At 60.7% G+C, this 55,292-nt stretch carries 55 protein-coding genes, 1 tRNA gene, 1 other RNA gene and 1 pseudogene (2 of these 58 cut by a window edge); 29 read left to right on the top strand and 29 right to left on the bottom strand.

Annotated features, from left to right (window positions below; all coding sequences use genetic code 11):
- The 5 genes from FFR93_RS22525 to tkt form a co-directional block, all read right to left on the bottom strand.
- Positions 1-563, bottom strand: the 5' end (the start) of a protein-coding gene (locus FFR93_RS22525) for a potassium/proton antiporter (protein ID WP_064708898.1). The gene continues 1,312 nt to the left of window position 1, outside the view; only the first 563 of its 1,875 coding nucleotides appear in the window; the start codon lies at positions 561-563; the stop codon falls past the left edge of the window.
- 450 nt (positions 564-1,013) lie between these two features.
- Positions 1,014-1,193 (bottom strand): hypothetical protein, encoded by a 180-nt coding sequence (locus FFR93_RS22520; RefSeq protein ID WP_064708789.1) that lies wholly within the window; start codon positions 1,191-1,193, stop codon positions 1,014-1,016.
- A gap of 166 nt (positions 1,194-1,359) precedes the next feature.
- Entirely contained in the window at positions 1,360-1,674 is a 315-nt protein-coding gene (locus FFR93_RS22515) for a hypothetical protein (protein WP_064712150.1), read from the bottom strand.
- A 130-nt stretch (positions 1,675-1,804) separates the two neighbouring features.
- Complete coding sequence (gene gap / locus FFR93_RS22510; protein WP_064708899.1) at positions 1,805-2,815, bottom strand: type I glyceraldehyde-3-phosphate dehydrogenase; 1,011 nt, start codon at positions 2,813-2,815, stop codon at positions 1,805-1,807.
- 81 nt (positions 2,816-2,896) lie between these two features.
- A complete protein-coding gene (tkt, locus tag FFR93_RS22505; protein WP_138394842.1) occupies positions 2,897-4,870 on the bottom strand; it encodes a transketolase in 1,974 nt (657 codons plus the stop codon).
- 333 nt (positions 4,871-5,203) lie between these two features.
- Here tkt and FFR93_RS22500 point away from each other — a divergent pair, with 333 nt between their 5' ends.
- The 3 genes from FFR93_RS22500 (at position 5,204) to ssrS (ending at position 6,101) form a co-directional block, all read left to right on the top strand.
- Positions 5,204-5,479, top strand: a complete 276-nt coding sequence (locus FFR93_RS22500) for a DUF4164 domain-containing protein (RefSeq protein WP_004673381.1) — start codon at positions 5,204-5,206, stop codon at positions 5,477-5,479.
- A gap of 16 nt (positions 5,480-5,495) precedes the next feature.
- Positions 5,496-5,873 (top strand): cell division protein ZapA, encoded by a 378-nt coding sequence (locus FFR93_RS22495; RefSeq protein WP_064708792.1) that lies wholly within the window; start codon positions 5,496-5,498, stop codon positions 5,871-5,873.
- Between the two features lie 69 nt (positions 5,874-5,942).
- Positions 5,943-6,101, top strand: a non-coding RNA gene (gene ssrS, locus FFR93_RS22490) — 6S RNA.
- A gap of 79 nt (positions 6,102-6,180) precedes the next feature.
- On the opposite strand, the gene FFR93_RS22485 is transcribed toward ssrS, so the two are convergent.
- The 3 genes from FFR93_RS22485 to FFR93_RS22475 form a co-directional block, all read right to left on the bottom strand.
- Positions 6,181-7,164, bottom strand: coding sequence for an NAD(P)-dependent oxidoreductase (locus tag FFR93_RS22485; RefSeq protein ID WP_064712148.1), 984 nt, complete (start codon positions 7,162-7,164; stop codon positions 6,181-6,183).
- A 68-nt stretch (positions 7,165-7,232) separates the two neighbouring features.
- Positions 7,233-7,799, bottom strand: coding sequence for a helix-turn-helix transcriptional regulator (locus tag FFR93_RS22480; protein WP_138394841.1), 567 nt, complete (start codon positions 7,797-7,799; stop codon positions 7,233-7,235).
- A gap of 64 nt (positions 7,800-7,863) precedes the next feature.
- On the bottom strand, positions 7,864-8,196 hold the full coding sequence (locus FFR93_RS22475) for a metalloregulator ArsR/SmtB family transcription factor (RefSeq protein ID WP_064708795.1): 333 nt from the start codon (positions 8,194-8,196) through the stop codon (positions 7,864-7,866).
- Positions 8,197-8,253: 57 nt separating this feature from the next.
- Here FFR93_RS22475 and FFR93_RS22470 point away from each other — a divergent pair, with 57 nt between their 5' ends.
- From FFR93_RS22470 to FFR93_RS22455, 4 genes are all read left to right on the top strand, one after another.
- A complete protein-coding gene (locus tag FFR93_RS22470; protein WP_064708796.1) occupies positions 8,254-8,736 on the top strand; it encodes an SRPBCC domain-containing protein in 483 nt (160 codons plus the stop codon).
- A gap of 10 nt (positions 8,737-8,746) precedes the next feature.
- The gene (locus FFR93_RS22465) at positions 8,747-9,103 is read left to right on the top strand and encodes a hypothetical protein (protein ID WP_138394840.1); all 357 of its coding nucleotides are present in this window, start codon (positions 8,747-8,749) and stop codon (positions 9,101-9,103) included.
- Positions 9,104-9,349: 246 nt separating this feature from the next.
- Positions 9,350-10,381, top strand: a complete 1,032-nt coding sequence (gene gnd / locus FFR93_RS22460) for a phosphogluconate dehydrogenase (NAD(+)-dependent, decarboxylating) (RefSeq protein WP_138394839.1) — start codon at positions 9,350-9,352, stop codon at positions 10,379-10,381.
- A 203-nt stretch (positions 10,382-10,584) separates the two neighbouring features.
- Entirely contained in the window at positions 10,585-12,696 is a 2,112-nt protein-coding gene (locus tag FFR93_RS22455) for a mechanosensitive ion channel family protein (protein ID WP_064712146.1), read from the top strand.
- Positions 12,697-12,702: 6 nt separating this feature from the next.
- On the opposite strand, the gene FFR93_RS22450 is transcribed toward FFR93_RS22455, so the two are convergent.
- A complete protein-coding gene (locus FFR93_RS22450; RefSeq protein ID WP_064708800.1) occupies positions 12,703-13,080 on the bottom strand; it encodes a DoxX family protein in 378 nt (125 codons plus the stop codon).
- A gap of 237 nt (positions 13,081-13,317) precedes the next feature.
- On the opposite strand from FFR93_RS22450, the gene mprF reads away from it, so the two are divergent.
- Positions 13,318-15,921, top strand: coding sequence for a bifunctional lysylphosphatidylglycerol flippase/synthetase MprF (gene mprF, locus FFR93_RS22445; RefSeq protein WP_138394838.1), 2,604 nt, complete (start codon positions 13,318-13,320; stop codon positions 15,919-15,921).
- A complete protein-coding gene (locus FFR93_RS22440) occupies positions 15,918-17,300 on the top strand; it encodes an AcvB/VirJ family lysyl-phosphatidylglycerol hydrolase (RefSeq protein WP_138394837.1) in 1,383 nt (460 codons plus the stop codon). Before mprF ends, FFR93_RS22440 begins: the two co-directional genes overlap by 4 nt.
- Here the strand turns inward: FFR93_RS22440 and FFR93_RS22435 are convergent.
- The 8 genes and pseudogenes from FFR93_RS22435 to ruvC all read right to left on the bottom strand — a co-directional run bounded on the left by FFR93_RS22435 (position 17,297) and on the right by ruvC (position 22,217).
- Entirely contained in the window at positions 17,297-17,860 is a 564-nt protein-coding gene (locus tag FFR93_RS22435) for a DinB family protein (protein ID WP_064712144.1), read from the bottom strand. The two genes, FFR93_RS22440 and FFR93_RS22435, sit on opposite strands and share 4 nt — an antisense overlap.
- Before the next feature lie 31 nt (positions 17,861-17,891).
- Positions 17,892-18,333 (bottom strand): annotated as a pseudogene (locus FFR93_RS22430) (DNA mismatch repair protein MutT).
- Between the two features lie 6 nt (positions 18,334-18,339).
- On the bottom strand, positions 18,340-19,242 hold the full coding sequence (locus FFR93_RS22425; protein ID WP_064708804.1) for a metallophosphoesterase: 903 nt from the start codon (positions 19,240-19,242) through the stop codon (positions 18,340-18,342).
- Entirely contained in the window at positions 19,243-20,283 is a 1,041-nt protein-coding gene (ruvB, locus tag FFR93_RS22420; protein ID WP_064708805.1) for a Holliday junction branch migration DNA helicase RuvB, read from the bottom strand. It lies immediately after the preceding gene.
- An 82-nt stretch (positions 20,284-20,365) separates the two neighbouring features.
- Positions 20,366-20,980 carry a Holliday junction branch migration protein RuvA gene (gene ruvA, locus FFR93_RS22415; protein WP_064708806.1) on the bottom strand — a complete coding sequence of 205 codons (615 nt, stop codon included), beginning with the start codon at positions 20,978-20,980 and terminating at the stop codon, positions 20,366-20,368.
- Positions 20,981-20,992: 12 nt separating this feature from the next.
- A complete protein-coding gene (locus tag FFR93_RS22410; RefSeq protein ID WP_138394836.1) occupies positions 20,993-21,409 on the bottom strand; it encodes a type II toxin-antitoxin system VapC family toxin in 417 nt (138 codons plus the stop codon).
- Positions 21,390-21,653, bottom strand: coding sequence for an AbrB/MazE/SpoVT family DNA-binding domain-containing protein (locus FFR93_RS22405; protein WP_138394835.1), 264 nt, complete (start codon positions 21,651-21,653; stop codon positions 21,390-21,392). Before FFR93_RS22405 ends, FFR93_RS22410 begins: the two co-directional genes overlap by 20 nt.
- Positions 21,654-21,707: 54 nt before the next feature.
- A complete protein-coding gene (gene ruvC / locus FFR93_RS22400) occupies positions 21,708-22,217 on the bottom strand; it encodes a crossover junction endodeoxyribonuclease RuvC (protein ID WP_138394834.1) in 510 nt (169 codons plus the stop codon).
- A 243-nt stretch (positions 22,218-22,460) separates the two neighbouring features.
- On the opposite strand from ruvC, the gene FFR93_RS22395 reads away from it, so the two are divergent.
- Positions 22,461-24,776, top strand: coding sequence for a methyl-accepting chemotaxis protein (locus tag FFR93_RS22395; protein ID WP_138394833.1), 2,316 nt, complete (start codon positions 22,461-22,463; stop codon positions 24,774-24,776).
- Between the two features lie 120 nt (positions 24,777-24,896).
- Entirely contained in the window at positions 24,897-25,898 is a 1,002-nt protein-coding gene (locus FFR93_RS22390) for an LLM class flavin-dependent oxidoreductase (protein WP_138394832.1), read from the top strand.
- 64 nt (positions 25,899-25,962) lie between these two features.
- Here FFR93_RS22390 and FFR93_RS22385 read toward each other — a convergent pair whose 3' ends face one another.
- Positions 25,963-26,709 (bottom strand): YebC/PmpR family DNA-binding transcriptional regulator, encoded by a 747-nt coding sequence (locus FFR93_RS22385; RefSeq protein WP_064708812.1) that lies wholly within the window; start codon positions 26,707-26,709, stop codon positions 25,963-25,965.
- 141 nt (positions 26,710-26,850) lie between these two features.
- On the opposite strand from FFR93_RS22385, the gene FFR93_RS22380 reads away from it, so the two are divergent.
- Positions 26,851-27,354, top strand: a complete 504-nt coding sequence (locus tag FFR93_RS22380; protein WP_064708900.1) for a pyridoxamine 5'-phosphate oxidase family protein — start codon at positions 26,851-26,853, stop codon at positions 27,352-27,354.
- A 33-nt stretch (positions 27,355-27,387) separates the two neighbouring features.
- Here FFR93_RS22380 and FFR93_RS22375 read toward each other — a convergent pair whose 3' ends face one another.
- The 7 genes from FFR93_RS22375 to FFR93_RS22345 form a co-directional block, all read right to left on the bottom strand.
- Positions 27,388-28,233, bottom strand: coding sequence for an MBL fold metallo-hydrolase (locus FFR93_RS22375; RefSeq protein WP_138394831.1), 846 nt, complete (start codon positions 28,231-28,233; stop codon positions 27,388-27,390).
- A gap of 162 nt (positions 28,234-28,395) precedes the next feature.
- A complete protein-coding gene (locus FFR93_RS22370; protein ID WP_138394830.1) occupies positions 28,396-29,220 on the bottom strand; it encodes a TIGR00282 family metallophosphoesterase in 825 nt (274 codons plus the stop codon).
- A gap of 3 nt (positions 29,221-29,223) precedes the next feature.
- Complete coding sequence (locus FFR93_RS22365; protein ID WP_138394829.1) at positions 29,224-29,811, bottom strand: 5-formyltetrahydrofolate cyclo-ligase; 588 nt, start codon at positions 29,809-29,811, stop codon at positions 29,224-29,226.
- 100 nt (positions 29,812-29,911) lie between these two features.
- On the bottom strand, positions 29,912-30,601 hold the full coding sequence (locus FFR93_RS22360) for a hypothetical protein (RefSeq protein WP_138394828.1): 690 nt from the start codon (positions 30,599-30,601) through the stop codon (positions 29,912-29,914).
- A 57-nt stretch (positions 30,602-30,658) separates the two neighbouring features.
- A complete protein-coding gene (locus FFR93_RS22355) occupies positions 30,659-31,576 on the bottom strand; it encodes an NAD(P)-dependent oxidoreductase (RefSeq protein WP_138394827.1) in 918 nt (305 codons plus the stop codon).
- Positions 31,573-32,397: a glycosyltransferase gene (locus FFR93_RS22350; protein ID WP_138394826.1), complete on the bottom strand. Its 825-nt coding sequence runs from the start codon at positions 32,395-32,397 to the stop codon at positions 31,573-31,575. Before FFR93_RS22350 ends, FFR93_RS22355 begins: the two co-directional genes overlap by 4 nt.
- A gap of 100 nt (positions 32,398-32,497) precedes the next feature.
- On the bottom strand, positions 32,498-33,718 hold the full coding sequence (locus tag FFR93_RS22345; protein ID WP_138394825.1) for an NAD-dependent epimerase/dehydratase family protein: 1,221 nt from the start codon (positions 33,716-33,718) through the stop codon (positions 32,498-32,500).
- Positions 33,719-33,860: 142 nt separating this feature from the next.
- Between FFR93_RS22345 and ybgC the strand changes: the two genes are divergently transcribed.
- From ybgC to glmM, 11 genes are all read left to right on the top strand, one after another.
- The gene (gene ybgC, locus FFR93_RS22340; protein ID WP_064708820.1) at positions 33,861-34,316 is read left to right on the top strand and encodes a tol-pal system-associated acyl-CoA thioesterase; all 456 of its coding nucleotides are present in this window, start codon (positions 33,861-33,863) and stop codon (positions 34,314-34,316) included.
- Between the two features lie 382 nt (positions 34,317-34,698).
- Positions 34,699-35,418 carry a protein TolQ gene (gene tolQ / locus FFR93_RS22335; RefSeq protein ID WP_064708821.1) on the top strand — a complete coding sequence of 240 codons (720 nt, stop codon included), beginning with the start codon at positions 34,699-34,701 and terminating at the stop codon, positions 35,416-35,418.
- Between the two features lie 17 nt (positions 35,419-35,435).
- Positions 35,436-35,891, top strand: a complete 456-nt coding sequence (gene tolR / locus FFR93_RS22330) for a protein TolR (protein ID WP_003566333.1) — start codon at positions 35,436-35,438, stop codon at positions 35,889-35,891.
- Between the two features lie 8 nt (positions 35,892-35,899).
- Positions 35,900-37,042, top strand: coding sequence for a hypothetical protein (locus tag FFR93_RS22325; protein ID WP_138394824.1), 1,143 nt, complete (start codon positions 35,900-35,902; stop codon positions 37,040-37,042).
- Between the two features lie 48 nt (positions 37,043-37,090).
- Positions 37,091-37,480 carry a hypothetical protein gene (locus FFR93_RS22320; RefSeq protein ID WP_246661358.1) on the top strand — a complete coding sequence of 130 codons (390 nt, stop codon included), beginning with the start codon at positions 37,091-37,093 and terminating at the stop codon, positions 37,478-37,480.
- Positions 37,481-37,502: 22 nt separating this feature from the next.
- Positions 37,503-38,813, top strand: coding sequence for a Tol-Pal system beta propeller repeat protein TolB (gene tolB / locus FFR93_RS22315; protein ID WP_138394822.1), 1,311 nt, complete (start codon positions 37,503-37,505; stop codon positions 38,811-38,813).
- A 150-nt stretch (positions 38,814-38,963) separates the two neighbouring features.
- Positions 38,964-39,497: a peptidoglycan-associated lipoprotein Pal gene (gene pal, locus FFR93_RS22310; protein ID WP_064708823.1), complete on the top strand. Its 534-nt coding sequence runs from the start codon at positions 38,964-38,966 to the stop codon at positions 39,495-39,497.
- A 169-nt stretch (positions 39,498-39,666) separates the two neighbouring features.
- Positions 39,667-40,656 carry a tol-pal system protein YbgF gene (gene ybgF / locus FFR93_RS22305; protein WP_138394821.1) on the top strand — a complete coding sequence of 330 codons (990 nt, stop codon included), beginning with the start codon at positions 39,667-39,669 and terminating at the stop codon, positions 40,654-40,656.
- Between the two features lie 11 nt (positions 40,657-40,667).
- Positions 40,668-42,038: a tRNA lysidine(34) synthetase TilS gene (tilS, locus tag FFR93_RS22300; protein ID WP_138394820.1), complete on the top strand. Its 1,371-nt coding sequence runs from the start codon at positions 40,668-40,670 to the stop codon at positions 42,036-42,038.
- 97 nt (positions 42,039-42,135) lie between these two features.
- Positions 42,136-44,067 (top strand): ATP-dependent zinc metalloprotease FtsH, encoded by a 1,932-nt coding sequence (ftsH, locus tag FFR93_RS22295; protein WP_064708826.1) that lies wholly within the window; start codon positions 42,136-42,138, stop codon positions 44,065-44,067.
- Positions 44,068-44,307: 240 nt separating this feature from the next.
- Positions 44,308-45,660, top strand: a complete 1,353-nt coding sequence (glmM, locus tag FFR93_RS22290) for a phosphoglucosamine mutase (protein WP_064694430.1) — start codon at positions 44,308-44,310, stop codon at positions 45,658-45,660.
- 240 nt (positions 45,661-45,900) lie between these two features.
- On the opposite strand, the gene FFR93_RS22285 is transcribed toward glmM, so the two are convergent.
- A complete protein-coding gene (locus tag FFR93_RS22285) occupies positions 45,901-46,113 on the bottom strand; it encodes a class I SAM-dependent methyltransferase (RefSeq protein ID WP_138394819.1) in 213 nt (70 codons plus the stop codon).
- A gap of 204 nt (positions 46,114-46,317) precedes the next feature.
- On the opposite strand from FFR93_RS22285, the gene FFR93_RS22280 reads away from it, so the two are divergent.
- The 3 genes from FFR93_RS22280 to serA all read left to right on the top strand — a co-directional run bounded on the left by FFR93_RS22280 (position 46,318) and on the right by serA (position 50,264).
- Positions 46,318-47,154 carry an outer membrane protein gene (locus tag FFR93_RS22280; protein WP_138394818.1) on the top strand — a complete coding sequence of 279 codons (837 nt, stop codon included), beginning with the start codon at positions 46,318-46,320 and terminating at the stop codon, positions 47,152-47,154.
- A gap of 189 nt (positions 47,155-47,343) precedes the next feature.
- The gene (locus FFR93_RS22270) at positions 47,344-48,522 is read left to right on the top strand and encodes a phosphoserine transaminase (protein ID WP_138394816.1); all 1,179 of its coding nucleotides are present in this window, start codon (positions 47,344-47,346) and stop codon (positions 48,520-48,522) included.
- Between the two features lie 146 nt (positions 48,523-48,668).
- Entirely contained in the window at positions 48,669-50,264 is a 1,596-nt protein-coding gene (serA, locus tag FFR93_RS22265; RefSeq protein ID WP_064708831.1) for a phosphoglycerate dehydrogenase, read from the top strand.
- A 78-nt stretch (positions 50,265-50,342) separates the two neighbouring features.
- On the opposite strand, the gene FFR93_RS22260 is transcribed toward serA, so the two are convergent.
- Positions 50,343-50,606: a hypothetical protein gene (locus FFR93_RS22260; RefSeq protein WP_064708832.1), complete on the bottom strand. Its 264-nt coding sequence runs from the start codon at positions 50,604-50,606 to the stop codon at positions 50,343-50,345.
- Positions 50,607-50,779: 173 nt separating this feature from the next.
- Between FFR93_RS22260 and FFR93_RS22255 the strand changes: the two genes are divergently transcribed.
- The gene (locus tag FFR93_RS22255; RefSeq protein ID WP_138394815.1) at positions 50,780-51,880 is read left to right on the top strand and encodes a mechanosensitive ion channel family protein; all 1,101 of its coding nucleotides are present in this window, start codon (positions 50,780-50,782) and stop codon (positions 51,878-51,880) included.
- A 2-nt stretch (positions 51,881-51,882) separates the two neighbouring features.
- Here the strand turns inward: FFR93_RS22255 and FFR93_RS22250 are convergent, their stop codons facing one another.
- Entirely contained in the window at positions 51,883-52,839 is a 957-nt protein-coding gene (locus tag FFR93_RS22250) for a DMT family transporter (protein WP_138394814.1), read from the bottom strand.
- 264 nt (positions 52,840-53,103) lie between these two features.
- On the opposite strand from FFR93_RS22250, the gene mnmA reads away from it, so the two are divergent.
- Both mnmA and FFR93_RS22240 read left to right on the top strand, forming a co-directional pair.
- Positions 53,104-54,303, top strand: a complete 1,200-nt coding sequence (gene mnmA, locus FFR93_RS22245; RefSeq protein WP_138394813.1) for a tRNA 2-thiouridine(34) synthase MnmA — start codon at positions 53,104-53,106, stop codon at positions 54,301-54,303.
- Between the two features lie 135 nt (positions 54,304-54,438).
- Positions 54,439-54,515, top strand: a tRNA-Met gene (locus FFR93_RS22240).
- 568 nt (positions 54,516-55,083) lie between these two features.
- Here FFR93_RS22240 and FFR93_RS22230 read toward each other — a convergent pair.
- Positions 55,084-55,292, bottom strand: the end of a protein-coding gene (locus tag FFR93_RS22230; RefSeq protein WP_138394812.1) for a VCBS domain-containing protein. It continues 619 nt past the right edge of the window; the window shows 209 of its 828 coding nt (coding positions 620-828); its start codon lies beyond the right edge, outside the window; its stop codon occupies positions 55,084-55,086.

Below are 55,292 nucleotides of genomic sequence, written 5' to 3'. Positions count from 1 at the left end.
ATGCCGATGTTGATGCCAGCGTAACGCTCGCCGCTCGCCAGGACCTCGACAAGGGCGATAGTGAGGAAGATCGCCATCGGATCGTTGGTGCCGGATTCGACTTCCAGCGTCGAGCGCACCTTATCGCGGATATTGATGCCGCCGATGCGCAACAGGAAGAAGACGGCGGCGGCATCCGTCGATGCGACGATCGAGCCGAGCAACAGGCCTTCGAGCCAGGTGAAGTTCAAAAGCCACATGGCCGCGACGGCAAACAGCGATGCGGTAATCAGAACGCCGACCGAGGCGAGCGTCAAAGAAGGCACGGCCGCGAGCCGAAAGGCCTGCATCGGCGTGCCGAAGCCGGAATCAAACAGAATGACGGCGAGCGCAATAGAGCCGAGAATATAGGCGAGATAGTTGTTGCTGAATTCGATGCCGAGGCCGTCGACGCCGGCGGCAAGGCCGATCATCAGGAAGAGAAGAAGCAGCGGGGCGCCGAAGCGGAAGGCGAGCAGGCTCGAAAAAGCGGCCAGAAGCACGAGCGCCGTCGCGACCAGTACCACAATATAGAACGCTTCCATGCCCACCCCTTCCATCGACTGCTTGGCGAACGCGGCCTCCGGCGCTCCGCCCTGCTTCATTCCCCCGCCACGCCTGGCGATCCGCCAGTAAAGGGCAAAATCCCAGAGAAGGGTAGGCCTTGCGGCTTAACCTCGACTCGATGCCACATCATGCTGCTGAGCGGCTCGCCGGACGGCGACCGACACGGAATGCTACGGGAGAAGTTCTCTATAAAGAATGTATAGGAAAATCAGGCGAGAGCAGGGCAAAAAACACGGGTACGGATTTTTCCTGCCGGCATCTGCGAACGGTAGCGGAATAAGATCGCTCCTCCGTCCAGGCGGCCGCCTTCGCTTTGCCGATGGGGGTAGAATGAATTACAGGCGCCCGGATGCGGAGAGCGGGAAAATGAACGCCGAGGGTAGCGGATAGGATGCCGGGCTGGCCGGAAGCGGCCGCGGGCTGGTCGGCTATCCCAACACTGCCTGAAGTGTGACGATGGCGAGAAACGCAAGACCGATGAACGCGGCGATCCGGACGACCAGGCGATTAGCCTTTGCCAGCACGGCAGGTCTGACGTCCCGCTTGGGGTGAAAACGCTGCCGCCGCTTGAGGGTGGTGTGGGACAAGCGTTTTTGCGCCTCTGCCATTTATCGCCTCCACTTGGATCATTTCAGCCATTGTGCAGCGTTATGCATTTCCTCAGTCTATCACGCATGGCCAGCGCATTGCCAACTCTCATTCCGTCCTCCGGCCGCAGCGAACCGGTCGTTTCGAGAAGGCTTCAAAAACCGGAAGACCAATACAGATCGACTGTCAGTCTTCGGTGTCCTCGCCCTCGTCGGTCAGATCTTCGACCGGTACCAGGAAAACCACGAACTCGTCGTCGATAGTCCTTTCCGGATCGTCGTCGAATTCATAGGCGTGCTCGACTTCGCTGGCTTCCTCAGCGGTCGCCTTGCGCAGGCTGAGCGTCGCCTTGCGGTCCCACAGGGGCTTGCCTTCGGACTCAAGGATAGTCAGATCGTCGCGAAAGTCTTCCGCTTCAAAGAAATGCGTTGCTTCTTCATGGTTTTTCGAACGGAAGCTGGCGACGGCGCGGCCGGCGATTTCAACGGTAAAGTAGTCCATCCATTCCCCTTTATCTCCCCGGGTGCGACGGCGGCTCCGGGGCTGTCAATAATGCCACGACCGGCTTCAGACGCCTATGACAAAACGGCCCGGTTTCCCGGGCCGCCTGCGATATTCACTGGTCGAGCTCTCAGATGAGCTTGGCGAAGGCCACGGCTGTGTCGGACATGCGGCTGGAGAAGCCCCACTCGTTGTCGTACCAGGACAGGACGCGCACGAAATTGCCTTCCATGACCTTCGTCTGATCGGTTGCGAAGATCGACGAATGGCTGTCGTGGTTGAAGTCGCGGGAGACGAGCGGCTCGTCGGTGTAGCCGAGGATGCCCTTCAGCTTGCCATTGGAGGCAGCCTTGATCGCTTCGTTGATTTCGCCGACCGTGGTGGACTTCTTGGAGACGAACTTGAAGTCGACGACCGAGACGTTGGGGGTGGGAACGCGGATCGAGGTGCCGTCGAGCTTGCCCTTGAGGTGCGGCAGCACGAGGCCGACGGCCTTGGCGGCGCCCGTCGAGGTCGGGATCATGGAGAGGGCGGCAGCGCGGGCGCGATACAGGTCCTTGTGCATCGTGTCGAGCGTCGGCTGGTCGCCAGTGTAGGAGTGGATCGTCGTCATGAAGCCGTGGTCGATGCCGACGGCGTCGTCGAGAACCTTCACGACCGGCACCAGGCAGTTGGTGGTGCAGGAGGCGTTGGAGATGACCATGTGCTCCTTGGTGAGCTGGTCATGGTTGACACCGAAAACGACCGTCAGGTCGGCGCCGTCGGCGGGAGCCGAGACGATGACGCGCTTGGCGCCGGCCGTCAGGTGGGCGGCGGCCTTGTCGCGGGCGGTGAAGATGCCCGTGCATTCCATGGCGATGTCGACGCCGAGCTCGCGGTGCGGCAGCGTTGCCGGGTCCTTGATCGCGGTGACCTTGATCGGCTTGCCGCCGCCGACGATGATCGTGTCGCCTTCGACCTTCACCTCGGCCGGGAACTTGCCGTGAATCGAGTCGTAACGCAGCAGATGGGCGTTGGTCTCGACCGGACCGAGGTCGTTGATGGCGACGACTTCGATGTCGGTCCGGCCGGATTCGACGATAGCGCGGAGGACGTTACGACCGATGCGGCCGAAACCGTTGATGGCAACCTTGACTGTCATGTTCATTCACTCCCGATAGAATAGGGCCCGAAAGGCCGGGCCTGGAATTGAGGAGATGGAGAGCGCCTCAAGGCGCTCTCATTAAAGCTTTGCTTCCGCAGCCGCAACGACGGCGTCGGCGGTTATGCCGAAATGCTTGTAAACGTCCTTGACCGGACCGGAAGCGCCGAAGCCCTTCATGCCGATGAAAGTGCCTTCCGGCCCAATGAAGGCATCCCAGCCTTCGCGGACGGCGGCTTCGACGGCAATCTTGACCGGCGAGTTGCCGAGCACCTGCTTGCGATAGGCTTCCGGTTGTTCGAAGAACAGCTCCGTGCAGGGAACCGATACGACGCGCACCGCCACACCCTTGGCTTCGAGGGCTGCGCGAGCCGCGACGGCGATCTCCACCTCGGAGCCGGAGGCGAAGATCGTCACCTTGGCATCGGCATTGCCGGCGAGCGTGTAAGCGCCCTGCTCGCAAAGGTTCATTTCGCTGTATTCGGTGCGGACCGCCGTTAGGTTCTGGCGCGTCAGGGCAAGACCAGAAGGACGGTTGTGCGTCTTGATGGCGATCTGCCAGCATTCCGCTGTTTCCGTGGCATCTGCCGGACGGAAGACCAGCAGGTTGGGGATGGCGCGCAGGCCGGCGAGCTGCTCGACGGGCTGATGCGTCGGGCCGTCTTCGCCGACGCCGATCGAGTCATGCGTCAGAACATGGATGACGCGAATTCCCATCAGCGCAGCAAGGCGGATCGGCGGACGGCAATAATCCGAGAAGATCAGGAACCCGCCGCTATAGGGGATAAGGCCGCCATGCAGCGCGATGCCGTTCATGGCCGAAGCCATGCCGTGCTCGCGGATACCCCAATGCATGTAACGGCCGGCGAAATCCGTCGGCGTGATCGAGTGCATCTGGCTGGTCTTGGTGTTGTTCGACGGCGTCAGGTCGGCGGAGCCGCCGAGGGTTTCCGGTACAAAACCGTTGATAATCTCGAGCGCATCCTCGGATGCCTTGCGGGTTGCGACCGTCGGCTTGGTCTCGGCGAGCTTCTTCTTATATGCGCCGATCGCGGCGTCGAAGCCTTCCGGCAGTTCGCCTGCCATGCGGCGGGAGAACTCCGCCTTGATAGGCGACTTGGCAAGGGTTTCTTCCCATGCGTTGACGATATTGTCGGAGCGGGTGCCGGCTAGGCGCCATGCATCGAGAACGTCGGAAGGAATGACGAATGGCTCGTAATCCCAGTTCAGCGCCTTGCGGGTCGCGGCGATTTCATCGGCGCCGAGCGGGCTGCCGTGAACCTTGTGGCTGCCGGCCTTGTTTGGGGCGCCGAAGCCGATGACGGTCTTGCAGGCGATGAAGGTCGGGCGATCGGACTTGTGGGCGGCTTCGATCGCATCGGCGATGGCGACCTGATCGTGGCCATCGATCTCGATCGTGTTCCAGTGAACGGCCTTGAAGCGGGCAATCTGATCGGTCGAATCCGACAGCGAGACGGCGCCGTCGATGGTGATCGAGTTGTTATCCCAGAAGAGGATGAGCTTGTTCAGCTTCAGGTGGCCGGCAAGCGCGATCGCCTCATGGCTAATGCCTTCCATCAGGCAGCCGTCGCCATTGATGACGTAGGTATAGTGGTCCTGGAGGTCTGCCCCGAATTCCTCGCGCAGCTTGCGCTCGGCGATCGCCATGCCGACGGCGTTGGCGATGCCCTGGCCGAGCGGGCCGGTAGTGGTCTCGATGCCGGTCGCATGCCCGTATTCCGGGTGGCCAGCGGTCTTGGATCCGATCTGGCGGAACTGCTTCAGGTCCTCGACTGTCATGTCGGGGTAGCCGGTCAAATAGAGGAGTGAATAAAGCAGCATCGAGCCGTGGCCGGCAGAGAGCACGAACCGATCACGGTTCGGCCAATGCGGCTTCTTCGGATCGAACTTCAGATATTTGGTGAACAGGACCGTAGCCACGTCAGCCATGCCCATCGGCATGCCCGGGTGGCCGGAATTCGCCTTTTCAACGGCATCCATGGCGAGAAAACGGATCGCGTTCGCCATCCGGTCGTGTTGTTCGGGAGAGGTCATGGCTTTTCCGCAAGCTCCGGGTGTCGGGGGATGGCCTCGAGCCTCCAAGACCATCGAGTGAAAGCGGCTGAGACATACCAGTTAAGACGGGCAAGTCAATAAATGGCAGGCCGAATCCGGGTGCGCTGCGGCATTTTTTGACATTTGATCGCACGATTGTACAAATGACAAATCTGGGCGCGGCAGACATCGGTAAAGCGCTCATCCACAGGATAGGCCGGCGGACAGGTAGCAGCATTTATTGACGGGCCGTTGGCGAGCTGCATATCCTCTTGAAATCACAGGATCGGCGCTGAGTGTCGATTCGCGGGTCCTGCAGGGGAAGCGGAAGGCATGACGCCCACAGGCAAAACCATGGAAGCAGCGCTCAATGAGCTGAGACAGGCGATCTCGAGCCTCGAGAACGCAGTCGATATGCGCATCGAGCGGCAGCGTGAGCAGGGAGAGATCGAGGGCGAGGTGCGGCGCGTGCATGCCGATCGCTCCAGGCTGGCACAGGAGCTCGACCAGGCCGAATTCCGGGCCAACCGACTGGAAGAGGTCAATCGCGAGGTATCGCGGCGGCTGGTGACGGCCATGGAGACGATCCGCGCGGTTCTGGACCGTTGATGAGAGAGAATTTGAGATGGCGCAGGTGACGGTAACGATCGACGGCAAGGCCTACCGGATGGCCTGCGAGGAAGGGCAGGAGGATCATCTGACCGATCTCGCCACCCGTTTCGACCGCTATGTCGGCCATCTCAAGGGCCAGTTCGGCGAGATCGGCGATCTCAGGATCACTGTCATGGCGGGCATCATGATCATGGACGAGATTTCCGAGCTGACGCGCCGCATAGCGGGGCTGGAAGCCGAGCTCGAGTCGCTGCGCGGCAACCGCGACACCGTGCTTGCCGCGACCGCCCGCACCGAGGAAACTCTGGCGGCGGCGCTCGGCGAGGTTTCGAGCCGGATCCGCGGCATCACCGACAAACTGAATGGCCGTTCCGCTCCCGAGCTGAATTGATCTCAATTAAATACGGACTGCCTGCTGCCGCCACTGGCGCGTCGGCGCAAACGACCTTATATATCGCGATGCGGTCTGCGCCTCTCGACAGGAACCACAATCCCTGGGGCCATACTCGATCCAAAGGGAGCTGTCCCTGGCCAGGCCCGTGGGCCTGGACACACGGTGCCCACCTACGTTTGTAGGCGCCCAGGATCGTAAACATCCATCGGTCGTCGTGGATCGCACTTTCCTTTCATGTTGGCGAAGAGACGCGACGACCCGCTTCGGCCGGATCGTGATGATGCGCAGAGGCCGCAACTCAATCCTAGTTCACCGGGTAGGGCCCTTCGGCGAAGACCTCGTCGTGGTAACCTTTGGAGCCGACATCGCGCGCCAGAAGGCTGCGCCATTCCCTGCCGTCGCGCAGGCACTCGAGCAGGAAGGGGAAGTTGTATTGCGGCTGCCAGCCGAGTTCGCGCCTTGCCCGTTCGTTGACATAGACGCGGTCGAGTGCCGGGAACATTTTCCAGCCGCGTCGGGCATAAAGGGCACCCGCACCGGGAAAGAGCCGTTCGACCACGGTAGGCGCGTCTTCCCTGAGATCGGCGAGATCGCCACAGGAAAAGGGCGTCGTGGCGGAGATAATGTAGCGGCCGAAGCCGATCGCAGGCGCCTTTTCTAGCGCCAGCAGATGGGCGCCGACCACGTCGCTGATGTCGACGCGGCGATGAAGCAGCTCGTTGGCCTGAGCATTTTCCGCCGAATATCGATTGCGGATTTCGGGATCGTCGTCGCTTTCGGGAAAGAAACGCGATGTCCTCAGGATCACAACGGGCAGGCGGGATTTGCGGGCGAAGAGTTCCGAGACGCCTTCGGCGGCGAGCTTCGTCACGCCATATATATTTCTTGCAACGGGAAGCACATCCTCGGTGACCCAGGCCGCGGGCTCGCCGGCTGCCGGCGTCAATGCGGCGCCAAAGGCGCTGGTGGTGCTGGTGAAGACGAAGCTGGCAATGCCGGCGGCAGTCGCCTCTTCGAGCAGGTTCAGCGTGCCGGAGACATTGGTGTCGAGGAAGTCGCGGTTGGCGTGGGTCGCCACATGCGGCTTGTGTAAGGTCGCGGCGTGGATGACGTGGCTGACGCCTGACATGGCCTGCCTGACGAAGTCGCGGTCGACGATCGAGCCGACCATATCGGTGAAAGCTGAGGGCTTGATGTCGATGCCGCGCGCCCATCGGCTTTCCGCCCTCAGGGTCCGCATCAGCGCCTCTCCCAGATGGCCGGCACTTCCCGTCACCAATATCGTCATCACGTCGCCTCCTGACCCATTTCGCGGCGGAGGCTACAAAAGACCTGCCTTCGCGGACAACGCATAAATTATGCATCGGGGTGCAGGAAAGCTGCAGGCTCCGTCATGGTCGTGACGAGGCGGCCGGCACCGCCGTCGGCGAGCATGATCCGCTCCCAGGTGACGCGGCCGGCGGCAATCGGCAGGCGTGCATTGCCGTTGGCGCCGGTATCGAAAGTCAACGACAGCAGCCTGCCTTCGTGCCAGCCGCACTCCTCCAGAGATTGTTCGGCGGCGGCGATCTCGGCGGAGGCGTAGGAGAAAAGAGAGCGGCCGAGAAAAGCGCCGAGCGGTGCGCGCCATTCCGCCTGCCGCGGGCGAGAGGCGGACAGCAGCCGATGGGTGCTATCGCAGATCAGATGCACAGGCCGGACGGAGTCCTCGACCAGCCGCTTCAAAGCCGCATCGGCCGCAGCATGTTGCGGGGAGGCGAAAATTCGCTCCAGCTTAGCAGCCAGATGGGGCGAGGGGGTAAGCTGGCCGCGCTCCAGACGCGAAACGGTCGCCTGGTCGACGCCGAGGAGTTCCGCGAGGTGCTGCTGCTTCATGCTGCGCAGCAGCCGCATGCGGCGTATGCCGGCTCCCGATATCGTCATGCGTCCTACGTCTCATATTTTCTGCCAGCATAGGTTTCGGTCGGCCGGGAGACAAGCGGGTCTGTTATTCCGGCTGGCCTTCGAGGTCGTTCTTCAGCCGGTCAAGGATGGATAGGGCATGGCCTGCATAGGCACTGATCCAGCGGTCGTGGATATGTTTAATGGGTAGGCTATTCAGATGATTCCAGCGCTCCCGGCCTTCCTTCCTGGCAATGACCAGATCCGCGTCTTCAAGCACCTTCAGATGCTGCATCACGGTGCAGCGATCCATCTCCGGGAACGCCTCGCAGAGCGCACCTGTCGTGTGGGGTTCTTTCTTCAGCAGGTCGAGGATTTCGCGGCGGCGGCGATGCGCCAAGGCTTTGAATATGAGGTCGTCGTTCGATTCGCTTGACATGTTATATTTTTATAACATAATCGTCCCGGATACAACGAAGAAGAGGAGGAAGGTCTCATGTCCCTTAATATTCGCGTCTCGGGTCGCATCGGCCGCCCAGTGGCTGACGTCTTCGACGCGGTCGTCAATCCAACGAAGCTGTCGAGCTATTTCACCACCGTCGGCGGAGCGAGCGCGCCCCTTGCGCAGGGAGTGACAGTAACGTGGTGGAAGGATGTGCCAGTCGAAGTGATCGAGCTGGTGCCCGAGAGCAAGATCGTCCTGCGCTGGGATGGCGCGACGGACGAAGACAAGAAGCCCTACAAGACGCTTGTGGAAATGAATTTCAAGCCGCTGGATGATGGCGGCACCATGGTGACCATTGCCGAAGACGGATGGCGGGACGATGAGCCCGGGCGCCGCGGAACATACCTGAACATGGAAGGATGGACGCAAATGTTCTGCTGCATGAAAGCCTTTGTCGAATATGGCATCAACCTGCGTGACGGCATGTTCCTCAGCGAGATGCGCGGCGAGCAGGCCAAAGCGCAGGAAGGTTGAGGGGAGCGTCATGAGCGATTTGATCTGGGGCGGCGTCGACGTCGCCATGAAGGTTCCGCCGCATCAGTATGACGCGACGGTTTCCTTTTACCGAGATGTGGTGAAGCTGAAGGAAATCGAAGGAAACGATATTTCCTTCGAACTCGGACCGATCCGGCTCTGGATCGACCGGGTTCCGACGATGAGCCAGGCTGAGCTTTGGCTGGAATTCCTGACGCCGGATTTCGATCGTGCTGCGGAGCATTTGGAGAAGGCCGATGTTCCGCGCTGCGATCTGATCGAGACGCTGCCGCCCGACCTCCGCGGCGGCTGGATCCTCAATCCGGCGGGTATCGTGCACCTGGTGCGGGAGACCGGCCGCGATTAACCGCCACCCGACGATCCGCGCGCCACGGATGTCCCCACACATCGGATATAAGCCGCCCGAATGGGCGGCTATATTCTTAGAGAAGGGTGGAATTACGCTCCCAAGACGCCAGATTAGCAACAGCGGGCGTCCAGCCGCGCCAAGGGTGTAATCATCGCATCTCCTTGGCGTCTGAGACTTCGCTTGCCTGTCACAACGCCGGTGTTAGTTTCCGGAATCATATTGATAAATCCCAGGAGATTTCAGATGCAGCTTGGTATGGTCGGTTTGGGCCGCATGGGCAATTACATGGTCAAGCGCCTGATGCGGGGCGGTCACGAATGCGTCGTCTACGACGCCAGGCCCGAAAGCGTTGCCGAGCTCGCAGGCCTTGGCGCGACCGGCAGCGCTTCGCTTGAGGAATTCGTCTCGAAGCTCAGCCATCCGCGTGCGATCTGGCTGATGCTGCCAGCGGCGATTGTCGACAAAGTGCTGGCGAGTCTGGTGCCGCTGCTGCAGAACGGAGATATTGTCATCGACGGCGGCAACTCCTACTATCATGACGACATCCGCCGCGGCGCAGAGCTCATCACCAAAGGCATCCATTATGTCGATGTCGGCACCAGCGGCGGCGTCTTCGGCCTGGAGCGCGGCTATTGTCTGATGATCGGCGGCGAGAAAGGCATCGTCCAGCATCTTTCGCCGATCTTCGCGACACTGGCGCCGGGGGCCGGTACGACGGAAGCCTCCCCCAACCGCAGCGCCGAGGCGGCTGCGGCCAGCACCGCTGAGCAGGGCTACCTGCATTGCGGCCCGCATGGCGCCGGTCACTTCGTCAAGATGGTGCATAACGGCATCGAATACGGCCTGATGGCTGCCTATGCCGAAGGACTTAACATCTTGAAGCGCGCTAATATTGGCGCTGCCTCGCATGAGGCCGATGCGGAAACCGCGCCGCTCGCCCACCCGGAACATTTTCAATACGACTTCAACTTGCAGGAAGTTGCCGAAGTCTGGCGACGCGGCAGCGTCATCACCTCCTGGCTGCTCGACCTCACCGCCGACGCGCTGCATGCCGATCCGGCACTGTCGGAATATGCCGGCCGTGTTTCGGACAGCGGCGAGGGCCGCTGGACGATCATGGCGGCAATCGACGAAAGCGTGCCGACGCCGGTGCTGAGCGCGGCGCTCTACGGCCGCTTCTCGTCGCGCGACAATGACGAGTTCGCCAACAAGGTGCTGTCGGCAATGCGCGCGGGGTTCGGCGGCCACGTGGAAAAGCCGGCTCCGAAGTCGTGAAGCTCAAGGCTTCCTGCACCGATCAGACATGATCATTGAACAGAGGGCGCACTCTCGTCGTGAGGGGCGCGTCTGTCATTCCTAACCGTAGGTATGGTGTCTGTACGGCTTGCTGGCGGCAAGGGTCGCGAGTATGCATTGCCCAAGGGGAAATCTTGAAGCCGCCTTCGTTCCGGCGGCCGATTAACCCATTGGAGGCGGGCATGGAGCGTAGCGTGGCGCAGGGCTTGAAGGCCGTCATATCTTGCATACTGGCATTGATGACGTTCCTGGCGATTGTTTCGCAGGCCTTCGCCCAGACGCCGGAGCAAGCGCCGGTCGCGGCCGTTCCGCCAGCGCAGGTGCGTGAGATGATGCAGCTCATGCAGGCCCCCGAGGTGAAGCAGTGGATGTCGACGCAGATGGCGGCGGCCCCTGCTGGCGACGCGGCTGCCGAAAACCCGATGTCGGTCCTATCAGGTTTGCTGCAGCATTCTCGGCGGCATGTCTCAATGGTTTCCGATGCCGCCATGACGCTGCCCTCGCAGATCGGCAATGCATCCTCGCTGCTTCTCGGTGAAATCGCCGCGACCGGCCGGGTTCGCATGATCGCTCAATTCATTGCGATCTTTCTGCTCGGTGCAATCGTCGAAAGCATCGCGCGCTATGCCTTCCGCCGCCGCCGTCGCCGTTTGGCTGCGATGGCAGGCATGCATCTGGCGCCGCGCGTCATCCCGGCGTTGATCTTTGCTGCGGCGACGGTGCTCACGCTTCTCAGCCTCGATTGGCCGCCACTCAGCCAGAGTATCGCGATCGTCTGTGTCGTTGCGCTGATCGTCCAGCGTTTTACGATCTGCCTCGGCGGTGTGCTGGTCGATCTCATTGGACTCGCGCGGGCCGAGGAGGAGCGGCAGGGTGTCACTGCTCCAATCATGCCGGGACGTTCCGTCACGCTCTTCTGGTATCGCCGTTGCGCGACCTTCGTCATCTATTTCGCTTTCGGCTGGGCGGTGATCCAGTCGATGGCGCCGCTCGGTTATACACCGAGCGCTCGGCTCCTCGTCGGTTACATCCTCGGTATCGGCCTGCTGCTGATCGCGATCGAGGGGGTCTGGTCGCGGCCGCATAAGGACGAGAAGCGCGGTTATGGAATCTCCTGGGCGCTTACCATTTATTTCATGTTGCTTTGGGGACTGTGGGTCGTGGGCTTCAACGGGCTGCTCTGGCTCGGCATCTATGTGCTGTTGCTGCCGCGGGTGCTTGCGGTCTCGACGCTTGCGGTGAAATCGCTGCAACAGACCGAAGCGAGCTTCCTCGCCACACGCCGCATCGCCGCCGTACTGCTCGACCGAGGCGTGCGGGCGCTGATTATCGCCTTTGCCGCCATCTGGCTCGGGCGGATGCTCGGCGTCGGCGCCGATACCATGGCTGCCGGCGATCGGATGGCCGACAAGATCGCGCGCGGCGTCATCGGCGGGATTGTCATCCTGCTCGCTGCTGATTTGCTCTGGCACGTCGTTAAAGCTTTTATCGACGGCAAGCTGCTCAGTTCACCCTTGGACGGCACCGCGACGGACGAGGAGAAGGCCAAACATGCGCGGATTCAGACGCTGCTGCCGATCTTCCGCAACATTCTCGCCGTCGTGATCGCAGTCATCGCCGTGCTGATGGTGCTGTCGGGTCTCGGCATCGAGATCGGGCCGCTCATCGCCGGCGCAGGTGTCGTCGGCGTTGCGGTAGGCTTCGGCGCCCAGACAATCGTCAAGGACGTCATCAGCGGCATGTTCTATCTCTGGGACGATGCTTTCCGCGTCGGCGAATATATCGAAAGCGGCAGCCACAAGGGCGTCGTCGAAGCGTTCAGCCTGCGCTCGGTGAAGCTTAGGCATCACCGCGGACCGCTGACGACCGTGCCGTTTGGCGAGCTCGGCGCCGTGAAGAACTTGAATCGCGACTGGACGATCGACAAGATCAGCCTCAACGTCAAATACGATACTGATCTCGTCAAGGCGAAGAAGGTGATCAAGCAGATCGGCCAGACGCTGCTCGAGAATCCGGAATTCGGCCCGCACATCATCGAGACGCTGAAGATGAAGGGCGTCGAGCAGTTCGGTGAATTCGCGATCGAGATCCGGCTGTCGATGATGACGAAGCCCGGCGAGCAATTCGTCATCCGCCGCAATGCACTGGCGATGATCCGCAATGCCTTCAGGGAAAACGGCATCGAATTTGCCGTCCCGACGGTGCAGGTGGCGGGCGACCGGGATGCGGAGGTGGATGCCGCCGTGGCGCGCTATGCTGTGCAGGCGCGCGCCGCGGGCGAGCCGGCGGCATGAACTCCCTCACATTGCGCCGGCCGCTGCTATCAGCAGGCCGCCGATAATGGCCATGTTGCTTTTCCAGGTGTTGATGGCGCTGTCACGGGCAGTTTCTTGCATGTCCCAGAAATTCAACAGCAGCACGGAGGCGGCAAGCGTAAAGATAATGAGGCCGAAGGCCGCCGCGGCAACGAAGAGGCCCAGCATCAAGAGGAAACCGGCGGCAATCTGAAAGACGCTGCCGGAGAGCAACACCCATTTCGCAAGAGGCACGCCGCGGGCTTCGATAGCGTCGGTCAGTGGCACAGTGACGAAAAAATGATGAACGCCGCCAGCGACGAAGAGACCGCCGAGCAGCAGCCTGCCAATGACGAGCATCATGAAGGCTAGGCCATCTTGCATGTTTAGATCCCTTTCTCGCCTCTCAAACCTGCGTCATCGTCACAAAGCTCCTCGTAAGCTTACGAAAATGCAATGTGCTGCCTGGGCTCGCCTGCGCAAATTCGCCCCAATTGGGGATAATGGAGGCGCAGGCGGCGAGGCTTGGCGGCAGCGGCATTTGCTTCATTCAGCTTATATGCCTCTCATGTATGTCTTCGAAAATGATTCCCGCACAGCTAGAAATTGCGCAGGTACGAGATGTCTGGTCACGGCAATTTGGAAGAGATGCAAGAGACGGAGGGGTCCTCCTTCAGCGAGCTTTTCAGACGTTACAGGACGCCGCTGACGGCAGCCGCGACACTTCTCGTCTTCTGTCTCGTCGGTTACGCGATCATGCAGCTTACCAACGAGGTGCGTTATGACGATGTCGTCGGTGCGCTGGCGGCGACGAGGCCGAGCGCCATCTTGCTCGCGCTGTTCTTTACTGCGCTGAGTTTCCTTTCGCTGGTCTTCTACGATCTCAATGCGATCGAATATATCGGCAAGAAGCTTCCGTTTCCACATGTGGCGCTGACGGCGTTCAGCGCCTATGCGGTCGGCAACACCGCCGGCTTTGGTGCGCTCTCGGGCGGCGCAATCCGCTACCGCGCTTATACACGTCTGGGGCTCTCGCCGGAGGATATCGGCCGCATCATCGCCTTCGTCACGCTCTCCTTCGGCCTCGGGCTCGCGGCTGTCGCGTCGATCGCGCTCATCATCATCGCCAGCGAGATCGGACCGCTGATCGGCGTCAGCGCCTTTCTCCTCCGGCTTATCGCCGGCTCGATCATCGCCATTCTCGCGGCTGTGCTGATCATTGGCCGCGGAGGCCGCGTGCTCGATCTCGGCGCCGTAGCAATCCGCCTGCCGGATTCACGCACCTGGTCGCGCCAATTCCTCGTCACCGCCTTCGATATCGCCGCCTCGGCGTCGGTGCTCTACGTGCTCTTGCCGCAGACGGCCATCGGCTGGCCGGTCTTCCTCGCCGTCTATGCAATTGCCGTGGGTCTCGGCGTGCTCAGCCACGTTCCGGCCGGACTCGGCGTGTTCGAGACCGTGATCATCGCTTCGCTCGGCAGTGCGGTGAATATCGACGCGGTTCTGGGATCGCTGGTGCTCTACCGGCTGATCTACCATGTATTGCCGCTGCTCATCGCCGTTCTCGCGGTCTCGGCGGCGGAACTGCGCCGTTTTGTCGACCACCCGGCCGCCTCCAGCGTCCGCCGTATCGGCGGACGGCTGATGCCGCAGCTGCTGTCGACCTTGGCGCTGCTCCTCGGCGTGATGCTGGTGTTTTCGAGCGTCACGCCGACGCCGGACCAGAACCTGGAATTTCTCTCCAACTATCTGCCGCTGCCGATGGTCGAAGGGGCGCACTTCCTCTCCAGCCTGCTCGGGCTTGCTTTGGTGGTCGCCGCGCGCGGCCTCGGTCAGAGGCTCGACGGTGCGTGGTGGGTCGCGGTGTTCTCGGCCGTTGCCGCGTTGACCTTGTCGCTTCTGAAGGCGATCGCGCTCGTCGAAGCCGCGTTTCTCGCCTTTTTCATCTTCGGGCTTTTCGTCAGCCGACGGCTCTTCACCCGGCATGCGTCGCTGCTCAACCAGGCGATGACGGCATCCTGGCTGATGGCGATCGCCGTCATTGTCGTTGGCGCCGTCATCATCCTGCTCTTCGTCTATCGCGATGTCGAATACAGCAACCAACTCTGGTGGCAGTTCGAGTTCACCGCCGAGGCGCCGCGGGGCCTGCGCGCCTTGCTCGGTATCACCATCATCTCCTCGGCAATCGCCGTCTTCAGCCTGCTCCGGCCGGCGACCTTCCGGCCCGAGCCGGCGACGGAGGAGGCGCTGGCGCTTGCCGTCGACATCGTAAGGAAGCAAGGGAATGCCGATGCCAATCTTGTGCGCATGGGCGACAAGAGCATCATGTTTTCGGAAAAGGGCGACGCCTTCATCATGTACGGCCGGCAGGGACGCTCATGGATTGCGCTGTTCGACCCGGTTGGCGATCATCGTGCCGTGCAGGAACTCGTCTGGCGCTTCGTCGAAGCGGCGCGCGCCGCCGGCTGCCGTGCCGTCTTCTACCAGATCTCGCCGGCGCTGCTCTCCCATTGCGCCGATGCCGGCCTTCGCGCCTTCAAGCTTGGCGAACTGGCGGTGGCAGATCTCCGAACCTTCGAAATGAAGGGCGGCAAATGGGCAAACCTTCGTCAGACGGCGAGCCGCGCTCAGCGCGACGGCCTGGAGTTCGCCGTCGTCGAACCCGAAAACGTGTCCGGCATCATCGATGATCTCGCCGCCGTTTCGACGGCCTGGCTCGAACATCACAATGCCAAGGAAAAAGGCTTCTCGCTCGGTTCCTTCGATCCCGACTACGTCTGCTCGCAGCCGGTCGGCATCCTGAAGAAGGACGGCAAGGTCGTCGCCTTCGCCAATATCCTCATCACCGAATTGAGGGAGGAGGCGACGATCGATCTCATGCGCTTCTCGCCGGACGCGCCGAAGGGGTCGATGGACTTTCTCTTCGTGCAGATCATGGAATATTTGCGCAGCCTGGGTTTTACTCATTTCAATCTCGGCATGGCGCCCCTCTCCGGCATGTCGAAACGCGAAGCCGCGCCGGTCTGGGACCGTATCGGCAGTACCGTCTTCGAACACGGCGAGCGCTTCTATAACTTCAAAGGCCTTCGGGCATTCAAATCCAAGTTTCATCCGCACTGGCAACCGCGCTATCTTGCGGTTTCCGGAGGAGGCAATCCGATGATCGCGTTGATGGACGCGACATTTCTGATCGGGGGCGGATTGAAAGGGGTAGTGAGAAAATGATCAGGAAAATCCTTCTAGCCACGGCATGCGCCTGCATGCTCGCGGCCGCACCGGCTGATGCCGCCGAAGAGACCAAGCAGAGCTTCGAAACCGGGCTCATTCCGTCGCCGCACATTTTCCTGCCGGAAGGGGAGGTGAAGGGCACGGTAATGCTGATCTCAGATGCCGCAGGCTGGGGCGATTTTGAGAAGGCCGAGGCCGACAGGCTCGTCTCCGAGGGGGCTGTCGTCATCGGCGTCGACTTTCCCTCCTACGCGGGGGCACTTAACCGCTATGACGTCAGCCTCAACGACGGCTGTGTCTATATGGTCTCGGACATCGAGTCGCTAAGCCAGCAGGTCCAGCGTGCGACCGGCAACAATGCTTATCACCTGCCGATCGTTGCAGGCATTGGCGAGGGCGGGGCCCTGGCGTTGGCGATCGCTGCGCAGACGCCGGATGCGACGATCGGCCAGACGCTTGCGATCGATCCTAAAGCAGGCATTCCGCTCGCCAAGGAGCTTTGTACGCCCGCTTCCAAACAGGTGGTCGGGGGACGCACGGTCTATGGTCTCAACGATGGAGCGTTGCCGGATCCAGTTATCACGGTCTTCACGCTCAACGCGGACAAAGACGGCAGGGCGCATGCCGAGGCGCTGAAGAAGGCCCATCCCGAAATCGAGATCCGCGATTCCACCGACGATGCGCAGACGGTATTTGGCGATACTATCGATGATCTCGTCACCGCCTCCGGCGCCTTCGGCAATCCGCTCGGCCTGCCGCTGGCGGTGCTCGAGGCGACGCCTGCCTTCGATACGATGGCGGTGATCTATTCCGGCGACGGCGGCTGGCGCGACATCGACAAGGAAGTCGGCGGCACGCTGCAGAAGGAAGGCATTCCCGTGGTCGGCGTCGATTCGCTTCATTATTTCTGGTCGGAGCGCAAGCCGGAGGAGACAGCAAGCGATCTCTCGAAGATTATCGACTTCTACCGCAAGCAGTGGAAGGTGAAGCATGTGCTGCTCGTCGGCTATTCTTTCGGCGCCGACGTCGTGCCCGCGACCTATCAGCTTCTCAAGCCAGCCGAGAAGTCCTCGGTGGTGCAGTTGTCGCTGCTGTCGCTCTCGCACGAAGTCGATTACGTCATCTCCGTTCTTGGTTGGCTTGGCCAGAAAACGGAAGGGGCGGGAGGCGATCCGGTCGCCGACCTGAAAAACGTCGATCCGAAGCTCGTGCAGTGCATCTATGGCAAGGATGATGATGACGATGTCGCCTGTCCGGCGGTGAGGGATAGCGGGGCCGAGGTCATCGAGTTGCCTGGCGACCATCACTTCGATGAGAATTACGACCTCCTGACCAAGACGATCATCGACGGGCTGAAAAAGCGGCTACAACATTAACGCATCAGCGTTTCTTCGTTCCAACCGAATTCGGCGAGTTCCTTGCCGCGAAATCTCGCGTCGTCGGCTACGATGAATTCGTCGAGCTGCGGCGGGGCGACGCTGGTTCCGGCGAGCATCGCATGCACCTGGCCGCGATGATGGGTCTGGTGCTGAAAAAGGTGGGCGAGCACGTCTTCCAGCCGCTCCTTCTGGATGCGGTCACCACGATCGAGACTGACGGTGGAGACCAGCTTCTCTGGAGTCAGCGCCTGGCAAAGTGCCGTCAGGCGATGGTCGATCCTTGCCTGCGCTTCAGCCAGCGATCCAACGTCATCGAAAGGTTCGTCGACCTCGAAGGCCTTGAGCCCGAGAGTGCCGCCTTCCATCGCGTCGACATAGAACCAGTCGACCGTGATGATGTGGTTCAAAGTTGCCTTGATTGACGGGAAGAAGCTCGTGCGCGGGGCTTCGAACTCGCCGGGCTTCAATGCAGCGCAGGCCTGAAGCAGGCGGCGGTTGGCAAGGGCATTATTATAAGCGAGTTTGCGAAATGACCTGACGGGATCGAAGGTCGGCATTGGCGCATCTCCTCTTCAGGCGCTACTTGCGTCAGTTCCGGTCGTCGAGATTGCCATCGCGCCAGACGAGGTGGAGTGGCGCGGCAGGCAGCGTCTCGATTACATCGGCGATGAAATAGGGCGGGATGTCGAGGTCGATCAGAGCCTTTCGCGTTGCGGGCACCCATTTGAATTCGAGATGGTTGTCGCCATCCTCGACGCGATGGATGATTTCGTGCGGCCGGAGGGGAATTGCGGCGGGATTTCGATGAGATAATAAAAACTGAGTTCGTGCCAGTCGCGTTGCTCGAAGTGGAAAAAGTTCTCGACCATCCAGAGCACGTTTCGCTGATTTCGGCCGTGCCGCCAGGAAAAGTCCAGAAAGGCTCCTGCTCGGCGCGATGAACAAGCACATTGCGATCGCGAAGGGCGAGGCCGGCGATGCGATGGTTGAAACGTCCGACGCCCGCAGTCAGGCGAATGCGCCTGCTCATGCCGTTCTATCCGAGATCGATCACGACGATTTCCGGCGGCACGCCAAAGCGGACCGGCGCAATGGAGCAGCCGAGGCCGCCGGAGACGATGATGTTACGCCCTTGTTCGACGATATGGCCATAGGCGTAGCGATTGCCGTAACGCGAGGGGACGACCGGCGAACGACCGAGGAAGCGGATCTGTCCGCCATGCGTGTGGCCCGACAGCGTCAGCGAGACGCGCTCGGGCACGCGCGGAAAGATATCGGGCTCATGAGCGAGCAGGATGACGGGTGCGTTGTCAGTGACCTGAGCCATGGTTCCATCGAGATCGTCAAGGCCGAGCATGCGCTTGCGACCCCATTTCCTGCCGGGCAGCAGCGCCAACTGATCTTCTAGCCCCGCTAGCCAGAAGCCATGTCCGTCCTTTTCGAGCCGCACGGCGCGATTGGCGTATACCGAAACCCCCACATTGGCGAGCGCCCGGTGTCCGAAGGTGTCCATCCCGCCGTTCTTCTGGGCGGTTCTATCCTCCCACCAATCGTGATTGCCCATGATCGCATGCACCCCGAGCGGGGCCTGCAGGGTGGCGAGCGCCTTGGACCATTGGCTCGAATGCACGTACTGCGTCACCATGTTCATGCCCGAGGCATAGTCGCCGAGAAGAACGGTCACGTCGCCTTCGAGTTCGTTCGCCTTGCGGCAGATCGCGGCAATGCGGTTGACCGACATCCAGGGTTCACAGGCATGGAGATCGGCGAGGGCGACGATGCGGAGCTTGAGGCCGGGTGTCCATCCCGGTGGTGTCAGCCTGTATCGGGTGATGCTGAGCCGGGCGAGAGGTTCATAGGCGAGGGCGTAACCACCGAGCGACATGATGCCTGCGACGCTGCCGCCGACAAGCTTGAAAAATCCGCGGCGGGTGATCACTCAGTCGTCCTCCTGGAACAGCCGGAACTGCGCAGCCTCCATGTCCTTTGGCGGCTGCATTCCCAGATGCTTCCACGCGATTGCGGTCAGAACACGGCCGCGTGGCGTGCGCTGAATGAAACCCTGCTGGATCATATAGGGCTCGATGATATCCTCGATCGCGTCGCGCGGCTCGGAAAGGCCGGCGGCGATGGTTTCGATACCGACCGGGCCGCCGCCGAAGTTGACGGCGATCATGTTGAGGTAGCGCTTGTCGAGCTGATCGAGACCGACATTATCGACCAGCAGGCGGGTCAGCGCCTCATCGGCGATCTCGCGGGTGACGGCCTCGGCCCTTGCCACTTCGGCGAAATCGCGCACGCGCCGCAGCAGCCGGCCGGCGATACGCGGCGTGCCGCGGGCGCGCCTGGCGATCTCGCGTGCGCCCTCATCGGTCATCGGCAGGTTCATCAGCCGCGCGCCGCGGCGCACGATCAGTTCCAGCTCTTCGACAGTATAGAAGCTGAGCCGCACCGGGATGCCGAAACGATCGCGCAACGGTGTCGTCAACAGGCCGAGGCGGGTGGTGGCGGCGACGAGTGTGAATTTCGACAGATCGATCTTCACCGAGCGGGCGGCAGGGCCTTCGCCGATGATGAGGTCGAGCTGGAAATCCTCCATAGCAGGATAGAGGATTTCCTCGACGGCGGGATTGAGGCGGTGAATTTCATCGATGAAGAGAACGTCACGCTCTTCGAGATTGGTGAGCAGGGCGGCGAGGTCGCCGGCCTTGGCGATCACCGGGCCTGAGGTCGATCGGAAGTTGACGCCGAGCTCCTTGGCCATGATCTGCGCCAGCGTCGTTTTGCCGAGGCCGGGCGGTCCGACGAAGAGTACATGGTCGAGCGCCTCGCCGCGGTTTTTGGCCGCCTCGATGAAGATCTTGAGATTGGCGCGCGCCTCGGCCTGGCCGGTAAACTCGTCCAGCGATTGCGGGCGCAACGTCACATCAAGGTCTTCGCCCCGCTTTTCCGGCGATATCAGGCGGGCGGGTTCACTCATGCTCTCATTCCGTTTCGAAAACTCTCACACCAATACACGAAAAAACGGCTGCCTCGATAACCAACCGTTGATTTTCCGCCCTTCACCGCGCCAATTCCTTCAAACCCAGCCTGATCAGCTTGGCGCTATCGGCGCCTTCGCCGGCCGCTTTCATCGCCGCGGCAACGGCATTTGCCGCCTGGTCTCTGCTGTAGCCGAGATTGGTCAATGCAGAAACCGCATCGGCAACCGGTGCGGCAGCGACGCCTTCGCCGAGTTCCTGCTTGAGGGCGATATTGATCGCTTCGCCGGCATAGGCCGGCGCCCGGTTCTTGAGCTCGGTGACGAGCCGCATCGCCACTTTCGGGCCGACGCCCGGTGCGCGCGAGACGGCGGCGCGGTCCTGGAGGGCGATCGCATTGGCAAGTTCGCCCGGCGTCAGCGTCGAGAGCACGGCGAGCGCCACCTTGGCGCCGACGCCCTGGACGCTCTGCAGCAGGTTGAACCATTCCCTTTCCAGCGCCGTTATGAAGCCGAAGAGCTTCAACTGGTCCTCGCGCACATAAGTTTCGATGAAAAGCACACAGGCTTCGCCCGCCGATCCGAGCTTGGACAGGGTTCGCGCCGAGCAATAGGCGACGTAGCAGACACCGTGCACATCAACGAGCACATAGTCTTCGCCGATCTCGTCTATGGTGCCTTTCAGCTTGCCGATCATGGTCACGGTCTTTCAAGGGTGCGTTTCGGGGGAAATGATTTCGAGCTCCGGGAAATAGGAGCTGTAGCGCGCGCCATCACGCGTCAAAAGGCGATGCGATCGAACGAGGGCATGTGCACCGATGAAGAAATCCGGCAGAGTGCGCTCGCGCAAGCCGCCGCCTCTTCGGTACTGTGCGTGCGCCATGCCTGCGCGATAAGCGGCAGAAAACGGCAAAGCCTCACGGATCAGGTTTAACCGTGACAGGAGAAATGCAAGAGTTTCCTCACGTGGGGTCAGGCTTGCCAGCTCCGCCCAGACGACCGGCGTCATGATGAATTGTGAATCCGGCCGCAATGCGCTCAAGGCGCGCGCGGACCATTCCCTGAAGGGATTGTCAGGGCCGAAGATGTCGATGAAGATGTTCGTATCAATAAGAACCGAGGTCATTGCGCGGTCCCCTCAGCCATTCCATGAATTCCTCTGTCGTCATGCCGCCGGTGTCGAGGGTACCGCTCATGCTGTCGAGCCAGGACTCAAAATCGTCCTGCGACGCTTCCGGGCGGCTGGAAAGAACGACGAGCCGGGCACCCTTTTCATCGGCGATGAAATCCACCTCGGATCCCGGGCCAATCTTCAAACGGTCCCTGATGTCCTTAGGAATGGTCACCTGACCTTTTTCCGTCACGCGCATGGTAATACCTCTGAGGTATTACTTAGCAGCGAATGAGAACAAGTCAAGAACGAATTATCCGGCCAATGCCTGACGCATCCGGCTGCCGCGGCGATTGTGAGCATGGCAAATGGCGATCGCCAAGGCGTCGGCGGCGTCATCGCCCTTGAATGCAACCTTCGGCATCAGGATCTTCAACATCATGTGAATCTGTTGCTTTTCGCCGTGACCGACGCCGATGACCGCCTTCTTCACGGCGTTCGGTGCGTATTCCGAGACCGGCAGTCCGGCGCGTGCCGGCACCAGCATGGCGATGCCGCGGGCCTGGCCGAGCTTCAGGGTCGCCACGGCATCCTTGTTGACGAAGGTCTGTTCGACGGCGGCTTCATCCGGCTTGTGAGCGTGGACGATATCGGCGAGGCCGTCATGCAGCTGGCAGAGGCGGGAGGCGAGGTCCATCTCGCTATCGGATGTCACGGTTCCCGACGCCACGAACCTCAGGGAATTGCCCAATGTCTCGATAATTCCCCAGCCAGTGCAGCGAAGACCAGGATCAATGCCAATGATGCGAATCGTATTTTGCATGGTTCAACCTATAGCGACTGCGAAATAAGTGCCATCGATATGTGAACAAAACAAAAACACCGTCGGTTTTAGGGCGGGTCATTTACCGCGAATTAAAAGAGATGCCTGAATTCTAGTTCATCGAATGTGAGAGGAGCTCGTTCACGAAGAATTGGGCTCCCGATGTTCTGTTGACAGGTCGGCCGGTTGGGGATGCACTGTGTGCCCCGGCCGGCAGGCGCCGTTCGGAAGGGTTCGTTGTATATGGCTCAGAGATTTCAATCCCTGTCCTTCAAGGTTATTGGCACATTCATCCTGATGACCGTGGTGTCGATCGCGGTCATCGACGTGCTTGCCTATTTCGCCAGCAGCCGCATTTCGGACGAGCAGGCGCTGAAGGCCAAGGAAAGCGTGCTGATCTTCCGTGGCGACATGTTGCAGGACCAACTGGCGCAGCTCGAGAACCAGGCCAATTCCATTGCGCGCATCGAGGCGCTGCAGATGTCGATCACCAGCTTGAAGAGCGGCTGGAAGACAATCCAGAAGACTTCGGGCGATGCCCGCGCCGAGCTGAAGAAGGTTTTTATCGAGGGCAATCCCAACCCGGCCGATCAGCGCGAGAAGCTGATGAAACCGGAGGGACCGAGCGGTTTCTATTATTCGAACCATGAACAGACGCAGGGCGAAGTCGCCCGCGACCTCGAAGGTACTGCCTTCAGCGATTTGCTGATCGCCGATCTCGATGGTACCGTCCTTTATTCCTATAAGAAGGAGAACGACTTCGCCGAGAACCTGAAGTCGGACGCCTGGAAGGCAACCGGCGCCGGCATCGCCTTCGCCAAGGCGATCGAGAATACCGCCAAGGCGAGCGATGACGCCGCGCCGACAGGTTTTTCCGGCCTGCGCGTCGATGCCGCCAGCGGTAAACCGGCGATCTTCTATGCCGTGCCGATCGTCAAGCTCGGAGCGGCCAAGGGCATCTTCCTCTTCAAGGTGCGCGAGGACATCGTCACCAGCATTCTTGGCAAGGGCATCATCCAGGGGAGCACGGCGAGGACGGCAATCGTCTCCGGCGATGGTTCCGCGGTCGGTCTCGACGCGAACGGCAGGCTTGCGCAACTGGATGCGACGCCCTTCACCTTTATCAAGGACGCGCTCGCCAGCTCCGCGATGACCGTGGCCGATTTTGACAGGGCGGATGGTGCGGCCCGCGCCTATGTCCGTGGCATCGACTATCGCGGCGACCGCTTTCTCGTGGTCGAGAGCGTGCTGCTCAGCGAGCTCAATGCCGGCTCTATCGAAATCGCCACTTTGCTCACGATGATTGGCTTGGGTGTGCTCGTCGTCATGGCGATCGCAACCGGACTCGTCACCAATTTCCTTTTTTCGCCGCTGGCGCGGCTTGCCGGCGTCACCCGCGATGTCGCCGATGGTAAGCTCGACAGCGAGATCGGCAGCCTGAACCGCAAGGACGAGATCGGCACGATGGCGAAAGCGCTTGCCCGCTTCCGGCAGTCGCTTATCGAAGGCCGCGAACTCGAAGCGGCAAGCGAAGTGACACGCCTGCAGGCCGAGCAGGAGCGCCAGCGGAATCTCGCCGAGCGGGAGGCCGAGGCGAAGTCGCTGCAGCAGGTGGTGGAAGCGCTCGACGAGGGCCTGCATCATCTGGCAGGCGGCGATCTCGCCTACCAGATCGACAACCGCTTCCCGAACGAGCTCGAAAGCCTGCGCGTCAATTTCAACGAGGCGCTCGCAACACTCAGCGAAACCATGACGGCGATCGGCGGCAACTCGATGGCGGTGCGCGCCGGCTCCGAGGAGATGCGCACGGGCGCCGACGAGCTTGCCGGGCGCACGGAACGGCAGGCCGGCTCGATCACCGAGACGGCGAACGCGATCAGCGCCATCACTCAGTCCGTCCGCCGCCAGATCGAGCGGGCCGAACAGGCCGAGCGCATCGCCCGCGACGCGAAGAAGGAGACGACCGGCTCCAGCCAGATCATGCGGGAGACGATTGCGGCGATGGAGGCGATCCAGGCCTCCTCGCGCCAGATCAACACGATCATATCGGTCATCGACGACATCGCCTTCCAGACCAACCTCCTGGCGCTCAATGCCGGCGTCGAAGCGGCGCGCGCGGGGGAATCGGGCAAAGGCTTTGCCGTCGTCGCTATGGAAGTCCGGGAACTCGCCCAACGCTCATCGAGCGCGGCAAAGGAAATCTCCAGCCTGCTGCAGAAGTCGACGCATGAGGTCGAAAGCGGCGTTGCCTTGGTCGAAAAGGCCGGCGTTGCCCTGACCGGCATCGGCGCCCATGTCGAGGCGATCAACGGGCAGATCAACGAGATCATGGAATCGACCCGCGAGGAGGCCAATACCTTGCGCGAGATCAACAACGCCGTGGCCGAACTCGATGCGATGACGCAGCAGAACGCCTCAATGGTCGAGGAGACGACGGCGGCAATCCACCGGCTGGCGACGGAAGCTGTGGAAATGGACCGCCAGCTCGGCAATTTCACGCTGCCGCAGGGGCATTACAGGCCGAGCGCAGAGGTTCATGTGTTGCGTCGTCACCGCTGAGGCGCCGCTTGCGATCTTCGACAAGGGCCTCGCGCGGCCCTTTTGTTTGCATGAATGGTTTGGAATGGGGCGGGCGCCAACCTACATAGACGGCATCCTTCAACTGCCCCGCAGGTTCCCATGGTTCCCTTCTCCATACTTGACCTTTCTCCCGTTGCCGAAGGCAGCACCGTGCGCCAGTCGCTCGAAAGCTCGGCGCGCATGGCTCAGAAGGCTGAAGAATTCGGTTACAAGCGCTTCTGGCTCGCCGAGCATCACGGCATGCCGGGAATCGCCAGCGCGGCGACCGCCGTCGTCATCGGCCATGTCGGCGCCGCCACCAAGCGCATTCGCATCGGCTCCGGCGGCGTCATGCTGCCCAATCATTCGCCCCTCGTGATTGCCGAACAGTTCGGCACGCTGGAGGCGCTCTTTCCCGGCCGCATCGATCTCGGCCTCGGGCGAGCGCCGGGAACGGACATGCGCACGGCACAGGCGCTGCGGCGCAATCTCGAGGCGGGCGCGAATAGCTTTCCGAATGACGTCGTGGAATTGCAGCAGCTTCTCGGCACGCCGGTCGAGAACCAAGCAATCCTAGCGGTCCCGGGCAGTGGTTCGCATATTCCGATCTGGCTGCTCGGCTCCAGCCTCTACAGCGCCCAGCTCGCCGCGATGCTTGGGCTTCCCTATGCCTTCGCCTCGCATTTCGCACCCGACATGCTGCTCGATGCGATCGCGATCTACCGCGACCGCTTCCAGTCCTCGACGACGCTCGACAAGCCCCATGTAATGGTCGGCGTGATGGGCGCGGTGGCGGCGACGGACGAGGAAGCACGCTACCATTTTACGTCGGCCCAGCAGCAATTCGTCAACCTGCGCCGCAATGTCCGTGGTCCCTTCCCACACCCGGTGGCCGATATGGAAGGCTTCTGGTCGCCGATGGAGAAGATGAACGTCGAACACACGCTGCGTTACGCCGTGGTCGGCTCGCCGGAGACGGCGGAGGCGAAACTGTCGGAATTTCTCAAAGAGACGCAGGCCGACGAGGTGATCATCTCGATGCCGATTCATGATATCGAGGCGCGGCTGAAGTCGGTGGAACTGTTCGCAGGTCTTGGAAATTTCATGCGGGTCGCTGCGTAGGAAAGTAGGCGGCATCCCGAGAGATGGAAAACCCGGCGCCACGGCCGGGTTTCATTGGAAAAGTTCAGGCCGAAAGCTTCGCCAGGACCTCTTCCGAGACCTCGAAGTTTGAATAGACGTTCTGCACGTCATCGTCGTCTTCGAGCGAGTCGATCAGCTTCATCAGCGACTGCGCCTTTTCCTCGTCCACCGGCACGTTGTTCTGGGCGCGCCAGACGGCCTTGACGGTTTCTGCTTCGCCGAGGCTTGCCTCCAGCGCTTTCGACACCTCACCGAGGGCTTCAAAGGCGCAGGTGATGTAGTGGCCCTCCTCGTCTGTCTCGACGTCGTCGGCCCCGGCCTCGATCGCGGCTTCCATCACCATGTCGGCGTCGCCAACGGAAAGTTTGTAGGTAATTTCGCCGACATGATCGAAGGAGAAGGAAACGGAACCGGTTTCCCCAAGAGCGCCGCCGGCCTTGGTGAAGATCGAGCGGACGTTGGAAGCGGTGCGGTTGCGATTGTCGGTCAGGGCCTCGACGATGATCGCCGTGCCGCCCGGGCCATAACCCTCGTAGCGGACTTCATCATAGTTCTCGCCTTCGGCGCCGGCGGCCTTCTTGATGGCGCGGTCGATATTGTCCTTCGGCATGGACTGGGCCTTGGCGTTCTGGATTGCCAGGCGAAGACGGGCGTTCATCGACGGGTCGGGCAGGCCGGCCTTGGCCGCAACGGTGATTTCGCGCGCAAGCTTGGAGAACATTTTCGAACGCACGGCATCCTGACGGCCTTTGCGGTGCATAATGTTTTTAAACTGTGAATGGCCAGCCATGGCACCCCTGTTCACGTCTCATTGTTCGGAATGGGCCGCCTTATAAGAGCGAAACGGCAGCCGTTCAAGGGAAAAGCAGTTCGGAACAAAGGCGAAAGGATGACGTTTCAACCGAACTCCATCCAACCGAAAGGAACGGTCATGGCAAGTCTCAGCGAGGCGCGGGAGCAACCAGCACGTCAGCTTTGGGATCAGGTCAACGGTGTTCATGCCGGCATGCTTGGAATTTCCGGACTGGACATGCACATGCAGCCGATGGCGCCGCATGCCGATCCCACCACCAACACGATCTGGTTCTACACCAAGACCGACGCCGATATCGTGCGCGCCATCAAACCTGGTAGCCGCGCGCATTTCTGCCTCATCGGCAAGGATCACGACTATCACGCCTGCCTTTCCGGCGTGATCGAAGTACGCCCCGACCCATCGAAGATCGAGGAATATTGGAGTTCAATCGTGGCGGCCTGGTATGACGGCGGCAAGAAAGACCCGAAACTCACCATGCTCTCCCTGCACGTCGACGATGCCGACATCTGGGTTTCCACGGGCAGCACGCTAAAATTCGGCTGGGAGATTGCCAAGGCCAATCTCGACGATGACAAAATGCCTGACGTCGGCGTCAAACGTCACCTGCAATTCGCCTGATCAATAAGGTAGGAGGGGCCTGCCGGCACTTTTTTACTGCACGCCTTTCATCACGTAGATCAGCGGCTTTTTTGGAAGCGTGCGCATGGAGACAGTGATACTGTCATCAGGCGCATAGGTGATATCGAAGTCCTTTCCGAACATGGAGACGAAGGCATTCACCGGCGGGCCGCGGCGGTGCATCGGCAGGATCACCGATGAGCGCAGCCGCTTGATGACGCGGCTCATGCTGTCGGCGCCCATTGTCAGGCCGCCGTCGACCGGCACCATGACGACGTCGAGGCGGCCGATCTCGGTATAATGGACATCAGTCAACTCGTAATGGAGATGGCCGAGGTGACCGATGCAGAGGCCGGCTATTTCGAAGATGAAAATCGAGTTTCCATCCTCCTGCGAGCCGCCAAGGCCGTAACTGAAGCGGATATCCGTGGTAACGTTGCGGATATAGGCATCACCGACCACGAGATTGATTTTCGCCGTCTCGCCTGGCACGTCGCTCCAGCCGTGGAGCACATGCTTGATGTCAGGCTCCGGCGTCAGGGTGAAGTGTGTCGTGTGAGCCTTGTTCATCGTGACGACATCGGGGGTCGTCGCCGGCCTGTACCAGCCATTATAATCCGTCGCGATGACGATGCCGCCGGGTGTCTCGATTTCGAAGGTGGAATGGCCGAGATAGGTGAGTTTGACGTCCTCGCCCTCGGATACGGCAGGCATCAGCGTCGGCTCGCCGGAAAAACTGGCGAAAGTCGCTTTGGGAATATTCTCGGCGATTGCCTGGCATTGGCTGACGGGCGGGCGCTGCTCCTGGGCCCCGGAAGGACCAGGTGCGGCGAAGGCCGCAAGGCATGCAATAGCGAGGATAAGATATTGCGGCTTCATGCCACCCCCTCCGGCGCTTTGACGAGGAGAGCCGCGCGTCCGAAGGGCGCTAAAGACGCTCGCTCACTTTGCATTGGCGGCGCGAGGATGCGGCATGAGGTCGCGGCGGTCTAGATGGAGGACGCTCACGATTGCGTGTTGGATGGATGTCTGGGTGGGGAATTACCGCCAGAATTCCGGCACCGTTTCGGCCAGCCGCGGCCCGAGCCGAAGCGGCGCGATCTTCTCGGCCAGTCCTGTCGCATCGGAAATCTCCACGCCGACGCCGCAGATTGTCGACGGGCCGCTCGCCGCTTCCATGCGGCCTTTCGGCATCTTGGAGATGAAGCGGTTGAGCGGCTCCTCCTTGTCCATGCCGAGGGAGGAGTCGTAATCGCCGCACATGCCGGCATCCGACATGTAGGCGGTGCCGCCGTTCAGGATCTGCGCGTCGGCAGTCGGCACATGCGTATGGGTGCCAACGACAAAGCTGGCGCGGCCGTCGACGAAATGGCCGAAGCATTGCTTCTCGCTGGTCGCTTCAGCGTGGAAATCGAAGATAATCGCATCGGCCTGTTCCTTCAGCGGGCATGCATCGAGGATCGCTTCGGCCGATTTGAAGGGATCGTCGAGTTCCGGATGCATAAAGACGCGACCCATGACGTTGGCAACGAGCACACGCGCGCCGTTCCTGGCGTAGAAAAGCCCGGAGCCGCGGCCTGGTGTGCCTTGGGGATAATTGGCCGGCCGCAGAAACTGGTCGTGCCGTCCGGCAAAGGCGACGGCTTCCTTTTGGTCCCAGACGTGATTGCCTGTGGTCACCACATCGGCGCCGGCATTGATCGTTTCCAGAAAGATGTCCTCGGTGATACCGAAGCCGCCGGCAGCATTCTCGCCGTTGACGATGACGAAATCGAGCTTGAGGTCGGAGATTAGGCCGGGCAGGCGGTCCCAAACCGCGGTGCGCCCCGTCTTCCCGACCATGTCACCCAGAAAAAGCAGCCGCATTCCCTATCCAATCCAAGAGGCAAAAAAGCGAAGGCCGCTTTCTGTCAGGATGGCATCCAGGCTTACGTCATGCGGCTCGTCGGGCACATGTGCCACTTCCTGGCAGTCGAATGCAATGCCGATCAGCTTCGGATGCAGCCCTTTCTCTTTGAGCCGGCTGATGGCGCGATCGTAATGACCGGCGCCGTAGCCGATGCGATGACCTCTGACATCGAAGGCCGAAAGCGGCACCAGCATGATCTCGGGGTCGAGGACGGCGGCGTGCTCGGTGGGGCCGACCGTGCCGAAACCGGTAGCCACAAGCGGTGTGTCTTCCGCCATCTCGCGAAAGATGATGGTCTGCTTGTCGAGGATCGCCGGCACGCAGAGCCGGGCGCCGCGTGCTGCAAAGCGCGCCATCAGCGGCCTGAGATCGGCCTCCGATCGGATCGGCAGGAAGCCGGAGATGATGGTGCCAGGCTCGAAGGCGACCGCCTCGCCGGCGTGATCGGCCATTGCGAGGCTTTTGGAGATGCGCTCTTCAGGAGCGATGGCATCGCGGGCGGCCAGGCGGTCGTTGCGCAACTGCGCTTTCAGTTCTCTTGTGGTCATTCGATCTGCCGGATTAGTGGTTCGGCCGAGCATAGCCAGCTGGAGATCCGATGCAAATGCCGGCTGCGACTGGGCTGCGCCCGCTTTCACCGCCAAGGTGTCAGATGACGATGCTTGTCGGCATCACCACGACGTGGCTTGAGAGGCTTACCATATCAGGAGCGGCATAGGCGCGTGGCTGCTCGTCTTGCTGACGAAGCTCACGCATCGCCCTTTCGAGGAGCTGCTTGAGTTCGCGCACGAGCTGCTTGAACTCTTCCATCACCTCGCGATCCTCGGCTGAGATGCCCGAAGACTCAGTGCTATCCTCAACCGTATCCCCGTAGGCTTTGCGAGCTTGAGCAGCGTCGATAGGTTCCGGCGCGTCGGTTTCGGCCGAGGTGTTAGCCAACATAGCGTCGGCGTCGGTCAATGCCGCTCCAGCAGAATTCGTAGTTGCATCCGCCGGAACAGCCGTTGTCGGGCTGCCGGTCGCGACCGCCGACGCGAATTCAGAGGCGGCGCTGCCGACCTTGCGCGCCAGCTCGGCGGCGAGACGTGCGACCACCTCAGGAGGCATGTTGGAGCTCTTCAGCATCTCCAGCTCCTGTTTCGCCTGTTCGAGCTTACGTTGGGCCTTCGCCTTGGCTTCGTCCACTGAACTCGCCAGGGTCTGCCGCATCTGCTGCAGTGCCTGTGTGGCGCGCTGTAGCTTCAGCACTCCCAGATTGGCTTCGTCGTCAGTTGCGGATGTTCCAGCCGAGGACGTGCTGAGCGAGATGAGGGAAGCTGGTGTGGTTGCGACTTGCATAACAATCCCCGAATGGCAGTTCGGGTCCCAATGACGATTTGGGCTTATTCTGCAATGTCAGACTTGTGTGGACCTGTGTCCTCGGGATTGCGACAAGCCGGCGGCGAGCCGGTGCATCGTCTCTTCGAAAAGAGCGGTTCCGCCAGGCGTCCAGCCGAGCGCACGGATTTTCGCCGTGCTCATTGGGTTTAGCACCGCTTTATCGGCAGCAGCCGGCAGAGCGTGCCGACAGCCCATCTCGCGACGGATGGGTGAGAGGATATCGTTGGTGTCTACTGATATATCCGAGATGTTGAATATCTCGCCCGAGATTCGGGTGCTTTCCGTCTCCAGCATCAGTCGCACCGCCCGCGCGAGGTCGCGGCCGTGTAACTCCGTTCCCACGCGAGCAGCGACCGGCCGGCCGGCGAGATAATCGGCGATGAGGCCATCCCATTTGTTGGGAAAAAGATCGCCATAGACGCCGGTCGCCCTCAGACTCACGCCTGCAAACCCGGGGGACGTAAGTTCGGCTAATGCTCGTTCGGTATCGAGTTTGATCTGACCGTAAAGCGTCTCGGGCTTAGCCAGCATCGTCTCGGTAAGCTCGACTCCCGGAGGATGGTCGCCATAGGCGGCGCGGCTGGACAGGAAGACACAACGGCGCGTGCCGGCACGTTTGGCCGCTTCGAAAAGCCGGACGCTGCCGTTGAGATTCAATTTTTGAAAGGTTTTAGGATCGTCGCCCTCACCGCCGCGATATTTTCCAGGGAGATGGCTGAAGGCGGCGTGGACGAAGAAATAGGCATCGTCGAAAACATCGATCTGGTCTTTGTCCGGATCGAGGGAGAGCGCCGCAAATTCGACCGGGCGGGAGAAGAAGCGGGGCAGCGGCGCCCGGCGTGCGCCGACGATCACCTGATAGCCGGCGGCCAGCAGTTCCTCGACGACGTAACGGCCGACGAGACCCGTTCCCCCGGATACCAGAACTTTCATGCTGTCCCTTCCGGATTCTTGAGCGCCGTGATCTCGGGCAGATCGCCGCCCTCGTGTATACGATGCCATAGATCGATCAAAGGTTGTAGCTGTTTTGCCTTGGGATGATCCTTTTCCCACGGTTTTTCATACTGGTAGTGCACGATCGAAATGCTCTTCCAGTCCCAAAGCTCAGGCATGGTGAACCATACATATTGCAGCATGTTGAAATAGACCGGCAGGCCGTGCCATTCCGGGAAGAACGTCTCCAGAAACGTCTGATCGGTGCGTCGCCAGAAGATCTCCGGCCTGTCAAGGTATTCGAGCATGTGCCGGAATGTGTCATGCGACGGCGTGGCGACGAAGACGCCGGAATTCATGCGGCGAAAATCCGCGAGGCTCTCATAGACATTGGGAGCGGCGGAAAATTCCGGATAGAGAAAGAGCCTGTCGACGTTCTTCAGCACCAGTGCATCGGCGTCAATGAACACACAGCGCTCGTATTCGACGAGCTGCCAAAGCCTGAGCTTGCAGAAATTGTCGAGCGGCGAATGAAAGGCCGGCTTGCGGCCTTTGGTGAAAGGGGCAGCTGAGTGGAGATGGCCGCGGGCGTGGCGTTCGTTGAAGGCATCGGAAAGCGGCAGGTGCTCGACTGGGATCAGGCGGCAGTCAAGGCTCTTGAGCGGGGCGAGAGCGGCTCCGTCAACGCCGCCGCTGTGGAGGACGACGATGTCGGCGCTGGTGCCGGTGCGGCGCAAGGAGCGGGCGAGGGCGGTGGCGCCCATGGCATAGTCGGCATTGGTGACGAGGGTGACGTAGGCGAATACAGACGAAGCGTTCATCGTGTTCGACTGCCTCGATGTGCTCCCTCATTCCTGTGACAAGCACAGAAATGAGGGAGTTTCTGGTTGCTCCACTTCCCAATGCAAGTGCTTTTCGTGCTCACGAGACGGACTTCAACCGCTTACCTTCCGGATCGTGGTCGATCGTCGCGGCGATATCCCTGGTCCAGGCGGAGACAGCAGGCACCCGTGCGCGGTCGACGCGATAGGCGAATTTCTTCGCCACGTCGACGATCTCTCCGAGCAGGCCGGTTTCCAGGGTGATCGGCTCAAGACCGAGGTCGAGGAACTTCTCATTCGTGACGATCAACTCGTTCTCGGCGGCTTCCTTGCGCGGGTTGGGCAGCCAGGCGATCTTGGCGCCGCTCATCCTGGCGATCATCTCGGCGAGGTCGCGTACCCGGTGGGTTTCCGTCATCTGATTGAAGATCTCGACGCGGGCGCCGCGGACAGGCGGGTTCTTGAGCGCCAGCTCGATGCAACGCACCGAATCCTGGATGTGGATGAAGGCGCGGGTCTGGCCGCCGGTGCCATGCACCGTCAGCGGATAACCGATTGCTGCCTGAATGAGGAAGCGGTTCAGCACCGTGCCGTAATCGCCATCGTAATCGAAACGGTTGATAAGCTGCGCGTGGCGGCGCGTCTGCTCGGTATGCGTACCCCAGACGATGCCCTGGTGGAGGTCGGTGATCCGCAAGCCGTCATTCTTGGCGTAGAACTGGAAGAGAAGCTGATCCAGGCACTTGGTCATGTGATAGATTGAGCCGGGATTGGCGGGATAGAGGATTTCCTGGCTGACCGTCTCGCCGCTTGCAGTCTCGATACCAACCGGCAGGTAACCTTCCGGGATCGCGGCGCCGACAGTCGAATAGCCATAAACACCCATGGTGCCGAGATGGACGAGGTGGGCATCGAGATTGAGCTCGGTCAAGGCGTTCAAGAGGTTATGCGTGGCGCTGACATTGTTGTTGACCGTGTAGTTCTTGTGGCGGTCGCTCTTCATCGAATAGGGCGCCGCGCGCTGCTCTGCAAAATGGACAATGGCATCCGGCCGGTGCTCGGCAAGCCAGTTCTTCAGCAGCTCGTAATCCCTGGCGAGGTCAATCAGGTTGAAATGGATGCGGCGTCCTGTCTCGGCATGCCAGATGCGGGTGCGCTCCTGGATCGAATCCATCGGCGTCAGCGACTGGACGCCGAGCTCGGTGTCGATCCAGCGGCGCGAGAGGTTGTCGAGGATATGGACGTCGTGACCGGCATCGGAGAGATGCAGCGATGTTGGCCACCCAATGAAACCATCTCCGCCCATAACCGCAATCTTCATCGCATCGTCTCCTGATTGGTCGCCCGTTACCGGGAATAATTAGAAATTATGACAATCATTCAATGCCTGCCGGCCGCGGCATTCAATGCTTGCCTGTCGGGAAGCGTTGCGCCAAAGAGGGCACCTCAGTTTGGAGAAAATTATGACGGAACGCCCTTTTTCCATTTCGGGAGAGCTGACGGAGGCAGGACATCGCCTTGTTCAGCGGGTCTATTATGAAGATACGGATTTTTCGGGCCTCGTCTATCACGCCCGCTATCTGCATTTCCTCGAGCGTGGCCGCACCGATTACCTGCGCTGCCTCGGAGTCGAGCAGCGCGAGCTCGTCAGCGCCGATGAGGAGGGGCTCGTCTTCGTCGTCCACCGCATGGAGATCGACTTCAAGAGCCCGGCGCGCATGGATGATGTGCTGACGATCCTGACGCACACGGAAAAAGCCGGCGGCGCCAAAATGGTGCTCAATCAGCAGATTCGCTGCGGCGAGACGCTGTTGATTGCCGCCAAGGTGATCATTGCCGTCATCAATGCGAAGGGCCGGCCGAGGCGGCTGCCGGAAACGCTGGCAATGAAATTCCTGGAAGGCAGCAAGCCGCTATAGAGCGAACCGCCTGCCAGCGGCAATTATGCGCTTGTCAAAACTTGATCTTTATGTGAAGGAATTCGCGCGCCGCAGGACGAGCGCCTTTTCGGCAACCGGACCTTGCTCCGGTCAAGTAATCCATGGAACAAAACCTTCCGAACACAGGCTTACTGTCACACTCCAGAACTAACGATCTATTAACCATAATAGTGTCTTACTGGGAAAGTCGGAGTTTGTGCGGTGCACGCCTTCCTTTGACCAAATTTGACGGCAAGAAGGCGGAAGATGAGCTTGGAAGCTTGACCAGGGCTTTGGGCGGCGGCCGCCGGACACTTCTTGCGAGATCACTTTGTGCCGCCCGGTCCAGCGCCGGGCGTTTGGATTCGGGGATTTTGAATCAATGGAACAAGTAGGATTGGCAGCAGCAACGACGGACGTCAGCCTCTGGTCGCTTTTCATGCAGGCCGGCCTCGTCGTCAAGCTCGTCATGCTCGGGCTCATCGCGGCCTCGGTGTGGACCTGGGCGATCGTCATCGACAAGTATCTGGCCTATGGCCGCGCACGGCGGCAGTTCGACAAGTTCGAGCAGGTTTTCTGGTCGGGTCAGTCGCTGGAAGAACTCTACCGCTCGCTGTCGGAACGCAACAATACGGGTCTGGCGGCAATCTTCGTCGCGGCCATGCGCGAGTGGAAGAAATCCTTTGAACGCGGCGCCCGCTCGCCGATCGGCCTGCAGATGCGTATCGACCGCGCCATGGACGTAACGCTCGCCCGTGAAACCGAATATCTCGGCGCCCGTTTGGGATCCCTTGCGACCATCGGTTCGGCGGGGCCGTTCATCGGTCTCTTCGGCACGGTCGTCGGTATCATGACCTCGTTCCAGGCGATCGCCGGTTCGAAGTCGACCAATCTCGCGGTTGTTGCGCCCGGTATCGCCGAAGCGCTGCTTGCCACCGCGATCGGCCTCGTCGCCGCTATCCCGGCGGTTATCGCCTACAACAAGTTCTCCGCTGACGCCGGCAAGCTTTCGGCCCGCATGGAAGGCTTCGCAGACGAATTCTCCGCCATACTTTCGCGCCAGATCGACGAGAAGCTGCAGCCGCGCGCTGCCGCTCAGTAACCACGGAGTAATCTGACATGGGTATGGCTGTTGGAGGCAATGGCGGCGGGGGCGGCGGACGCCGCCGTCGCGGCGGTCGGAACAAGGCCGTCATTTCTGAAATCAACGTGACGCCGCTCGTCGACGTCATGCTCGTGCTTCTGATCATCTTCATGGTGGCAGCACCGATGATGACGGTCGGCGTGCCGATCGACCTGCCGGAAACGCAGGCCAAGGCGCTGAATTCCGAGACGCAGCCGATCACGATTTCGGTCAAGAACGACGGCGAGGTGTTCCTGCAGGAAACGCCGATCCCGGCGGCCGAGATCGCCGCCAAGCTCGAGGCGATCGCGACCACCGGCTATAACGAACGCATCTTCGTGCGCGGCGACGCGACCGCACCCTACGGCGTCATCGCCGACGTCATGGCGCGCATCCAGGGGGCCGGCTTTAAGAATATCGGCCTCGTGACGCAGCAGAAGAAGGACCAATAGCGCTCAACATGAAGGCCAGCGTCGTCACATCTGCTGTTCTGCATGGCCTGGTGCTCACCTGGGCCATGGTGTCGCTCGGCGCGCCGGAGTCCTTTAAGGTCGAGGATTTCGAGGCGATGCCGGTCGATCTCGTGCCAGTGGAATCCATCACCCAGATGCAGCAGGGCGAAAAGACGGCTCCGAAGAAGGAAACGTCCGCGCCCGTGCCGACGACTCGGCCGCCGATCACGCAGCCGGCCGAGAACGCCGGCGACAACAATATCGACCTGAAGACGCCGCCGGTTCCGAACGCAAAGCCGAGCAATACCGAGGCTGCTGCAGCGAATTCGAGTGAAAAACCGCTGCCGACGACCGATCCGAAGCCGAACGACGTCAAGGAAGTCAACAAGGAAGAGACCGAGGTCGAGCAGCCGAAGGAGGTCGCCTCCATTCCGCCGCCGAAGCCCGTCGAAGTGACGCCGCCGAAGCCTGAGGAAAAGCCGCCGGAAGAACAGGCCAAGCCTGAGGAGCCGCCGAAGCCCGATGCGGAACCATTGCCGGACAAGGTGCCGACGCCGGTCGTCAAACCGCAGGTAAAGCCTCCGGAGCCCCAAAAAGCTGCCGAGAAGTCGGCTGAAAAGCCGGCGGATGAGCCAAAGGTCGCCGAAAAACCGACGGACAAGAAGAAGGCCGACAAGAAGCAGGAAGTGGCGAAATCGGCTTCGACGATGAAGAGCGATTTCAACGCCGACGAGATTTCGGCCCTGTTGAATAAGACCGATCCTTCTGCCGGCGGCGCCAAGCGCTCGACGCAAGAGGCCTCACTAGGGAACAAGAAGAGCAACAGCGGAGCCAAACTCAGCCAGAGCGAGGAGGATGCTGTACGCAGCCAGATTTCCAGCAACTGGAGCGTTGTTTCAGGGCTAGCAGGTGCTAGCGAAGTGCAGCTTCAGGTTCGTTTTCAACTCGATCAAGCTGGGAATGTAGTTGGCGATCCAGAGGTCATTGCGACAGGTGGGCCGGATTCGACACGTCAAGCTCTTAAGAGCAGCGTTTATCGCGCTGTCATGAAATCATCTCCTCTCAAGAACTTGCCAGCAGATAAGTATGAAGGCGAGAACGGCTGGAATGAAATGCGTCTTACCTTCGACGCAAGCGATTTTGGAATCTAGATGCTGAGAAGCTTATGCCATCTCCCGAAGGCCGTTGGAATCCTGACGATGTTCATGGCCACGTTTGCGTTTCCGCTCAGCGTGTATGCGGAGACGAAAAACGGTGAAGAAAGCCGTCAGAAAGCGCCGATTTTAACCGAGGCAGCTATCAATGCGATGCGCAACGCCATTCAAGATCGCTTTTTCCTGCCCGGCGACTTAAAGGATGCGGGAAGCGTTCATCTAAGCTTCCATGTGCGTCTTGATAAAGACGGTCGCGTTATAGGCTCTCCTGAGGCGGAGGTCAGTGGCGGTAGCGAGCGCACACGGAAAATCGTTACCGACGCCGCTCGTCGCGCAATCACCCGCGCAGCTCCCTACACGATGTTTCCAAAAGACAAATACGATGCCTGGAAGGAAGTCATTTTGAACTTCGACACCGGCCAACTGAACCTATAAAGTGCTGAAAGGCTTGTTTGACATGGTCAAGTGTTCCCTCATCCGCGCCCTCATGGTCGTCGCTGGCCTGGTCGGGGCCGCAGCCTTTACGACTCCGGCGAACGCTCTTGTCGAGCTCAATATCAACAAGGGTAATATCCAGCCGCTGCCGATCGCTATCACCGACTTCCTGCAGGGCAACATGGGCGCACAGGTCTCGCAGGTAATCGCGGCCGACCTGCAGCGTTCAGGTCTGTTTGCGCCGATCAACAAGACCGCCTTTATCGAGAAGATCTCCAATCCGGACGCGGCACCGCGCTTCGAAGACTGGAAGGTCATCAATGCTCAGGCTTTGGTCACTGGCCGCGTCACCCAGGAAGCCGATGGCCGCCTTCGCGCCGAATTCCGTCTCTGGGATACATTCGCGGGCCAGCAGATGACCGGCCAGCAGTTCTATACGCAGCCGGAGAACTGGCGTCGCGTTGCCCACATCATTGCCGATGCGATCTATAAGCAGATCACTGGCGAAGAGGGTTATTTCGATACCCGCGTCGTCTTCGTCTCCGAATCCGGCACGAAGCAGCAGCGAAAGCGACAGCTCGCTATCATGGACCAGGATGGCTTCAACGTGCGGACGCTGACCGACGGCAGCGATCTCGTGCTGACGCCGCGCTTCTCGCCGAGCCGGCAGGAGGTCACCTACATGTCCTTCGCCAACCAGCAGCCGCGGGTCTATCTGCTGCAGCTCGAAACCGGGCAGCGCGAGGTTGTCGGCAATTTTCCGGGCATGACTTTCTCGCCGCGCTTTTCGCCGGATGGCCAGAAGGTGATCATGAGCCTGCAGCAGGAAGGCAATTCGAACATCTATACGATGGACCTGCGCTCGCGCACGACGACGCGGCTCACCTCGACGGCGGCGATCGACACCTCGCCCTCCTATTCGCCCGATGGCACGCGCGTCAGCTTTGAAAGCGACCGGGGCGGCAAGCCGCAGATCTACGTGATGAACGCCGACGGTTCGGGCCAGACCCGTATTTCCTTCGGCGATGGCTCCTATTCGACGCCGGTCTGGTCACCGCGTGGCGATCTCATTGCCTTCACCAAGCAGGCCGGCGGCAAGTTTTCGATCGGGGTGATGAAACCGGATGGTTCGGGCGAGCGCATCTTGACGACCGGCTTCCACAATGAAGGCCCGACTTGGGCGCCGAACGGCCGCGTCCTGATGTTCTTCCGCCAGGCGGCAGGTTCGGGCGGTCCGCAGCTCTACTCGATCGACCTGACCGGTTACAACGAACAGCTGGTCAAGACGCCGAGCTATGCTTCCGACCCGGCCTGGTCGCCGCTTCTGGAGTAGCGCGTGCAGCAATGCCTTCATGTCGCCTCAAAGTCGTGGAAACCGGCGACTACGGGACAAATCAGTAAATTGTTAACCATAATCTTTGAGGGGCGGTTAACCGAGTGCGGTTACTGTCCGGAAACCCTGAAATCGCAAGGAGACCCGGCCATGAGCCGAATTCACACCCCGGCAGTGAGCCGCATGCAGAATTTCGCCCGTAACCCCGTCATGATCGCGCTCGTCGCTGGTCTCGCTCTCGCGGGTTGCGCCAATAAGAAGAACGGCGTGCCGAACAGCGCCGGTGAACTCGGCCTCGGTGCCGGTGCTGCAACGCCAGGCTCCGCGCAGGACTTCACGGTCAATGTCGGCGACCGCATCTTCTTCGACACTGATTCCTCGTCGATCCGTGCCGATGCCGCGCAGACGCTCGACCGTCAGGCGCAGTGGCTTGGCCGCTACCCCAACTACCAGATCACCGTCGAAGGCCATGCCGACGAACGCGGCACGCGCGAATATAACCTGGCGCTCGGCGCCCGTCGTGCGGCTGCCACCAAGGATTACCTCGCTTCGCGCGGCGTTCCGTCACAGCGCATGAAGACGATCTCCTACGGCAAGGAACGCCCGGTCGCCGTCTGCGACGATATTTCCTGCTGGTCGCAGAATCGCCGTGCCGTCACCGTGCTCGGCGGCGCCGGCATGTAAGCCTGATGTAATTTGTCGATCTGCGCAGTTTCGGAAGGCGGTCCCATCGGGGGCCGCCTTTTCTTTTTGACCACACTTTGGCCAGACTCCGTTGCTTTTTGACAGCAATTGGAAAAATCTCCTGTTCGTGCCTCAAGGCGCGAAGAATCACTGGGACAGGACGATACATATGAAAAAACTTGTCGTGGCAGGCATGCTGTGCCTGGCGGCTGTGACCGGGAGCGAACGAGCGGCCTATTCGGCGTCGTTCTTCGGGCTGCATCTAGGCGGCCGATCCGCGGACAGCCAGTCGGCGCCGCCTGTTGTCAAGGTGCAGAGCGGCGATGCCGAGGTTCGCGTGCAGCAGCTCGAAGAGCAGATGCGGCAATTGAACGGCCGGATCGAAGAGATGAGCTTTCAGCTCCTGCAGATGCAGGAGACGATCCGCAAACAGCAGGAAGACAATGAATTCCGCTTCCAGCAGCTCGAAAGAACCGGGTCCGGCAGCGGTGGCGCCAAGGCTCCCGTCAAGAAGAGCGAGACCGATGCCGCTCCGGCAGCGTCCGGGAGCGATGACGTCGCCAGATTGATTCAAGCACCGCAGGGGGCCGAAACGGCTCCCTCCACCGATGTGCCTGATAATACCGGCCTCGGCCAGCCGCCGAAACAGCTTGGCTCGATCGAGTTCGACCAGAACGGCAATCCGATCGGCGGAACCGTCGATGAAAGCGCCACCATCGGTTCCGGCCCGATTCCCAAGGCCAACAGCGGCGCGCCGCAGCAGACGGCCTCGCTCGGCAGCGAGGCTGATCAGTACAAGGCAGCCTACGGCCACGTATTGTCGGGCGATTACGGCACGGCCGAGGAGGAGTTCAACCAGTACATTGCCCGTTACCCGACCAGCGCCCGGGCAGCGGACGCCAATTTCTGGCTCGGCGAAGCGCTCTATTCGCAGGGTAAATACAACGAAGCCGCCAAGACTTTCCTCAACGCGCATCAAAAATACGGCAGCTCGGAAAAAGCGCCGGAAATGCTGCTGAAGCTCGGCATGTCGCTTGCTGCCCTCGACAATAAGGAGACGGCCTGCGCGACGCTACGCGAAGTCTCGAAGCGCTATCCGAAGGCGTCACGCGCCGTCATAAGCAAGGTTGCGAGCGAACAGAAACGCCTCGCCTGCTGAGGTCTTCCGGAATGTCTCCGGAAGCCGTCTCGCCTCGACAGGCGATCCGCCAGTTTCTCGCATCGCTTCGAAATCCTGCGCGCATTCTCGTCGCGATCTCGGGCGGCAGCGATTCCACCGGCCTGCTTCTCCTCCTCGATGAAGCCGTGAAGGCCGCCCCCCATCTTGATATTTCCCTTTGTGCCGCAACCATCGACCACGCGTTGCGCGCCGGCTCCGCAGACGAGGCGCGAGAGGTTGCAACCCTCTGTGCATGCCACGGCATTCCCCATATTGTTTCGACGTGGCAGGGCGAAAAGCCTAAAGCCGGCATCATGGCTGCTGCCCGCGAGGTCCGTTACAGCCTTCTGGCTGAGGCAGCGGAAGCGCTCAACGCCGATCTCATCGTAACCGGCCATACGCTGGACGACCAGCGCGAAACGCTGCGGATGCGCGAGATGCGAACTGAGCAGCTTTCGAGCGGCATCGCCGACGCCGTGCTCTTGGATCGGCGCTTCTGGATTTTGCGGCCGCTTCTTTTTTCCACGCGGGCCGATATCCGCACTTTCCTGCGGGAGCGGGGCGTGCGGTGGATCGATGACCCTAGCAATGAGGACGTGAGGTACGAGCGGGTGCGGATGCGCCGGCAGATATCTGCCGAGCCGGCGACAGAGATGGATATTCGCGCCGCGTGGGAAGAGCGGCTGGCTCTGTCGTCCCGAGCCGCCGAATGGCTGAATTGTCACTTTAGGCTTCATGGCTGCCTGCTGGGGCAGGTCACTGCTGATGGTTTGCGGCAGGATCGCGCAGTTCTGGACTATTCGCTCGGCCGCCTGACGGCCGTCTTCGGCGGTCAGCAATTCGTGCCGGGCGGGGCGCAGTTGGAGCGCCTTCTGTCATTTGCCGCGGGCGGCAGGCTGGGGCGCATGACCCTTGGCAGAGTAGTTTTCGATCTCAGGCGTGACGGGCTTTATCTGTCGCGCGAGAGCCGGGGGATTGTGCCGCTGGTATTGCAGCCGGGTGAGACGGGGGTGTGGGATGGGAGGTTCCAGGCGCGCAATGGGTCGACGGCCCCGGTTGCAATCGAAGCCGCCGCCACACACTCTGCCTCATTAAAATCCCTCGGGTCGAGCCCGAGGACAGGAACGGGGGAGCATCATTTTGGGCACCTGCCCAAGGCGGCATGGAAACGCGCCATCGCCTCGGCGCCGGTTTTATCGGTAGCGGGAGCTCCCTTATTTCAGGAATTGGCCAGTGGGATCGATCTGACGCCCTATTTCGCGCCCTTCGACCGCTTTTTGACACGATTTGATTTCATCTTTGCTGATAGGCTTTCGGCGGTTTTCGCGATGGCGCCCTATGCGGGGCTGCCTTTAAGAAGTATTGACGGAAAAACCATCTGACTTGGGGGATTGCCTTGGCAACAGCTCGGCGCAACCCTATGTTAGAACCTAATAAGACGGTCGCCATGAGGCGGCTGTTGCAGTGCTGGGGAGTTCAATGAACCCTAACTTACGTAATTTCGCCTTGTGGGCGATCATCGCGCTTCTGCTGATCGCCCTTTTCAGCATGTTTCAGACGGCGCCGGCGCAGACGGGCTCCCGCGATATCCCTTATTCGCAGTTTCTGCGTGAGGTTGATGCGGGCCGTGTGAAGGAAGTCGTGGTCACGGGCAACCGTGTCTCCGGAAGCTATGTTGAAAATGGCACCACCTTCCAGACCTATTCGCCTGTCATCGACGACAGTCTGCTCGATCGCCTGCAGCAGAAGAATGTGCTGGTTTCCGCCCGTCCAGAAACGGATGGTTCTTCGGGTTTTTTGAGCTATCTCGGCACCTTGCTGCCGATGCTTCTCATTCTCGGCGTCTGGCTGTTTTTCATGCGGCAGATGCAGGGCGGCTCACGCGGCGCGATGGGTTTCGGCAAGTCCAAGGCCAAGCTTCTGACGGAAGCGCATGGCCGCGTGACCTTTGAAGATGTCGCCGGCGTCGACGAGGCCAAGCAGGATCTCGAGGAAATCGTCGAATTCCTGCGAGATCCGCAGAAGTTCCAGCGTCTCGGCGGTAAAATTCCGCGCGGCGTGCTGTTGGTCGGCCCACCGGGCACCGGTAAGACGCTGCTCGCCCGCTCGGTCGCAGGCGAGGCCAACGTGCCCTTCTTCACTATTTCCGGTTCCGACTTCGTCGAAATGTTCGTCGGCGTCGGTGCAAGCCGTGTGCGCGACATGTTCGAGCAGGCGAAGAAGAACGCGCCCTGCATCATCTTCATCGACGAAATCGATGCCGTCGGCCGCCATCGCGGCGCCGGTCTCGGCGGCGGCAATGATGAACGCGAACAGACGCTGAACCAGCTGCTGGTCGAAATGGACGGCTTCGAGGCGAATGAAGGCGTGATCCTGATCGCCGCCACCAACCGCCCTGACGTTCTCGATCCGGCGCTGCTGCGTCCCGGCCGTTTCGACCGGCAGGTCGTGGTGCCGAACCCTGATATCGTCGGCCGCGAGCGCATCCTGAAGGTGCATGCCCGCAACGTTCCGCTGGCGCCGAATGTCGATCTCAAGGTTCTCGCCCGCGGCACGCCCGGTTTCTCCGGCGCCGATCTGATGAACCTTGTCAACGAAGCCGCCCTCATGGCCGCCCGCCGCAACAAGCGCGTCGTCACGATGCAGGAGTTCGAAGACGCCAAGGACAAGATCATGATGGGCGCCGAGCGCCGTTCTTCGGCAATGACCGAAGCGGAGAAGAAGCTCACCGCGTATCACGAAGCTGGCCACGCCATCACCGCGCTGAACGTCGCCGTCGCCGATCCGCTGCACAAGGCGACGATCATTCCGCGGGGCCGTGCGCTCGGCATGGTCATGCAGCTTCCCGAGGGCGATCGCTACTCGATGAGCTACAAATGGATGGTCTCGCGCCTCTGCATCATGATGGGCGGCCGCGTTGCCGAGGAGCTCACCTTCGGCAAGGAGAACATCACATCAGGCGCCTCTTCCGACATCGAGCAGGCGACCAAACTTGCCCGCGCCATGGTCACGCAGTGGGGCTTCTCCGACCAGCTTGGTCAGGTCGCCTACGGCGAAAACCAACAGGAAGTCTTCCTCGGTCACTCGGTTTCGCAGTCGAAGAATGTCTCGGAAGCGACCGCGCAGAAGATCGACAATGAAGTGCGTCGCCTGATCGACGAAGCCTATACTCAGGCCCGCACGATCCTGACGGAAAAGCACGACGACTTCGTCGCCCTTGCCGAAGGCCTGCTCGAATACGAAACGTTGACCGGTGAGGAGATCAAGGCTCTGATCCGCGGCGAGAAGCCCTCCCGCGATCTCGGCGACGATTCGCCGCCGAGCCGGGGGTCGGCCGTTCCGAAGGCTGGCGTGCGGCCCGCCACCAAGGGCGATGAGCCTGAAGGCGGCCTCGAACCGCAGCCGCATTGAGCTGCGACGCGATCTCAAAAGGGGCCGGATTTCCGACATAGGAGATCCGGCCTTTTTCATTGGTAACGGGATATAATCATTTTTCTCGCTAATTTACGTGCCGATTGCCGCAATTTGTGGCATTCCGCTGAAGAGACGCAAGCATGAATCACGCTCCTGGACTGACGACAATCCACTGAGGCCGGATTTGCTTGGAACGATGCGCAGCCTTAAGTGGCGCGCCAAAGCGCAGGAGTGCAGATGAAAAGACGCTATTTCGGTACCGACGGTATTCGCGGCCAATCCAATGTCTTCCCGATGACGCCCGATCTCGCCATGCGCGTCGGCATCGCCGCCGGCACGATCTTCCGACGGGGCAATCACCGCCATCGCGTCGTGATCGGCAAGGATACGCGTCTTTCCGGTTATATGCTCGAGAATGCGATGGTGGCAGGCTTCACGGCTGCGGGCCTCGACGCCTTCATTCTCGGCCCGATCCCGACGCCTGCCGTCGCTATGCTGACGCGTTCGCTGCGCTGCGATATCGGTGTGATGATCTCCGCTTCGCACAATCCGTACGAAGATAACGGCATCAAGCTTTTCGGTCCTGACGGCTATAAGCTTTCGGACGATATCGAAGCCGAGATCGAGGATCTGCTTGAAAAGGATCTCAACGCGCAGCTTGCCAAATCCGACGACATCGGCCGGGCCAAGCGCGTCGACGGCGTGCATGACCGCTATATTGAACATGCCAAGCGCACGCTGCCGCGCGACGTGACGCTGCAGGGACTGAGGGTCGCGATCGATTGTGCCAATGGCGCTGCGTACAAGGTGGCCCCTGCGGTGCTCTGGGAGCTCGGCGCTGACGTCGTTACCATCGGCAACGAACCGAACGGCACCAACATCAATCTAAATTGCGGCTCCACCAGCCCCGTGGCATTGCAGAAGAAAGTCGACGAAGTGCGCGCCGATATCGGCATCGCGCTCGACGGCGACGCTGATCGGGTTATCATCGTCGATGAGAACGGCTCGATCGTCGACGGCGACCAACTCATGGCCGTCATTGCCGAGAGCTGGGCGGAGAGCCAGCAGCTGCGTGGCAACGGCATCGTTGCTACGGTGATGTCCAATCTCGGCCTTGAGCGCTTCCTCGATGGGCGCGGCATGGCGCTTGCGCGCACGAAGGTCGGCGACCGTTATGTCGTCGAGCATATGCGTCAGCACAATTACAATGTCGGCGGCGAGCAATCGGGCCACATCGTGCTTTCGGACTACGGCACAACAGGCGACGGTCTCGTCGCAGCGCTGCAGATTCTTGCCGCGGTCAAGCGCACCGGCCGCACCGTCAGCGAGGTCTGCCGCCGTTTCGAGCCGGTCCCGCAACTCCTCCGCAACGTCCGCATCAGCGGCGGCAAGCCGCTGGAGGATATTCAGGTGCAGAAGGCAATTGCCGACGCCGAAGCCGAACTCTCCAAGAATGGCCGCCTTGTCATCCGCCCCTCAGGCACAGAACCATTGATCCGCGTCATGGCCGAGGGCGACGACCGCGCTCAGATCGAGCGCATCGTCAATGAGTTGATCGGCACGATCTCGAATGTCCGGACCGCTGCCTGATCGCCCGGAAGGATAATCGAAAGCCAGCCGGTGCGCGAGCGCCGGCTTTTTCATTCAACCTGTTGCGCCAGCCAGATCGTGTGGCCGCCGCAGGTCGGATCTTCGACGACATGGGCAATGACGGTAAGCCCTTCTCGCCGAGCAGCCGGCGATAATAGCCGGGGTCGAGACTGGCGTGACAGAGGGGCTCCTCGCCGAAGGTGCCGATTGTTTCGCCATATGAAGGGCGACTGGGGAACATCAGGCCGCATCGGGTTGGGCGTGGCTGCGGAAAACCTCCAACCTCGAGCGTTGATCGTCGGTTGTCAGGTGGAAAAAGCTGTCCCAGGCGATGAGACCATGAAATCTCCGGTCGAGTGCCAGATTGCGCATGTCGGCCACCAGCCATTCATGACGGGGAAATCGATCGCGGCACATCGCTGTCAGCGACGATGAGGAATCGATGTCCGTCAAGGAATGGCCGCCCTCGCTCAAATGCTGTGCGATGGTCGGACGGGTTTTGATCGTCTCCTATGCCTTCCTCCAGAAGAATGCGACGCATACGGTAAATAAGCGTGGTTAAGCAGCTTTTAACGTTTCCAATTCATTATCCATGCAAAGCGTATCAGATTGGCAGCGACTTGAGCCTGCCGACCCAACGGGATTTGGAGCGGATCCATGAAAAGAAGTTTGTCCGGCATGCTTGCCGCATTGTTGATCGCCACAAACGCCTATTCCGCGGATTTCGCCCCGGCCGAGCCTATCCCGGAACAGCCTCCCGAGGTGACGGTTAGCGAAGCGACGGGCTGGTATCTGCGCGGCGATGTCGGTTATGCCTTCACCGATCTGCGTGGCGCGCGCTATTTCCAGGGCAGCAACGCCACGGAGGTCGATTTCGACGACACCGATCTCGACGACGCATGGACGATCGGCGGCGGCGTCGGTTATCAGATCAACAGCTATCTCCGCACCGATCTGACCTTCGACTATCTCACTCAGGCCGATTTCCGCGGTTCTACGGTCGGGCAATGCGGCTTCCCGCTGGTGGATTGCACCTCGCGCGACCGCTCTTCGGTTCGTGCCTATACGCTGCTGGCCAACGCCTATGTCGATCTCGGCACCTACGGCTATGTGACGCCCTATGTCGGCGCCGGTATCGGCGGCTCCTATGTAAAGTGGAAAAACCTGCGCAACGTTTCCTGCGCCGATGACGGCAGCTTCTGCGACGACGAGGTCACTCATGGCGGCAAGGGCAATTGGCGTTTCACCTACGCCCTCATGGCTGGCGCTTCGATCGACGTGACCTGCAATATCAAGGCCGATGTCGGCTACCGTTACCTGCATATCGACGGCGGCAACATGTTCGGCTATGCCGACAACGGCGGGCCTGGCCGCGACAAGGGTCTCAGCGCCCACGAAGCCCGCGTTGGCGCCCGTTACCTCTTTGGCGGATGCGCCCAGGCAAGCTACGAGCCGCCGCCGGAAATCCCGCTGCAGCAGCCAGTCTACAAGTAAGCCGGTCTAAACCATCGCATCAGAAAGCTGCCCTCGCTCCGGGCGGCTTTTTCATTTCGCCGCCTCGCCTGCGTCAAAATATCTTCAGATCGCGACACTTCGATCTTGACTATGATGCCTTCGATCCATACACACGGCGGCGGGACACCCTTCCCCAACGAAGGGCTTTCTATCTGAGAGGATAGCATCATGGCGAAGACCGCAAAGCCGGACATCCGTCCGCATAATACCCATTTCTCTTCTGGCCCCTGCTCGAAGCGTCCCGGTTGGTCGCTCGAAGCCCTTTCCGACGCGGCGCTTGGCCGTTCGCACCGCGCGAAGGTGGGCAAGGCCAAGCTCAAGCAGGCCATCGACCTTACCCGCGAAATTCTCGAAGTGCCGGCGGATTACCGCATCGGCATCGTGCCGGCTTCCGACACCGGCGCCGTCGAAATGGCGCTCTGGTCGCTGCTCGGCGAACGCGGTGTCGACATGCTCGCCTGGGAAAGCTTCGGCGCCGGCTGGGTCACCGATGTCGTCAAGCAGCTGAAGCTCAAGGATGTGCGCAAGCTCGAAGCCGGTTATGGCGAGCTTCCCGATCTCTCCGCCGTCGATTTCGACCGCGACGTTGTCTTTACATGGAATGGCACCACTTCAGGCGTGCGCGTGCCGAACGGCGATTTCATCCCTGCCGACCGCAAGGGCCTGACGATCTGCGACGCCACCTCGGCCGCTTTCGCGCAGGAGCTCGATTTCGCCAAACTCGATGTCGTCACCTTCTCCTGGCAGAAGGTTCTCGGCGGCGAGGGCGCGCATGGCGTCATCATTCTCTCGCCGCGCGCCGTCGAGCGTCTCACCACCTATACCCCGGCCTGGCCGTTGCCGAAGATCTTCCGCCTGACCTCGGGCGGCAAGCTGACCGAAGGCATCTTCCAGGGCGAGACGATCAACACGCCGTCTATGCTGTGCGTCGAAGACTATATCGATGCGCTGCTCTGGGCCAAAGATGTCGGCGGTCTCAAGGCGCTGATCGCGCGCGCCGATGTCAATGCCAAGGTCATTCACGATTTTGTCGCGGCAAACGACTGGATCGCCAATCTCGCCGTGAAGGTGGAAACGGCCTCCAACACCTCTGTCTGCCTGAAAATCGTCGACAAGGACATCGCGGCTCTCGACGCTGATGGCCAGGCGAATTTCGCCAAGGGCTTGGTCGGCCTCCTGGAAAAGGAAGGCGTCGCCTATGATATCGGCCATTACCGCGACGCGCCGTCTGGCCTGCGCATCTGGGCCGGCGCCACGATCGAGGCGTCCGACATGCAAAAGCTGATGCCTTGGCTTTCCTGGGCCTTCGAAACGCAGAAGGCGCAGCTCGCTCAGGCCGCCGCCTGACGTGATCGCATCCGGCTCCGTCATAGGGCGGAGTTGGATCAAAGAATAAGAGCATGATGTCGTCCGAAAACCGCATACACTTTTCGGCATCATGCTCTGGCATTCCTGATTTCATTCATCGCTGAACACTTTTGAAGGAGGCCCTCATGGCACCTCGCGTTCTCGTATCCGACGAATTGTCGGAAACCGCCGTCCAGATTTTCCGCGACCGCGGCGTCGAAGTCGATTTCGAACCGCAGCTCGGCAAAGACAAGGACCGTCTGCTCGAAGTCATCGGCAAGTATGATGGTCTGGCCATCCGCTCGGCCACCAAGGTGACGGAAAAGATCATCGGAGCGGCGACGAACCTGAAGGTCGTTGGCCGCGCCGGCATCGGCGTCGACAATGTCGATATTCCGGCCGCTTCGCGCCGCGGCATCATCGTCATGAACACGCCCTTCGGCAATTCGATCACGACGGCCGAACATGCGATCGCGCTGATGTTCGCCGTCGCCCGCCAGCTTCCGGCAGCCGATACCTCGACACAGGCCGGCAAATGGGAAAAGTCTAAATTCATGGGCGTCGAGATCACCGGCAAGACGCTCGGCGTTATCGGCGCTGGCAATATCGGCTCGATCGTCTGCTCCCGCGCCATCGGCCTGAAGATGCATGTCGTTGCCTACGACCCGTTCCTTTCGAAGGAGCGCGCCGAGGAGATGGGCGTCACCAAGGTCGAGCTGGACGAACTTTTCGCTCGCGCCGATTTCATTACGCTGCATGTGCCGATGACCGACAAGACACGCGGCATCCTCAACAAGGAAGCCTTGGCAAAGACGAAGCCCGGCGTGCGCATCATCAACTGCGCCCGCGGCGGCCTGGTCGATGAGGCAGCCCTTGCCGAAGCCATCAAGTCCGGCCATGTTGCCGGTGCCGCCTTCGACGTCTTCGAAGTCGAGCCTGCCAAGGAAAGCCCGCTCTTCGGCCTGCCGAACGTCGTCTGCACGCCGCATCTCGGCGCTTCGACGACAGAGGCGCAGGAAAACGTCGCTCTGCAGGTGGCCGAACAAATGTCGGACTACCTCGTCAAGGGCGCGGTCTCAAACGCCATCAACATGCCATCGATTACCGCGGAAGAGGCGCCGATCCTGAAGCCGTTCATTCGTCTTGCCGATGTTCTCGGCGCCTTTGTGGGCCAGGTCACCGAAGAGCCGATCAAGCAGATCGAAATCCTCTACGACGGTGTGACCGCCAACATGAACACGCGGGCGCTGACAAGCGCGGTTCTCGCCGGCCTGATCCGCCCGCAGGTCGCCGACGTCAATATGGTTTCCGCGCCGATCATGATCAAGGAAAAGGGCATTGTGCTTTCCGAGGTCAAGCGCGACAAAACGGGCGTCTTTGACGGCTATATCAAGCTGACGGTCACGACCGAAAGCATGACGCGCTCCGTTGCCGGCACGGTGTTCTCGGATGGCAAGCCGCGCTTCATCCAGATCAAGGGCATCAATCTCGATGCCGATGTCGGTTCGCACATGATCTACATCACCAATACTGACGTCCCTGGCATGATCGGCTTCATCGGCACGACGCTCGGTACTGCCGGCGTCAACATCGCCAACTTCCAGCTCGGCCGCGACAAGCAGGGTGGCGACGCCATTGCGCTGCTCTATGTCGACGGCGAAGTGGATGATGGCGTGCTCACGGAGTTGACGGCGCACCAAGCGATCCGCCAGGCCAAGCTCCTGACCTTCAACATCGACTAAATTTCCTCCTCCCAAGGAAGTATGGAAACCCGGCGCGGGAAACCGCGCCGGGTTTTCTGCTTGAGGAATGGACGATTTTCAGTGAGGCAAGCGTTTCCGACGGATGATCTTGCCGAATCGGGCCTTGTCATCCTCAGCCCTGGTGCGGTGGAGGAAGGCGAGCCTGCTGCCGTCGAGGCCCTGGAAGAATTCGTCCCAGGAAATCTCTTCCTCTGTTTCGGAAGAAAAATCGACGCGGACGGTTTCGCTGTCGCTCGCGTTCTTGATTCGCGCGGGATGGCCGCCGCGCTCCTCGATCCAGTGTCTGATCCTGCTGTACTCCGTCGTGCCGAACTTGCCCATGAAACCCTCCTCAGCAATTCGATTGCGACATCGCTGCCCCTGCAACGCACGATCGTGTAAATTGTTCCACGCTGCTAAGTTATTTAATAGGATCGGATTAATCCGAGTCCGGAACCGGCGCTTTTTTCTGCCCGCCCCTTTTCCATGCTGCATTGCACCCTAACTGCGCGTTCATGACGGATTTTCTCAATGACATCCGTGCTGAGGGCATCTGGCTGCCGGATTGGCTTGCAAGCGCCGTCATCTTTGCGGTTGTTATCTCAGTAACGCTTTTTGCGCATCGCATTCTATTCCGCCTGCTGGCGAGGCTCGTCGAAAGCAAGGATCTTTTTTGGCGCTCACTCGTCTCCCGCCTGCAGCGGGTGGTAAGGCTTGCAATGCTTGTGGCGGCCCTTTCCCTCGGTGCCACGGCCGCGCCACTGACGGATTACCAGGCGGCAACCGTCCGCCACGTTCTCCTGATCTTCTTCATCATCCTTATCGCCCGCATGGCAAAGACCGCCAAGCACATCTGGATGACGATCTATCTGCGCCGGTTCAGACTGGATGCCGAGGACAATCTCCTGGCGCGCAAGCATGTCACGCAGACACGCATCATGGAGCGTGTCATCGACCTGCTGATCGTGGTCGTCGCGGTTTCAGCCTGTTTGATGACCTTCGATGCGGTCCGGCAATATGGGGTCAGCCTGCTGGCATCCGCAGGTGTCGCCGGCATCGTCGTCGGCCTTGCGCTTCAGCCGGTGCTGAAGAACCTGTTTGCTGGCATCCAGCTTGCCATCACTCAGCCGATCCGGATCGATGATGCACTGCTGGTGGAAGGGGAGTGGGGCCGGGTGGAGGAGATCACCTCGACCTATGTCGTCCTGCAATTGTGGGATTGGCGGCGCCTTGTCCTGCCGCTGAGCTACTTCATCGAAAAACCGTTTCAGAACTGGACGCGAGAAAGTTCCGCGCTGATCGGCACCGTGATGATCTATCTGGACTACAGCGTACCGGTCGAGGCCATACGTGCAAGGGTCGAGCAGATCGCGAAGGCTTCCACCTTGTGGGACGGCCGCGTCGTCAATGTCGCCGTCACCGACTTTCGTGAAACGGTCATGGAAATCCGCATCCTCGTATCGGCGTCGAATTCCGGCCGCACCTTCGACCTTCGCTGCGAGGTGCGTGAGAAACTGATCGATTTCATCCGCCGTGAATATCCCGCTGCTCTTCCGCGCATGCGGGCCGTGATGAACGAACAGCCGGCGCAGGATCGGCGTCAGGCGGCAGAATAAGCCTAACGTGCTGGCGTTTGGGCATCGCCTTCGGCCGGCGTCGTGGCAAGCGGCGATTGCGCGTCGCCGGACGCGACGGCTGCGGGCAGGGGCACGTGGCGCTTGCGCTCGCGGATCAGCGTCAGCAGCCCGGAGCAGATGATGAGCACGATGCCGAGCGCCATCGGCAGGTCGACGTGGTCGTTGAAGAAGAGGTAGCCGAAGCCGATGGCCCAGATCATCTGACTATATTGCGGTGTCGCCACGAGCGTCGCCGGGGCGAGCCGCGCTGCGGTCATCAGCATCACGTTTCCGGCGGCGCCGAGCAATCCGTAGCCTGCAAGAAAGACCCATTGCTGCGGACTTGGTACGATGATCTCGGAGAGCATGAGGACACCGCTGACGATAAGCGTGCCCAGCAGGGATGCTCCATAGAGCGACAGGCGCTTCTCCGCCGGACCGAGTGCACGCAGAATGACGATAGCCACGCCGGCGGAGACGGCGCCGATGGTTGCAGCCAGATGGCCAACGGACAGTTCGCGGAAGCCCGGCCGGAGAACGACCAGCACACCGACGAAGCCGACGATGACGGCAGCCCAGCGTTGCCAGCGCACATCCTCCTTCAGGAAGATCACCGAAAGGATGGTGACGACCGACGGCAGCAGGAACAGCAGACAGAAGGCCTCGGCCATCGGCAGCTTGGTGAAGGCTATGATGGAGGCGATCGAGCCGGTCGCGCCGGCGGCAAACCGCACCATCCAGAGCGGCCGGTTCGTCGTTGCGAATATGTCGAGCCATGAATCGCCCGGTCCCTTGATGAAGGGAAGGGCCGACAGGCTGAGCACAGCGCCAGTGAAGGCGATCTGGAACGAAGGGATGGTGCCGTGCAAGGCTTTGATGGATGCATCGCTGAAGGCAAAGACGGCATAGCCGACGAATGCGACAAGGACGCCACGAAGAGTGGTTGAAGCCGCTGTCATTTGTCCGAATCTTCTAAAGGTGGGTAATTTCCTCTACGCTACGAAACGGGGGCTAGCAAAGGGCAATTGTAGATAGCTGCAATGCATGAGCGGCGGATGACGCCGGTACGTTGGGCTGAAACGCCGGCACTTGCGCACGGGCGCAATAATTTCTATATCCGTCGCCCATGAAAGCTGGCGGCCGATCCCGCCGGATATGCAGGAAATCCGCCACATTCCGAAGTCAGAACGGCGGATCGAAACAGCGCAGAATTGGCACTATCGTTGAACACACTGGATTTTGACAAGAAGCCGGAAGAGACCCGTGTCGTCGTCGCCATGTCGGGCGGCGTCGATTCATCCGTTGTGGCCGGCCTTCTCAAACAGCAGGGTTACGATGTGCTCGGCATCACGCTGCAGCTTTATAACCATGGAGCAGCCGTTCACCGCGCCGGCTCCTGCTGCGCCGGCCAGGATATCGACGACGCCCGCCGCGTCTGCGAAACGCTCGGCATTCCGCATTATGTGCTCGATTACGAAAAGCGCTTCCGCGAAACGGTGATTAATCCTTTTGCCGAAAGCTATGTGGCGGGCGAAACGCCGATCCCCTGCGTTTCTTGCAACCAGACCGTCAAGTTTGCCGATCTTCTGGCCACCGCCAAGGAACTCGGCGCCGATGCGCTGGCGACCGGTCACTATATCCGTTCGCGGCCGAACCCTTCGCCTGATCATCCCGGCCGCCGCGCGCTTTTCCGTCCGGCCGACGCCGACCGCGACCAGAGCTATTTCCTCTTCGCCACCACGCAGGAACAGATCGACTATCTTCGCTTTCCCCTGGGCGGCCTGCCGAAGGCCGAGACCCGCAGGCTTGCCGAAGAGATGGGCCTCGTCGTCGCCAAGAAGGCCGATAGCCAGGATATTTGCTTCGTGCCCCAGGGCAAATATTCCGACATCATCACCAAGCTGAAGCCGAATGCGGCGCTCGCCGGCGAGATCGTCCATCTCGATGGCCGAGTGCTCGGCACTCATGAAGGGATCCTGCACTTCACCATCGGCCAGCGCCGCGGCATCGGCATCGCGACCGGCGAGCCGCTCTACGTCGTCTACCTCGACGCCCGCTCACGCCGTGTCATCGTCGGACCGAAGGAGGCGCTGGAAACGCACCGCGTCTATTTGCGCGACGTTAATTGGCTGGGCGACATCCCGCTCGCGGAGGCCGCTTCCGGCAGCGGTTTTGCCTGCTACGCCAAAGTCCGTTCGACGCGGGCACCGGCGCCCGCCGTGCTGCATACCGACGCGACAGGCACCTATGTCGATCTGACGGTTGGCGAGGCGGGCATTGCGCCCGGCCAAGCCTGCGCGCTTTATTCCGCGCCCGGCGACGACGCCCGCGTCTTCGGCGGCGGCTTCATCGAGCGCTCCGAGCGCGAACCCTCGGCTGAAGCCTCGCTCAAGGCCCTGCTGGCCGGCCCCGTCGCCGCTTGAAGCCATCGGAAACGACGGCCGGCGAAGCCTAGGGTTTTTCTCCATCATGTGCTTGACACAAAGCCGAAGCGCACCTTATAAGCCGCTCATCCCACGAACCCGCAGCGCTTCGCGAGCAGGTATCGTTTGACCAGTGGCGGAGTAGCTCAGTAGGTCAGAGCAGAGGAATCATAATCCTTGTGTCGGGGGTTCAAATCCCTCCTCCGCTACCATCTCCTTCAATGTCCATACCGGAGACATAGGTAACAGATTGTACCTAAGACATGGGTGACAACCTCGTGCCGAACGGGTTGTCGACGGTTTGCAATGTCCTCTGTTCCAGATCGATATCCGACATGTCTCCGGTGCAGAACGTCACCTATCTCTCAAGCCGCGCACACATTGAAGAATTTGCGACTGTGGCGGCGGTGTTGAGCCTGTTCCGGCCGGCGCGGTAGCATGTCCCAGCACCAAACATAGCGGCGAGAGGACAAAACAGTTCAGCCTCAAGATTTCCGCTACGCCGACAACAGCTATCTGTAGAGCGCCAAATGCAATATCGGCATCCTCATCGCCCAAAGATGGGATGCGGCAGCGATAATAATCGCCCATGCGGCCAGCGAGAACATGACCGCCGCTAACCTGATCCCGATTGTCTGCATCATTTCCTCCACCCCAGCAAAATCGTCCCTCCTCGGACGATCTGATGCTAACAGGGCCCAGGTCGATCAGCTATCGCAAGAAATCGCTATTGGACAGCCGCTGCGGTACGCGCTCGGAAAGATGCTCTTTCTCCATCGCTCAAACGACAAAGTAAAAATTGTCGTATTGCGCGCCGAAATAATCGGGGCCGCTGTTCTCCGTGACGATCGGTTCACTGTCGAGCAGGAGATAATCAATGTTGCCGTAGGCACTGAGATCAATCAGCTGGGGATCGTCGATGCTGTCGGCGGTTATGGTCACGGTGGTGGAGAAGACGATGGTGTCGTTCAGCCGGCCTTCGATCGTCA

The sequence above is a fragment of the Rhizobium sp. MHM7A genome (genome assembly GCF_005862215.1).
Classification (GTDB): Bacteria; Pseudomonadota; Alphaproteobacteria; order Rhizobiales; family Rhizobiaceae; genus Rhizobium; species Rhizobium bangladeshense.
This window is presented reverse-complemented; position numbering and strand designations above follow the sequence as displayed.

What these genes read in the sequence shown, in the direction of transcription:
- FFR93_RS22520 (WP_064708789.1), bottom strand. Translation starts at nt 1,193, where the DNA reads ATGGCAGAGGCGCAAAAACGCTTGTCCCACACCACCCTCAAGCGGCGG.
- FFR93_RS22515 (WP_064712150.1), bottom strand. Translation starts at nt 1,674, where the DNA reads ATGGACTACTTTACCGTTGAAATCGCCGGCCGCGCCGTCGCCAGCTTC.
- gap (WP_064708899.1), bottom strand. Translation starts at nt 2,815, where the DNA reads ATGACAGTCAAGGTTGCCATCAACGGTTTCGGCCGCATCGGTCGTAAC.
- tkt (WP_138394842.1), bottom strand. Translation starts at nt 4,870, where the DNA reads ATGACCTCTCCCGAACAACACGACCGGATGGCGAACGCGATCCGTTTT.
- FFR93_RS22500 (WP_004673381.1), top strand. Translation starts at nt 5,204, where the DNA reads ATGACGCCCACAGGCAAAACCATGGAAGCAGCGCTCAATGAGCTGAGA.
- FFR93_RS22495 (WP_064708792.1), top strand. Translation starts at nt 5,496, where the DNA reads ATGGCGCAGGTGACGGTAACGATCGACGGCAAGGCCTACCGGATGGCC.
- FFR93_RS22485 (WP_064712148.1), bottom strand. Translation starts at nt 7,164, where the DNA reads ATGACGATATTGGTGACGGGAAGTGCCGGCCATCTGGGAGAGGCGCTG.
- FFR93_RS22480 (WP_138394841.1), bottom strand. Translation starts at nt 7,799, where the DNA reads ATGACGATATCGGGAGCCGGCATACGCCGCATGCGGCTGCTGCGCAGC.
- FFR93_RS22475 (WP_064708795.1), bottom strand. Translation starts at nt 8,196, where the DNA reads ATGTCAAGCGAATCGAACGACGACCTCATATTCAAAGCCTTGGCGCAT.
- FFR93_RS22470 (WP_064708796.1), top strand. Translation starts at nt 8,254, where the DNA reads ATGTCCCTTAATATTCGCGTCTCGGGTCGCATCGGCCGCCCAGTGGCT.
- FFR93_RS22465 (WP_138394840.1), top strand. Translation starts at nt 8,747, where the DNA reads ATGAGCGATTTGATCTGGGGCGGCGTCGACGTCGCCATGAAGGTTCCG.
- gnd (WP_138394839.1), top strand. Translation starts at nt 9,350, where the DNA reads ATGCAGCTTGGTATGGTCGGTTTGGGCCGCATGGGCAATTACATGGTC.
- FFR93_RS22455 (WP_064712146.1), top strand. Translation starts at nt 10,585, where the DNA reads ATGGAGCGTAGCGTGGCGCAGGGCTTGAAGGCCGTCATATCTTGCATA.
- FFR93_RS22450 (WP_064708800.1), bottom strand. Translation starts at nt 13,080, where the DNA reads ATGCAAGATGGCCTAGCCTTCATGATGCTCGTCATTGGCAGGCTGCTG.
- mprF (WP_138394838.1), top strand. Translation starts at nt 13,318, where the DNA reads ATGTCTGGTCACGGCAATTTGGAAGAGATGCAAGAGACGGAGGGGTCC.
- FFR93_RS22440 (WP_138394837.1), top strand. Translation starts at nt 15,918, where the DNA reads ATGATCAGGAAAATCCTTCTAGCCACGGCATGCGCCTGCATGCTCGCG.
- FFR93_RS22435 (WP_064712144.1), bottom strand. Translation starts at nt 17,860, where the DNA reads ATGCCGACCTTCGATCCCGTCAGGTCATTTCGCAAACTCGCTTATAAT.
- ruvB (WP_064708805.1), bottom strand. Translation starts at nt 20,283, where the DNA reads ATGAGTGAACCCGCCCGCCTGATATCGCCGGAAAAGCGGGGCGAAGAC.
- ruvA (WP_064708806.1), bottom strand. Translation starts at nt 20,980, where the DNA reads ATGATCGGCAAGCTGAAAGGCACCATAGACGAGATCGGCGAAGACTAT.
- FFR93_RS22410 (WP_138394836.1), bottom strand. Translation starts at nt 21,409, where the DNA reads ATGACCTCGGTTCTTATTGATACGAACATCTTCATCGACATCTTCGGC.
- FFR93_RS22405 (WP_138394835.1), bottom strand. Translation starts at nt 21,653, where the DNA reads ATGCGCGTGACGGAAAAAGGTCAGGTGACCATTCCTAAGGACATCAGG.
- ruvC (WP_138394834.1), bottom strand. Translation starts at nt 22,217, where the DNA reads ATGCAAAATACGATTCGCATCATTGGCATTGATCCTGGTCTTCGCTGC.
- FFR93_RS22395 (WP_138394833.1), top strand. Translation starts at nt 22,461, where the DNA reads ATGGCTCAGAGATTTCAATCCCTGTCCTTCAAGGTTATTGGCACATTC.
- FFR93_RS22390 (WP_138394832.1), top strand. Translation starts at nt 24,897, where the DNA reads ATGGTTCCCTTCTCCATACTTGACCTTTCTCCCGTTGCCGAAGGCAGC.
- FFR93_RS22385 (WP_064708812.1), bottom strand. Translation starts at nt 26,709, where the DNA reads ATGGCTGGCCATTCACAGTTTAAAAACATTATGCACCGCAAAGGCCGT.
- FFR93_RS22380 (WP_064708900.1), top strand. Translation starts at nt 26,851, where the DNA reads ATGGCAAGTCTCAGCGAGGCGCGGGAGCAACCAGCACGTCAGCTTTGG.
- FFR93_RS22375 (WP_138394831.1), bottom strand. Translation starts at nt 28,233, where the DNA reads ATGAAGCCGCAATATCTTATCCTCGCTATTGCATGCCTTGCGGCCTTC.
- FFR93_RS22370 (WP_138394830.1), bottom strand. Translation starts at nt 29,220, where the DNA reads ATGCGGCTGCTTTTTCTGGGTGACATGGTCGGGAAGACGGGGCGCACC.
- FFR93_RS22365 (WP_138394829.1), bottom strand. Translation starts at nt 29,811, where the DNA reads ATGACCACAAGAGAACTGAAAGCGCAGTTGCGCAACGACCGCCTGGCC.
- FFR93_RS22360 (WP_138394828.1), bottom strand. Translation starts at nt 30,601, where the DNA reads ATGCAAGTCGCAACCACACCAGCTTCCCTCATCTCGCTCAGCACGTCC.
- FFR93_RS22355 (WP_138394827.1), bottom strand. Translation starts at nt 31,576, where the DNA reads ATGAAAGTTCTGGTATCCGGGGGAACGGGTCTCGTCGGCCGTTACGTC.
- FFR93_RS22350 (WP_138394826.1), bottom strand. Translation starts at nt 32,397, where the DNA reads ATGAACGCTTCGTCTGTATTCGCCTACGTCACCCTCGTCACCAATGCC.
- FFR93_RS22345 (WP_138394825.1), bottom strand. Translation starts at nt 33,718, where the DNA reads ATGAAGATTGCGGTTATGGGCGGAGATGGTTTCATTGGGTGGCCAACA.
- ybgC (WP_064708820.1), top strand. Translation starts at nt 33,861, where the DNA reads ATGACGGAACGCCCTTTTTCCATTTCGGGAGAGCTGACGGAGGCAGGA.
- tolQ (WP_064708821.1), top strand. Translation starts at nt 34,699, where the DNA reads ATGGAACAAGTAGGATTGGCAGCAGCAACGACGGACGTCAGCCTCTGG.
- tolR (WP_003566333.1), top strand. Translation starts at nt 35,436, where the DNA reads ATGGGTATGGCTGTTGGAGGCAATGGCGGCGGGGGCGGCGGACGCCGC.
- FFR93_RS22325 (WP_138394824.1), top strand. Translation starts at nt 35,900, where the DNA reads ATGAAGGCCAGCGTCGTCACATCTGCTGTTCTGCATGGCCTGGTGCTC.
- FFR93_RS22320 (WP_246661358.1), top strand. Translation starts at nt 37,091, where the DNA reads ATGTTCATGGCCACGTTTGCGTTTCCGCTCAGCGTGTATGCGGAGACG.
- tolB (WP_138394822.1), top strand. Translation starts at nt 37,503, where the DNA reads ATGGTCAAGTGTTCCCTCATCCGCGCCCTCATGGTCGTCGCTGGCCTG.
- pal (WP_064708823.1), top strand. Translation starts at nt 38,964, where the DNA reads ATGAGCCGAATTCACACCCCGGCAGTGAGCCGCATGCAGAATTTCGCC.
- ybgF (WP_138394821.1), top strand. Translation starts at nt 39,667, where the DNA reads ATGAAAAAACTTGTCGTGGCAGGCATGCTGTGCCTGGCGGCTGTGACC.
- tilS (WP_138394820.1), top strand. Translation starts at nt 40,668, where the DNA reads ATGTCTCCGGAAGCCGTCTCGCCTCGACAGGCGATCCGCCAGTTTCTC.
- ftsH (WP_064708826.1), top strand. Translation starts at nt 42,136, where the DNA reads ATGAACCCTAACTTACGTAATTTCGCCTTGTGGGCGATCATCGCGCTT.
- glmM (WP_064694430.1), top strand. Translation starts at nt 44,308, where the DNA reads ATGAAAAGACGCTATTTCGGTACCGACGGTATTCGCGGCCAATCCAAT.
- FFR93_RS22280 (WP_138394818.1), top strand. Translation starts at nt 46,318, where the DNA reads ATGAAAAGAAGTTTGTCCGGCATGCTTGCCGCATTGTTGATCGCCACA.
- FFR93_RS22270 (WP_138394816.1), top strand. Translation starts at nt 47,344, where the DNA reads ATGGCGAAGACCGCAAAGCCGGACATCCGTCCGCATAATACCCATTTC.
- serA (WP_064708831.1), top strand. Translation starts at nt 48,669, where the DNA reads ATGGCACCTCGCGTTCTCGTATCCGACGAATTGTCGGAAACCGCCGTC.
- FFR93_RS22260 (WP_064708832.1), bottom strand. Translation starts at nt 50,606, where the DNA reads ATGGGCAAGTTCGGCACGACGGAGTACAGCAGGATCAGACACTGGATC.
- FFR93_RS22255 (WP_138394815.1), top strand. Translation starts at nt 50,780, where the DNA reads ATGACGGATTTTCTCAATGACATCCGTGCTGAGGGCATCTGGCTGCCG.
- FFR93_RS22250 (WP_138394814.1), bottom strand. Translation starts at nt 52,839, where the DNA reads ATGACAGCGGCTTCAACCACTCTTCGTGGCGTCCTTGTCGCATTCGTC.